59 protein-coding genes and 4 tRNA genes (2 of these 63 cut by a window edge) are annotated in these 53,575 nt (G+C 63.9%); 34 read left to right on the top strand and 29 right to left on the bottom strand.

The annotated features are described in order from the left end of the window. The 3 genes in view from AN401_RS18795 to AN401_RS18785 are tightly spaced (at most 29 nt apart) and all read right to left on the bottom strand, a layout consistent with a single transcriptional unit that may run on beyond the window. Positions 1-475, bottom strand: partial view of a multidrug efflux RND transporter permease subunit gene (locus AN401_RS18795; protein ID WP_096780178.1) — the beginning only. It extends 2,603 nt beyond the left edge of the window; 475 of the gene's 3,078 nt are visible here — the first part of the coding sequence; its start codon is at positions 473-475; its stop codon lies beyond the left edge, outside the window. Between the two features lie 12 nt (positions 476-487). Then, entirely contained in the window at positions 488-1,609 is a 1,122-nt protein-coding gene (locus AN401_RS18790) for an efflux RND transporter periplasmic adaptor subunit (protein ID WP_096780177.1), read from the bottom strand. Positions 1,610-1,638: 29 nt separating this feature from the next. Then, complete coding sequence (locus AN401_RS18785; protein ID WP_094038698.1) at positions 1,639-2,205, bottom strand: TetR/AcrR family transcriptional regulator; 567 nt, start codon at positions 2,203-2,205, stop codon at positions 1,639-1,641. Positions 2,206-2,434: 229 nt separating this feature from the next. Here AN401_RS18785 and AN401_RS18780 point away from each other — a divergent pair. From AN401_RS18780 to AN401_RS18765, 4 genes are all read left to right on the top strand, one after another. Continuing rightward, a tRNA-Arg gene (locus AN401_RS18780) sits at positions 2,435-2,511 on the top strand. Positions 2,512-2,532: 21 nt separating this feature from the next. Continuing rightward, a tRNA-His gene (locus AN401_RS18775) sits at positions 2,533-2,608 on the top strand. A gap of 33 nt (positions 2,609-2,641) precedes the next feature. Then, a tRNA-Leu gene (locus AN401_RS18770) sits at positions 2,642-2,727 on the top strand. Positions 2,728-2,744: 17 nt separating this feature from the next. Further along, a tRNA-Pro gene (locus AN401_RS18765) sits at positions 2,745-2,821 on the top strand. Positions 2,822-2,938: 117 nt separating this feature from the next. On the opposite strand, the gene AN401_RS18760 is transcribed toward AN401_RS18765, so the two are convergent. From AN401_RS18760 to AN401_RS18750, 3 genes are all read right to left on the bottom strand, one after another. Continuing rightward, complete coding sequence (locus tag AN401_RS18760) at positions 2,939-3,235, bottom strand: hypothetical protein (RefSeq protein ID WP_157772335.1); 297 nt, start codon at positions 3,233-3,235, stop codon at positions 2,939-2,941. A 168-nt stretch (positions 3,236-3,403) separates the two neighbouring features. Further along, positions 3,404-4,174 (bottom strand): amidohydrolase, encoded by a 771-nt coding sequence (locus AN401_RS18755; protein WP_096780175.1) that lies wholly within the window; start codon positions 4,172-4,174, stop codon positions 3,404-3,406. After that, positions 4,162-5,307, bottom strand: coding sequence for a pyridoxal phosphate-dependent aminotransferase (locus AN401_RS18750; RefSeq protein ID WP_096780174.1), 1,146 nt, complete (start codon positions 5,305-5,307; stop codon positions 4,162-4,164). The genes AN401_RS18755 and AN401_RS18750 overlap by 13 nt, the downstream gene beginning before the upstream one ends. 191 nt (positions 5,308-5,498) lie before the next feature. On the opposite strand from AN401_RS18750, the gene AN401_RS18745 reads away from it, so the two are divergent. Continuing rightward, on the top strand, positions 5,499-6,356 hold the full coding sequence (locus AN401_RS18745) for an IclR family transcriptional regulator (RefSeq protein WP_094038702.1): 858 nt from the start codon (positions 5,499-5,501) through the stop codon (positions 6,354-6,356). A 70-nt stretch (positions 6,357-6,426) separates the two neighbouring features. On the opposite strand, the gene AN401_RS18740 is transcribed toward AN401_RS18745, so the two are convergent. Beyond that, a complete protein-coding gene (locus AN401_RS18740) occupies positions 6,427-7,665 on the bottom strand; it encodes a saccharopine dehydrogenase family protein (protein ID WP_096780173.1) in 1,239 nt (412 codons plus the stop codon). A 52-nt stretch (positions 7,666-7,717) separates the two neighbouring features. Then, entirely contained in the window at positions 7,718-8,830 is a 1,113-nt protein-coding gene (locus tag AN401_RS18735) for a carboxynorspermidine decarboxylase (protein ID WP_232513351.1), read from the bottom strand. A 274-nt stretch (positions 8,831-9,104) separates the two neighbouring features. Between AN401_RS18735 and AN401_RS18730 the strand changes: the two genes are divergently transcribed. From AN401_RS18730 to AN401_RS20050, 4 genes are all read left to right on the top strand, one after another. Then, complete coding sequence (locus AN401_RS18730; RefSeq protein WP_157772333.1) at positions 9,105-9,791, top strand: DUF2459 domain-containing protein; 687 nt, start codon at positions 9,105-9,107, stop codon at positions 9,789-9,791. Between the two features lie 30 nt (positions 9,792-9,821). Beyond that, a complete protein-coding gene (locus AN401_RS18725; protein WP_096780171.1) occupies positions 9,822-11,609 on the top strand; it encodes an ABCB family ABC transporter ATP-binding protein/permease in 1,788 nt (595 codons plus the stop codon). 243 nt (positions 11,610-11,852) lie between these two features. Beyond that, a complete protein-coding gene (locus AN401_RS18720; protein ID WP_198401774.1) occupies positions 11,853-12,806 on the top strand; it encodes an SGNH/GDSL hydrolase family protein in 954 nt (317 codons plus the stop codon). Positions 12,807-13,013: 207 nt separating this feature from the next. After that, the gene (locus AN401_RS20050) at positions 13,014-13,157 is read left to right on the top strand and encodes a hypothetical protein (RefSeq protein ID WP_198401773.1); all 144 of its coding nucleotides are present in this window, start codon (positions 13,014-13,016) and stop codon (positions 13,155-13,157) included. 17 nt (positions 13,158-13,174) lie between these two features. Here the strand turns inward: AN401_RS20050 and AN401_RS18710 are convergent, their stop codons facing one another. Further along, positions 13,175-13,525 (bottom strand): hypothetical protein, encoded by a 351-nt coding sequence (locus tag AN401_RS18710; RefSeq protein WP_094038708.1) that lies wholly within the window; start codon positions 13,523-13,525, stop codon positions 13,175-13,177. Positions 13,526-13,677: 152 nt separating this feature from the next. Here AN401_RS18710 and AN401_RS18705 point away from each other — a divergent pair, with 152 nt between their 5' ends. Both AN401_RS18705 and AN401_RS18700 read left to right on the top strand, forming a co-directional pair. Then, on the top strand, positions 13,678-14,046 hold the full coding sequence (locus AN401_RS18705) for a DUF1294 domain-containing protein (RefSeq protein WP_096780169.1): 369 nt from the start codon (positions 13,678-13,680) through the stop codon (positions 14,044-14,046). A 5-nt stretch (positions 14,047-14,051) separates the two neighbouring features. After that, positions 14,052-14,468 carry a VOC family protein gene (locus AN401_RS18700; RefSeq protein ID WP_094038710.1) on the top strand — a complete coding sequence of 139 codons (417 nt, stop codon included), beginning with the start codon at positions 14,052-14,054 and terminating at the stop codon, positions 14,466-14,468. A gap of 34 nt (positions 14,469-14,502) precedes the next feature. Here AN401_RS18700 and AN401_RS18695 read toward each other — a convergent pair whose 3' ends face one another. Beyond that, on the bottom strand, positions 14,503-15,717 hold the full coding sequence (locus tag AN401_RS18695) for a choline transporter (protein ID WP_094038711.1): 1,215 nt from the start codon (positions 15,715-15,717) through the stop codon (positions 14,503-14,505). Positions 15,718-16,548: 831 nt separating this feature from the next. On the opposite strand from AN401_RS18695, the gene AN401_RS18690 reads away from it, so the two are divergent. Continuing rightward, the gene (locus tag AN401_RS18690; RefSeq protein WP_094038712.1) at positions 16,549-17,007 is read left to right on the top strand and encodes a c-type cytochrome; all 459 of its coding nucleotides are present in this window, start codon (positions 16,549-16,551) and stop codon (positions 17,005-17,007) included. Positions 17,008-17,037: 30 nt separating this feature from the next. Here the strand turns inward: AN401_RS18690 and AN401_RS18685 are convergent, their stop codons facing one another. From AN401_RS18685 to AN401_RS18675, 3 genes are all read right to left on the bottom strand, one after another. After that, entirely contained in the window at positions 17,038-17,715 is a 678-nt protein-coding gene (locus AN401_RS18685; RefSeq protein WP_096780168.1) for a cytochrome b/b6 domain-containing protein, read from the bottom strand. Positions 17,716-17,897: 182 nt separating this feature from the next. Beyond that, positions 17,898-18,560: a hypothetical protein gene (locus tag AN401_RS18680; protein ID WP_096780167.1), complete on the bottom strand. Its 663-nt coding sequence runs from the start codon at positions 18,558-18,560 to the stop codon at positions 17,898-17,900. A 139-nt stretch (positions 18,561-18,699) separates the two neighbouring features. Continuing rightward, the gene (locus tag AN401_RS18675) at positions 18,700-19,002 is read right to left on the bottom strand and encodes a DUF3634 family protein (RefSeq protein WP_096780166.1); all 303 of its coding nucleotides are present in this window, start codon (positions 19,000-19,002) and stop codon (positions 18,700-18,702) included. Positions 19,003-19,075: 73 nt separating this feature from the next. Between AN401_RS18675 and AN401_RS18670 the strand changes: the two genes are divergently transcribed. After that, complete coding sequence (locus AN401_RS18670; RefSeq protein WP_096780165.1) at positions 19,076-20,197, top strand: endonuclease/exonuclease/phosphatase family protein; 1,122 nt, start codon at positions 19,076-19,078, stop codon at positions 20,195-20,197. Positions 20,198-20,612: 415 nt separating this feature from the next. Beyond that, positions 20,613-21,113, top strand: a complete 501-nt coding sequence (locus AN401_RS18665; protein ID WP_094038717.1) for a hypothetical protein — start codon at positions 20,613-20,615, stop codon at positions 21,111-21,113. A 132-nt stretch (positions 21,114-21,245) separates the two neighbouring features. Here AN401_RS18665 and ftsZ read toward each other — a convergent pair whose 3' ends face one another. Both ftsZ and AN401_RS18655 read right to left on the bottom strand, forming a co-directional pair. Continuing rightward, positions 21,246-22,325 carry a cell division protein FtsZ gene (gene ftsZ, locus AN401_RS18660; RefSeq protein WP_096780164.1) on the bottom strand — a complete coding sequence of 360 codons (1,080 nt, stop codon included), beginning with the start codon at positions 22,323-22,325 and terminating at the stop codon, positions 21,246-21,248. A gap of 68 nt (positions 22,326-22,393) precedes the next feature. Next, entirely contained in the window at positions 22,394-23,353 is a 960-nt protein-coding gene (locus AN401_RS18655) for a helix-turn-helix transcriptional regulator (protein WP_094038719.1), read from the bottom strand. 200 nt (positions 23,354-23,553) lie between these two features. Between AN401_RS18655 and AN401_RS18650 the strand changes: the two genes are divergently transcribed. Continuing rightward, positions 23,554-25,086: a M14 family zinc carboxypeptidase gene (locus AN401_RS18650; protein ID WP_094038720.1), complete on the top strand. Its 1,533-nt coding sequence runs from the start codon at positions 23,554-23,556 to the stop codon at positions 25,084-25,086. A 40-nt stretch (positions 25,087-25,126) separates the two neighbouring features. On the opposite strand, the gene AN401_RS18645 is transcribed toward AN401_RS18650, so the two are convergent. Then, positions 25,127-25,516: a SirB2 family protein gene (locus AN401_RS18645; RefSeq protein WP_096780163.1), complete on the bottom strand. Its 390-nt coding sequence runs from the start codon at positions 25,514-25,516 to the stop codon at positions 25,127-25,129. A gap of 158 nt (positions 25,517-25,674) precedes the next feature. Between AN401_RS18645 and AN401_RS18640 the strand changes: the two genes are divergently transcribed. Further along, a complete protein-coding gene (locus AN401_RS18640) occupies positions 25,675-26,100 on the top strand; it encodes a DUF411 domain-containing protein (RefSeq protein ID WP_094038722.1) in 426 nt (141 codons plus the stop codon). On the opposite strand, the gene AN401_RS18635 is transcribed toward AN401_RS18640, so the two are convergent. Continuing rightward, the gene (locus AN401_RS18635) at positions 26,081-26,437 is read right to left on the bottom strand and encodes a DUF2500 domain-containing protein (protein ID WP_096780162.1); all 357 of its coding nucleotides are present in this window, start codon (positions 26,435-26,437) and stop codon (positions 26,081-26,083) included. The two genes, AN401_RS18640 and AN401_RS18635, sit on opposite strands and share 20 nt — an antisense overlap. 96 nt (positions 26,438-26,533) lie before the next feature. On the opposite strand from AN401_RS18635, the gene AN401_RS18630 reads away from it, so the two are divergent. The 4 genes from AN401_RS18630 (at position 26,534) to AN401_RS18615 (ending at position 31,153) form a co-directional block, all read left to right on the top strand. Beyond that, the gene (locus tag AN401_RS18630; RefSeq protein WP_232513350.1) at positions 26,534-28,318 is read left to right on the top strand and encodes an intermembrane phospholipid transport protein YdbH family protein; all 1,785 of its coding nucleotides are present in this window, start codon (positions 26,534-26,536) and stop codon (positions 28,316-28,318) included. Next, positions 28,319-28,501: a YnbE family lipoprotein gene (locus tag AN401_RS18625; protein ID WP_094038724.1), complete on the top strand. Its 183-nt coding sequence runs from the start codon at positions 28,319-28,321 to the stop codon at positions 28,499-28,501. A gap of 10 nt (positions 28,502-28,511) precedes the next feature. Further along, complete coding sequence (locus AN401_RS18620) at positions 28,512-28,826, top strand: YdbL family protein (RefSeq protein WP_232513349.1); 315 nt, start codon at positions 28,512-28,514, stop codon at positions 28,824-28,826. Between the two features lie 176 nt (positions 28,827-29,002). Next, on the top strand, positions 29,003-31,153 hold the full coding sequence (locus AN401_RS18615) for a S9 family peptidase (protein WP_198401772.1): 2,151 nt from the start codon (positions 29,003-29,005) through the stop codon (positions 31,151-31,153). Between the two features lie 38 nt (positions 31,154-31,191). Here AN401_RS18615 and AN401_RS18610 read toward each other — a convergent pair whose 3' ends face one another. The 3 genes from AN401_RS18610 to AN401_RS18600 all read right to left on the bottom strand — a co-directional run bounded on the left by AN401_RS18610 (position 31,192) and on the right by AN401_RS18600 (position 34,207). Next, the gene (locus tag AN401_RS18610; protein ID WP_094038727.1) at positions 31,192-31,521 is read right to left on the bottom strand and encodes a DUF1820 family protein; all 330 of its coding nucleotides are present in this window, start codon (positions 31,519-31,521) and stop codon (positions 31,192-31,194) included. Positions 31,522-31,561: 40 nt separating this feature from the next. Continuing rightward, entirely contained in the window at positions 31,562-32,911 is a 1,350-nt protein-coding gene (locus AN401_RS18605) for a sodium-dependent transporter (protein WP_094038728.1), read from the bottom strand. A 177-nt stretch (positions 32,912-33,088) separates the two neighbouring features. Beyond that, positions 33,089-34,207: an acyl-CoA desaturase gene (locus AN401_RS18600; RefSeq protein ID WP_096780409.1), complete on the bottom strand. Its 1,119-nt coding sequence runs from the start codon at positions 34,205-34,207 to the stop codon at positions 33,089-33,091. Positions 34,208-34,352: 145 nt separating this feature from the next. Here AN401_RS18600 and fabR point away from each other — a divergent pair, with 145 nt between their 5' ends. Then, the gene (fabR, locus tag AN401_RS18595; RefSeq protein WP_094038729.1) at positions 34,353-34,964 is read left to right on the top strand and encodes an HTH-type transcriptional repressor FabR; all 612 of its coding nucleotides are present in this window, start codon (positions 34,353-34,355) and stop codon (positions 34,962-34,964) included. A 23-nt stretch (positions 34,965-34,987) separates the two neighbouring features. Beyond that, positions 34,988-35,353, top strand: coding sequence for a YijD family membrane protein (locus AN401_RS18590; RefSeq protein ID WP_094038730.1), 366 nt, complete (start codon positions 34,988-34,990; stop codon positions 35,351-35,353). Positions 35,354-35,402: 49 nt separating this feature from the next. Here AN401_RS18590 and AN401_RS18585 read toward each other — a convergent pair whose 3' ends face one another. Then, positions 35,403-36,260, bottom strand: a complete 858-nt coding sequence (locus AN401_RS18585; protein ID WP_096780160.1) for a sulfurtransferase — start codon at positions 36,258-36,260, stop codon at positions 35,403-35,405. Positions 36,261-36,828: 568 nt separating this feature from the next. Between AN401_RS18585 and AN401_RS18580 the strand changes: the two genes are divergently transcribed. Beyond that, positions 36,829-37,146 (top strand): putative signal transducing protein, encoded by a 318-nt coding sequence (locus AN401_RS18580; protein ID WP_096780159.1) that lies wholly within the window; start codon positions 36,829-36,831, stop codon positions 37,144-37,146. Here the strand turns inward: AN401_RS18580 and AN401_RS18575 are convergent. Together AN401_RS18575 and rsmD are read right to left on the bottom strand one after the other, a co-directional pair. Next, positions 37,143-37,424 carry a DUF1145 domain-containing protein gene (locus AN401_RS18575; protein ID WP_094038733.1) on the bottom strand — a complete coding sequence of 94 codons (282 nt, stop codon included), beginning with the start codon at positions 37,422-37,424 and terminating at the stop codon, positions 37,143-37,145. The genes AN401_RS18580 and AN401_RS18575 overlap by 4 nt on opposite strands. Continuing rightward, entirely contained in the window at positions 37,421-38,020 is a 600-nt protein-coding gene (gene rsmD / locus AN401_RS18570; protein ID WP_094038734.1) for a 16S rRNA (guanine(966)-N(2))-methyltransferase RsmD, read from the bottom strand. The genes AN401_RS18575 and rsmD overlap by 4 nt, the downstream gene beginning before the upstream one ends. A 130-nt stretch (positions 38,021-38,150) precedes the next feature. Between rsmD and ftsY the strand changes: the two genes are divergently transcribed. The 6 genes from ftsY to glpX all read left to right on the top strand — a co-directional run bounded on the left by ftsY (position 38,151) and on the right by glpX (position 44,108). Next, positions 38,151-39,686, top strand: coding sequence for a signal recognition particle-docking protein FtsY (gene ftsY / locus AN401_RS18565; protein ID WP_096780158.1), 1,536 nt, complete (start codon positions 38,151-38,153; stop codon positions 39,684-39,686). After that, entirely contained in the window at positions 39,687-40,352 is a 666-nt protein-coding gene (gene ftsE, locus AN401_RS18560; RefSeq protein WP_094041166.1) for a cell division ATP-binding protein FtsE, read from the top strand. Continuing rightward, positions 40,349-41,302: a permease-like cell division protein FtsX gene (gene ftsX / locus AN401_RS18555; RefSeq protein WP_094041165.1), complete on the top strand. Its 954-nt coding sequence runs from the start codon at positions 40,349-40,351 to the stop codon at positions 41,300-41,302. Before ftsE ends, ftsX begins: the two co-directional genes overlap by 4 nt. Before the next feature lie 176 nt (positions 41,303-41,478). After that, entirely contained in the window at positions 41,479-42,336 is an 858-nt protein-coding gene (rpoH, locus tag AN401_RS18550; RefSeq protein WP_094041164.1) for an RNA polymerase sigma factor RpoH, read from the top strand. Between the two features lie 84 nt (positions 42,337-42,420). After that, entirely contained in the window at positions 42,421-43,071 is a 651-nt protein-coding gene (gene can / locus AN401_RS18545; RefSeq protein ID WP_096780157.1) for a carbonate dehydratase, read from the top strand. A gap of 29 nt (positions 43,072-43,100) precedes the next feature. Next, complete coding sequence (gene glpX, locus AN401_RS18540) at positions 43,101-44,108, top strand: class II fructose-bisphosphatase (protein ID WP_094041162.1); 1,008 nt, start codon at positions 43,101-43,103, stop codon at positions 44,106-44,108. A gap of 85 nt (positions 44,109-44,193) precedes the next feature. Here the strand turns inward: glpX and AN401_RS18535 are convergent, their stop codons facing one another. Together AN401_RS18535 and AN401_RS18530 are read right to left on the bottom strand one after the other, a co-directional pair. Next, positions 44,194-45,570, bottom strand: coding sequence for a class II fumarate hydratase (locus AN401_RS18535; protein ID WP_096780156.1), 1,377 nt, complete (start codon positions 45,568-45,570; stop codon positions 44,194-44,196). A gap of 328 nt (positions 45,571-45,898) precedes the next feature. Beyond that, positions 45,899-46,276, bottom strand: coding sequence for an acetyl-CoA sensor PanZ family protein (locus tag AN401_RS18530; protein WP_096780155.1), 378 nt, complete (start codon positions 46,274-46,276; stop codon positions 45,899-45,901). A 122-nt stretch (positions 46,277-46,398) separates the two neighbouring features. Between AN401_RS18530 and AN401_RS18525 the strand changes: the two genes are divergently transcribed. After that, positions 46,399-46,962 carry a gamma-glutamylcyclotransferase gene (locus tag AN401_RS18525; RefSeq protein WP_094041159.1) on the top strand — a complete coding sequence of 188 codons (564 nt, stop codon included), beginning with the start codon at positions 46,399-46,401 and terminating at the stop codon, positions 46,960-46,962. Between the two features lie 50 nt (positions 46,963-47,012). Further along, on the top strand, positions 47,013-47,264 hold the full coding sequence (locus tag AN401_RS18520) for a YkgJ family cysteine cluster protein (protein ID WP_094041158.1): 252 nt from the start codon (positions 47,013-47,015) through the stop codon (positions 47,262-47,264). Here AN401_RS18520 and envC read toward each other — a convergent pair. Both envC and gpmM read right to left on the bottom strand, forming a co-directional pair. Beyond that, positions 47,250-48,506, bottom strand: a complete 1,257-nt coding sequence (gene envC / locus AN401_RS18515) for a murein hydrolase activator EnvC (protein ID WP_232513348.1) — start codon at positions 48,504-48,506, stop codon at positions 47,250-47,252. The two genes, AN401_RS18520 and envC, sit on opposite strands and share 15 nt — an antisense overlap. A gap of 37 nt (positions 48,507-48,543) precedes the next feature. Further along, on the bottom strand, positions 48,544-50,076 hold the full coding sequence (gene gpmM / locus AN401_RS18510; protein ID WP_094041344.1) for a 2,3-bisphosphoglycerate-independent phosphoglycerate mutase: 1,533 nt from the start codon (positions 50,074-50,076) through the stop codon (positions 48,544-48,546). A gap of 228 nt (positions 50,077-50,304) precedes the next feature. On the opposite strand from gpmM, the gene AN401_RS18505 reads away from it, so the two are divergent. The 3 genes from AN401_RS18505 to gpsA are packed head-to-tail and all read left to right on the top strand — an operon-like array spanning position 50,305 to position 52,259. Further along, complete coding sequence (locus AN401_RS18505; RefSeq protein ID WP_096780153.1) at positions 50,305-50,733, top strand: rhodanese-like domain-containing protein; 429 nt, start codon at positions 50,305-50,307, stop codon at positions 50,731-50,733. Between the two features lie 36 nt (positions 50,734-50,769). Beyond that, positions 50,770-51,252: a protein-export chaperone SecB gene (secB, locus tag AN401_RS18500; RefSeq protein ID WP_094041348.1), complete on the top strand. Its 483-nt coding sequence runs from the start codon at positions 50,770-50,772 to the stop codon at positions 51,250-51,252. Next, positions 51,252-52,259: an NAD(P)H-dependent glycerol-3-phosphate dehydrogenase gene (gene gpsA / locus AN401_RS18495; RefSeq protein WP_096780152.1), complete on the top strand. Its 1,008-nt coding sequence runs from the start codon at positions 51,252-51,254 to the stop codon at positions 52,257-52,259. The genes secB and gpsA overlap by 1 nt, the downstream gene beginning before the upstream one ends. A gap of 97 nt (positions 52,260-52,356) precedes the next feature. Here gpsA and nfuA read toward each other — a convergent pair whose 3' ends face one another. Both nfuA and AN401_RS18485 read right to left on the bottom strand, forming a co-directional pair. Next, positions 52,357-52,935, bottom strand: coding sequence for a Fe-S biogenesis protein NfuA (gene nfuA / locus AN401_RS18490; RefSeq protein WP_096780151.1), 579 nt, complete (start codon positions 52,933-52,935; stop codon positions 52,357-52,359). A gap of 71 nt (positions 52,936-53,006) precedes the next feature. Then, positions 53,007-53,575, bottom strand: partial view of a ComF family protein gene (locus AN401_RS18485; RefSeq protein ID WP_096780150.1) — the 3' portion only. The gene runs 127 nt beyond the window's last position; only the last 569 of its 696 coding nucleotides appear in the window; its start codon lies off the right edge, out of view; its stop codon occupies positions 53,007-53,009.

Below are 53,575 nucleotides of genomic sequence, written 5' to 3'. Positions count from 1 at the left end.
GCTCCAGGTAGTCGTTGATCTCGGAGGAGTTGAGCCGTTCGCTGCTGAAGGAGATGTACATGATGGAGGTGGAGGCCCCCGTGGTCATCTCCAGGCTGGGATCTTCCGACTCCCGTGGCAGTTGCGAACGCACCGAGTTGACCCGGGCGAGAATGTCCGACAGGGCCGCGTTGGGATCGGTGTTCAGCTTCATCTGCACCGTGATCTGCGAGCTGCCCATGCTGCTGGTGGAGCTCATGAAGTCGATGTTGTCGGCCTGGGCGATGGCCTGCTCCAGCGGCTGGGTGATAAAGCCCTGCACCAGATCGGCGCTGGCGCCGTAGTAGCCGGTGGACACCGTGATGACGGTGTTGGTCATCTCCGGGTATTCCCGCACCTGCATTTTCTGCAGGGCCTGCAGCCCCAGCAGCACGATCAGCAGGCTGATCGAGACGGCCAGCACCGGCCGCCGGATAAAGATATCGGTAAAGCGCATGAGGTTCTCCGCTTACAGCATGGGAATGGACTCGGGGGTATCCAGCGCATCGCTGTCTACCGGCCGGACCCGGCTGTCGTTGGACAGCCGGACCTGTCCCGACGTCACCACCCGTTCGCCGGCGCTGAGGCCGCTGGTCACCCGGGCGAACTCGGCCTCCCGGTCGGTCACTTCCACCACCCGCTGGCGGGCCACCAGCACGGTGTCGCCGTCGTCGGTCTGCTGTTCTTCCACCACGTACACGGTCTGGCCGTAGAGAGTGAAGTTGATGGCGTGCTGGGGCAGCAGTATTTGCTCGCTCAGGGTCGGCAGCCTGACGTCCAGCTTGGCGAACATGCCGGAACGCAGCTTGCCGTCCTGGTTGGGGATGCTGGCCTGCACCTGCACCACCCCGGATTCCAGGTTGACCGCCGGTTCGATGGCGGTGATCTCGCCCACGAAGGGGGTGTCCGGGTAGGCATCCACGAAGATGTTCAGGGCCTGGCCCACTTCGATCTCGGCGAGCCGGGTCTGGGGAATGGTGAAGCGGATACGGAACTGGCTGATGTCCTCCAGCCGGGCGATGTCGGTGCCGGCGTTCAGGTACTGGCCGAGAAAGACGTTGCGAATGCCGGTGATGCCGTCGAAGGGGGCGCGGATGGTGCGCCGCTCTATGGTGGCCCTGAGCGAGTCGATCTGCCCCTGCAGTTCGCGATAGCTGGCTTCGGCCTCGTCCAGCTGGCCCTTGGACACCGAGCCCCGGGCGAAGAGCTGGCGCATCCGCTCCAGGTTGGCCTGCACCGAGGGCAGGCGGCCCTGGGCGCTGCGCAGGTTGGCTTTTTCCACGTCGGCGTCCAGCTCCACCAGCACGTCGCCGGTGCTTACCTGCTGGCCGGATTCGAAGTGGATGGCGCGGACGATGCCGGCGGACTCGTTGCTGAGGCTGATGCCCTGGATCGGCTCGATAAAGCCGATGGCGGCGATGCTGGGGGTCCAGTCCCGGGGCTGGACTTCGGTCAGGGTGACCGGAAAGCTCGGCACCGGCATATTGGCGAAGTACTGGGCCATCATCTTTTGCTTGAACAGGTTAAAGCCGATGACGCTGCCGAAGATGAGGATCACTAGCAGCAGCATGGACAGGGTCCATCTCTTCATTTGGTTACTCCCGCGATTTGTTTTAAGTGTTAGCGTTTTAGAATGGCGTTCCAGTTGGCATCGATCAGTTGCTCGTACAGCTCTTCACTGAGTTCGATGCAGCCTTTGGCGTGCTTCTGGGACAACAGCATCAGGTTTTCCAGCGCCAAAAAGCCCAGCAGCTCGGTGGGAATATCCCGGAAGATCCCCGCCTCGCGGCCCCGCTCGAAAAACTCGAAAATAGGCTTGAAGTAGCGTTCGTCCATCCGCTTGTCCTCTTCCCGATCGAACAGGGGGGAGGCTTCGTACTGCACCCGGTAGAGCAGGCAGTCCGGGTTGTCCAGCAGGTAATGGATGCAGTTCAGCCACAGGGTGCGGAATTGCTGGTAATCCGGATGGGTCAGGTCGACGTCTTTCTGGATGGCCAGCGAAACCACCTGCATGCGCTCTTCATGCAGGCAGCGCAGCAGGGCCTCCTTGTCGGCGAAGTAACGATAGATGGTGCCGGTGGCCACCTCGGCGTGCTTGGCCACCAGGTGCATCGACATGCCCTGGAATCCGTAGTGGGCAATCAGGGTCTCTGCCGCATTCAATATGCGTTCACGTTTATCCGACATAAGGTTCAGGATTGTCCGGTTCCGTTTGCTTATGAATGAACGTTCATTCACTTTTGGGGGATTTTAGGCCTTTCCCGTCATAAGTCAATTGCCCGACCCGGGGCCTTTCGCAAGTTTAGCCAAAAAAAACAGCACTCTGATGACAAAATCGGCAGGCGATACTTTATTATAAAAAAGTGCTGGACAAGGCAGGGGGGTGACCTTAGTATTCGCTCCGTCCAAATATAGAGCGCCCGTAGCTCAGCTGGATAGAGCGCTGCCCTCCGGAGGCAGAGGTCACAGGTTCGAATCCTGTCGGGCGCGCCATCTGGTAATGGACAAAATGTGGTGACCGTAGCTCAGTTGGTAGAGTCCCGGATTGTGATTCCGGTTGTCGCGGGTTCGAGCCCCGTCGGTCACCCCAGTTTCAGGCCAAGGCCTGGAAGCAGTAAACAATGCGAGGGTGGCGGAATTGGTAGACGCGCTAGCTTCAGGTGTTAGTGTCCTTCGGACGTGGGGGTTCAAGTCCCCCCCTTCGCACCACTGCTTCACAAACAACACGGCGTTTAGCGCAGCCTGGTAGCGCATCTGGTTTGGGACCAGAGGGTCGCAGGTTCGAATCCTGCAACGCCGACCATTATTGGGCCGACCTCGAGTCGGTTTTTTTGTTTCTGGCGCCGCCAAGAATAAAACGAGGCCGCAACCGACACCGTCGGTTGCGGCCTTTGTCATTTTTGGGTGACCTTGACCGGGATCAGGCTCGGAGTTCGCGCATACGCCGTTCGAAGCGGTCGACGCCGTCGGTGTCGCTCGCCAGCTCCAGGGCGGCCTGGCGGGTACGCTGTTCGAAACGATCGACGCCGTCGGTGTCGCTCGCCAGCTTCAGGGAAGTCTGGCGCATGCGCTGCTCGAAGCGGTCGACGCCGTCACTGTCGCTTTGCAGGCTCAGGCGGGCAGGATCCTGGTGGGACTGGAGTTGGGCGGCCTGGGCGGCACCGGCCGCAAACAGGGAAACCAGGGCGATCATGGGCAGTATGGCAGTACGCATCATTATATCCTCTCAACATTGTTGAATAATTTTCTTTGTCGAGATTCATGTTATGCGTGGGAGTTCTGATTTGATAGCGACAAATTATCAAATTGTCTTTCAAATAAACTGAATTGAAAGCCGCCCCTATCTCTGCGCAATCCAGGGGATACCGGCCGGAGCAGCCGGAGGCTACTCGAGCCGGAAGTCGTCCGCATCCATCCAGGCCGGAAAGCGCTCCCGGTAGTCCCGCAACTCGGCTAGGCTGAGGCTGGCCTGCAGCACGGCGGCCTTGTGGTCGTCGGCCTTGTCCAGGATCTGGCCCTGGTGGTCGAGGATCAGGCTGTTGCCGCTATAGCTCAGGCCGTTGGGATCCTGGCCGACCCGGTTGCAGCCGGCCACGAAGGCCTGGTTTTCGATGGCGCGGGCGGTGAGCAGGGCGGTCCAGTGGTGGGCCCGGGGCGCCGGCCAGTTGGCCACGAACAGCGCCAGATCGTAATCGTTGCGGTTGCGGCACCACGCCGGAAAACGCAGGTCGTAGCAGATCTGCGGCAGTATCCGAAACCCCTTCCACTCCACTATCACCCGTTCCGCTCCCGGCCGGTAAAACTGGTGCTCGCCGGCCATGCGGAACAGGTGGCGCTTGTCGTAGCGGTGCACCCGGCGGTGGGGATCCACCAGCAGGAAGCGGTTGACCGCCCCCTGGTCGGTGGCGAGCGCCACGCTGCCGCCGATCATGGCCTGCAGCCGCTGGGCATGATCGTGCAGCCAGTCGATCACCTCCTCTTCCGGCAGGGCGTGGCGGGGAGCGTCCATGGCGAAGCCGGTGGTGAACATTTCCGGCAGCAGGATCAGATCCTGGTCGTGCAGCCCGGCCAGCAGGCCGTCGAAATGGGCCAGGTTGGCCGGGCCGTCGTGCCAGTGCAGGGGCTGCTGCAGCAGGCTGAGGTTCAGAGTCGGCATAGGCGGGCTCCCGCTTCGTCCAGGGTATCGTCTTGCTTAGCAAAGCATAGCCGAACCAGCTTGTGGGGGAAGGGCCCTTCACAGAACACCGACAGCGGGATGGCGGCCACGCCGGCGTGCTCGGTCAGCCAGCGGGCGAAGGCCAGGTCGTCCAGCTCGCTGATGGCGCCGTAGTCCACCAGCAGGAAGTAGGTGCCGAGGCTCGGCAATACCTTGAAACGGCTGCCCGCCAGCGCCCGGGCGAAACGGTCCCGCTTGGCCCGGTAGAACTCCGGCAACTGCCGCCAGTGTTCGGGATGGGCCTCGAGCATGTCCGCCAGGGCCAGCTGGGCCGGGGTGTTGACCGAGAAGGTGAGGTACTGGTGCACCTTGCGCAGCTCTTCGGTGAGGGCCGGCGGCGCTATGGCGTAGCCGACCTTCCAGCCGGTCATATGATAGGTCTTGCCGAAGGAAGACACGGCGATGGCCCGTTCCCGCAGGTTGGCATGGTGCAGCACGCTGCTGTGGCCGGCCGGGGTAAAGCAGATGTGTTCGTAGACCTCGTCGCTCAGCACGAAGATGTTGTGATCGGCAATGGCCTGCCACAGCTGGTTGAAATCGTCCGCCTGCCAGACGGTGGCGGTGGGGTTGTGCGGCGTGTTGACGATCACCAGCCGGGTGCGCGGGCTCAGGCTCGCGCGGAACTGCGCCCAGTCAGGCCGGAACCCGGGCGGGCTGAGCGGCAGCCGCACCAGACGGCCGCCGGCCAGGGTCACCGCCGGGGCGTAGCTGTCGTAGCTGGGGTCGAAGCACACCACCTCGTCGCCGGGACGTACCAGGGCGGTGATGGCGGCGTAGAGCGCCTCGGTCGCGCCGGCGGTGATGGTGATCTCCCGCTCCGGATGGGGCTCCAGGCCGTGCTGCAGCCGGGTCTTGGCGGCGATGGCCCGGCGCAGGGCCGGGGTGCCGGCCATGGGGGCGTACTGGTTGGCGCCGCTCGCCACATGGTGGGCCAGCCGCTCCTTCAGGTAGGCCGGGCCGTCGAAGTCGGGAAAGCCCTGGGACAGGTTGATGGCCCCGTGCTCGGCGGCGAGGGCGCTCATCTGGGTGAAAATGGTGGTGCCCAGGTCGGGCAGTTTGCTGTCCGGGATCATGGCGTGCTCCTTAGTCGGCTGATGGCGGCACTATAGCAAAGTGGCGTCGATTGGCAATATGGCCGTTTAGACGGCCATTTCTGGTGGTGGGAAGCGGAGGGAACAGGCCGCCAATACCCGCGATGAGGCGCGACTTGGCGGCCAATTGACAATACAATAGCGGCCAGGTCTCTGTATTCCGCGGGTTTCCCATGGCAGATGAAATAAAGAATAAAAAACCGAAAACCACCAAGCAAAGCAGCGCCACCCAGGTGCAGTCCCTGTCCCGCGCGCTGCTGTTGCTGGAGCGGCTGGCGGCCTCCGGCATGGGCATGTCGCTGACCGAAGTGGCCGGCAGCCTGGGGTTGGCGCCTTCCACCGCCCACCGTCTGCTCAACAGCCTGCGCAGCCACGAGTTTGTGGACGTGGACGAGGCCCAGGGGCTGTGGAGCATCGGCGTCAACGCCTTTTCCATCGGCAACGCCTACCTCAAGAAGCGTGACTTCATCGCCCAGGCCCGGCCCTTTATGAAGCGGCTGGTGGCGGAAACCGGCGAAACCTCCAACCTGGCGATCCTGGAGAAGAGCGGCGTGGTCTACGTGGGCCAGGTGGAATCGCCCCAGACCATGCGCATGGTGGTGTCCCTGGGCAGCCGTTCGCCGCTGCACGCCTCGGGCGTGGGCAAGGCGCTGCTGTCGGCCATGCCGCGCAAGGACGCCCTGGAGATCATCCGCAAGACCGGCATGGCCTCCTTCACCGATCACACCATCACCACCCCCAGCCAGTTCGAGCAGGAGCTGAACAAGATAGGCCTGCAGGGCTACTCCCTGGACGACGAGGAGCAGTTCGAGGGCCTGCGCTGCATCGCCGCCAATATCTACAACGAATATGGCGAGGCGGTGGCCGCCATCTCCATCTCCGGGCCGGCGGTGCGGGTGAAGTGGGAACGCATTCCCATGCTCAGCGCCCTGGTGATGGACGCCGCCCGGGAAGTGACCAGGGCCATCGGCGGCCGGGCGCCGGAAACCGGCCGGAAGCCGGAAGCCGACGGCCGGAGGGTGCAGGGGTAAATTCGACCCCGGGGGAGCGCAAACAAAAAGGCCAGTCCGCGGACTGGCCTTTTGCATGGTTAAACCGGGCTCAGAAGCTCAGCGGGCGATCGCCCTGCTCGTCCTTGATCCGGGTCGGCAGACCCATTTCGTTGAGCAGGTTGATGAAGGGCTTGGGATCCAGCTCTTCCACGTTGGCCATGTGCTTCACGTCCCACTCGCCGGAGGCGATCAGCAGGGCGGCGGCCACCGGCGGCACGCCGGCGGTGTAGGAGATGCCCTGGCTGCCCACTTCAGCGTAGGCCTCGGCGTGGTCGGCCACGTTGTAGATGAACACTTCCTTGTCCTGGCCGTCCTTCTTGCCCTTGACCACGTCACCGATGCAGGTCTTGCCGCTGTAGGTGGGCGCCAGGGAGGCGGGATCCGGCAACACGGCCTTGACCACCTTGAGCGGCACCACTTCCAGGCCTTCGGCGGTCTTCACCGGCTGCTCGGAGAGCAGGCCCAGGTTCTTGAGGATGGTGAACACGTTGATGTAGTGCTCGCCAAAGCCCATCCAGAAGCGCACGTTGGGCACGCCCAGGTTCTGGGACAGGGAGTGCACCTCGTCGTGGCCGGTCATGTAGCTGGTCTGGCTGCCCACCACCGGCAGATCGTCGGTGCGCTTCACCTCGAACATCCGGTTCTGCACCCACTCGTTGTTCTGCCAGGACCAGACCCGGCCGGTGAACTCGCGGAAGTTGATTTCCGGATCGAAGTTGGTGGCGAAGTAGCGGCCGTGGCTGCCGGCGTTGATGTCGATGATGTCGATGGAATCGACGCTGTCGAAGTACTCCTTCACCGCCACCGCGGCATAGGCGTTGACCACGCCCGGATCGAAGCCCACACCCAGGATGGCGGTGATGCCCTTCTCTTCGCAGATGGCCTTGCGTTTCCACTCGTAGTTGGCGTACCAGGGCGGATTTTCGCAGATTTTGGCCGGATCTTCATGGATGGCGGTGTCGAGGTAGGCGGCGCCGGTCTCGATACAGGCCTGCAGCACCGACATGTTGACGAAAGCCGATCCGACATTGATCACCAGTTGCGACTGTGTCTTGTCAATCAATGCCTTGGTAGCTTCGATGTCGAGCGCATCCAGGGCATGGGCTTGCAATTCACCGGCAACCTTGAGGCTGCCCTTTTCCCGCACGCTGTCGATGATTTTCTGGCATTTCTCGACAGTACGCGAAGCGATATGGATGTTCCCCAGCACGTCGTTATGCTGCGCACACTTGTGCGCGACCACCTGGGCGACACCTCCGGCACCAATAATCAGAACGTTTTTCTTCATTTTTTTCCTCTAACCGCCTCCTTGAAAGGCTTTGTTGTGGTTACTCCATGCCTCAGGAGAGGCTGTTTACAAAATCGTCGAAACCGAATTCACGTACCAGCTCCACGCTGCCGTCGAGCTGACGCACGGCAATGGCGGGCATGTTGACGCCATTGAACCAGTTTTTCTTTACCATGGTGTAACCGGCGGCGTCGATGAACGACAGCCGGTCGCCCACCTTCAGCTCATTGTCGAACCTGAACTCGCCGAAGATGTCCCCGGCCAGGCAGGACTTGCCGCACACCATGTATTCATGGGGTCCGTCGCAGGGCTCCATCTTGGCGCTCTGGCGGTAGATCAGCAGGTCGAGCATGTGTGCCTCGATGGAGCTGTCCACTATCGCCAGCTGCTTGCCGTTGTAGAGGGTGTCGAGCACCGTCACCTCGAGCGAGGTGCTGAGGGTGATGGCCGCCTCGCCGGGCTCCAGGTAGAGCTGCACCCCGTAGCGCTCGGCAAAGGCCTTGAGCCGGGCGCAGAACCGGTCGAGCGGGTAGCCTTCGCCGGTGAAGTGGATGCCGCCGCCCAGGCTGACCCAACCTATCTGGGGCTGCGCCAGCAGGGTGCCGAATTTCTCCTCGATCTGGCCCAGCATGCGATCGAACAGGGCGAAGTCGCTGTTCTCGCAGTTGTTGTGGATCATAAAGCCGGAGATGCGGTCGAGCACCCGTTCGACCTTGGCCGCGTCCCATTCGCCCAGGCGGCTGAAGGGGCGGGAGGGGTCGGCGATGATGAACTCGGAGCTGGACACGCCGGGGTTCAGGCGCAGGCCGCGCACGTGGTCGGCGGAGGCCGCCTCGAAGCGTTCGAGCTGGCCGATGGAGTTGAAGATGATCTTGTCGGAGTGGGCCAGCACTTCTGCGATTTCGTCGTCGGCATAGGCCACGCTGTAGGCGTGGGTTTCACCGCCGAACTTGAGCTTGCCGAGCTTGACTTCGTTGAGGGAGGAAGAAGTGGTGCCGTCCATGTACTGGCTCATCAGGTCGAACACCGACCAGGTGGCGAAGCATTTCAGGGCCAGCAGCGCCTTGGCGCCGGAGTGTTCGCGCACATAGGCAATTTTTTCCATGTTGCGCAGCAGTTTGCTTTTGTCGATGAGATAGTACGGTGTCTTGATCACCTCAGTCATACCCCCTTAGAGCCTGTCAACCACCCGGCGGCGGGCCGGGAAATTTCAAAGCGCGTGATTATAGAGGAAAGGTGGTGGCGCTTCGAGCAAAAAGTGTAGCCGGCAGCAGGGGAAGCTGCCCGGACTGTGACCCCGCTCGAAAGACGTTCCCTGGAAGGGCCTGATTGGGGCTGTCTGATGCCGCTTCCCTTTCCGACATCAAATGGCAAGGCGTGACCGACGTTGCCCGTCCTCTGCAATACTCAAGGTCAGTTCCATCTTTCGGGAGACCGGCATGCGTCCAGACCTTGTCCTGCTGCTCTGCCTGCTCTGCGCCGGTTGCGGTACGGCCGGCGGGGGGCGATCGTTGCCGGCATCGGCGGCGCAGGGCGAGCCCCTTTACCTGGTCAACCATGGCCTGCATACGGGGCTGGTGTTGCCGGCGGCGGGGCTGGAACGGCGGCTGCCCGGGCTGGCGGAGCATTTCCCCGGGGCCTCGTTCTACGAGGTGGGCTGGGGCGATCGGGTCTTTTACCAGACCGAGGAGGCGGGCTCCGGCCTGGCGCTGCGGGCCCTGCTCTGGCCCACGGCCAGCGTGGTGCATCTGGTGTCCCTGTCCAGCCCGCCGCAACACTACTTTCCCGAGCTGGAGCGGGTCGAACTGCGGGTGTCATCGGCCGGGCTGGAGCGGCTGCTGGACCGGGTGGCGGCCTCCTTCGCGCGTGGCAGCGAGAACCGCCCAGGGTTCACGGGGCCGGGGCTCTATGGCAGCGGCGGTTTTTTCGACTCCCGCGAGCGTTATCACCTCTTTCATACCTGCAATACCTGGGTGGCCCGGCGCCTGGCCGATGCCGGCCTGCCCATGCGCCCGGTCCTGGCCATCACCGCCGGCGGCCTGATGCGCCAGGCCAGGGCGGCGGCCATGGCTGGCTGTTGCGCCAAAGCAGGGTATGATGGCACTTATTTTCCTGCGGCTGGCTGACTCATGCGACACGGCTCCTGGCATCCGGATATGGACGAAACCCCGTTCAATATCCGCACCCTCAATACCCTGATCCCCTACCTGCTGGACTACAAGGGCCGCATCGCCCTGGCCCTGCTCTGCCTGGTGGCGGCCAAGCTGGCCAGCGTGGGTCTGCCCTTCATCCTCAAGTACGCGGTGGATGCCATGGACGCCGCCGCCAACCCGGTGCTGGTGCTGCCGCTCGGGTTGCTGCTGGCCTACGGCGCGGCGCGTCTCGCCAACGTGCTGTTCGGTGAAATCCGCGACGCCCTGTTCGGCCGGGTCACCGAGCGGGCCATGCGCCGCATCGGCCTCGGCGTGTTCAACCATCTGCACCGGCTGGAGCTGGACTTCCACCTCAACCGCAGCACCGGCGGCCTGTCGCGGGACATAGAGCGGGGCGTGACCGGGGTGGGTTTTTTGCTGCGCTTTATGGTGTTCAACATCGTGCCCACCCTGCTGGAAATCGGCCTGGTGGTGGGGCTGTTGCTGCTCAACTATTCGGCCTGGTTCGCGCTCATCACCCTGGTGGCGGTGGTGCTGTACGTGGCCTGGTCGGTGCTGGCCACCGACTGGCGCACCGGCTATGTGCGCGCCGCCAACAAGGCGGACTCGCAAACCCACTCCCGGGCGGTGGACAGCCTGCTCAACTTCGAAACGGTGAAATACTTCAACAACGAGGGCTTCGAGGCCGAGCGTTACGACAAGGACCTGGCCGAGTGGGAAGAAGCCCGGCGCAAGAACCGGTTGACCCTGTTCGCCCTGAACGGCGGCCAGGCGCTGATCATCGCCCTGGCGATGACCGCCATGATGGTGCTGGCCGGCCACCATGTGGTGCAGGGCAGCATGACCCTGGGCGACTTCGTGCTGATCAACGCCTTTATGATGCAGCTGTTTATGCCGCTCAACTTCCTGGGCTTCGTCTACCGGGAGATGAAGGGGTCGCTCGCCAATATCGAGCGCATGTTCGCGCTGCTGCGCCGGGAGCCCGGTATCAAGGATGCGCCGGATGCACCGGAGCTGGTGGTGTCGCGGGGCGAGATCGCGTTTCGCGGGGTAAGCTTCGGTTATGGTGCGGACCGGCAGATACTGGACGGGGTGAGCTTCACCCTGCGGCCCCGGCAGAAGCTGGCGGTGGTGGGGGCCAGCGGCTCGGGCAAGTCGACCCTGGTCAAGCTGCTGTTCCGTTTCTACGACGTGGCCCAGGGCGCCATCCTGATCGACGGCCAGGACATCCGCACCGTCAGCCAGGCGTCGCTGCGCCGGGCCATCGGCATAGTGCCCCAGGACACGGTGCTGTTCAACGCCTCCATCTACGACAACGTCCGCTATGGCCGCATCGACGCCAGCGACGAGGAGGTGAGCGAGGCCATCCGCCTGGCGCACCTGGACGGCTTTATCGCCAAACTGCCGGAGGGAGGCAACACCCTGGTGGGCGAGCGCGGCCTCAAGCTCAGCGGCGGTGAAAAGCAGCGGGTGGCCATCGCCCGCACCATCCTCAAGCGGCCGCCGATACTGGTGTTCGACGAGGCCACCTCGTCGCTGGACAGCCGCGCCGAACAAGGCATTCTGCAGGCCATCCGCGAAGTCTCCCGCGGCCAGAGCAGCCTGGTCATCGCCCACCGGCTGTCCACCATAGTGGACGCCGACCATATCCTGGTGATGCAGGACGGTCGCATCATCGAACAGGGCACCCACGCCGGGCTGCTGGCCCAGGGCGGCAGCTACGCCCAGATGTGGCTGCTCCAGCAGCAACAGCGGCAGCAGGAGGCGGCCGAGAGGGTAGCGGCGGGCTGACATTCCGGCGGGACAGACCTGGCCTGACTAAACTGAAAGGACAAGCACGCCCGCGTTCGACGCCGCTTCGAACATCACTTCAATCCGACCATGCTCTCCCGTCCGGGAGCGCCTGGGGGGCGACAGGTGCCCGAGCTGCGCCGACCGAGGGCGGCTGGCGGTTCAGGCTCCTGGCGGCATGACAAGTCCCCGAGGGCCTGGTGTGTCCCGATTTGGATTGAGGCAATCCCCATGAAACTGACGATGGTTAAACAATGGGTGCTGTCGGTGCTTGTGCTCGCATTGCTGATGCCGGCCTGGGCAACACCGGTGGGCGTTGAGCGGATAGTGGCCTTTGGCACCAGCCTGTCCGATCCCGGCAATGCCTTTGCGCTCACCGGGCAAACCAGCACCCCCCCTTATGCACGGCTGGATCCCTTCCTCGTTCCCGACGCCCCTTATGCCAAGGGCGGCCAGCATTTCAGCAATGGCGCCACTTGGCTGGAGCAGTTTGCGCGTCCCCAGGGACTGGCGGGCAGCGTGCGGCCGGCCTTGCTCGGTGCCAGCGCCGGGGCCGGCAACTACGCGGTGGGCGGCGCCCGGGCCCGAGACGACGGTATCAATGCCAGCCTGCCGCTGCTGATCGAACTCTTCCTGCACGACGTTGACGGGGTGGCCCCCGAGGATGCCCTGTACGTGGTGGAGATGGGGGCGAACGATGTGCGCGATGCCCTGCTCGCCGCCCTCGGGGGAGGTGATGGTGGTGCCGTGCTGGCCGAGGCGCTGGCCATCATCGGCGACGGTATCGGTACCCTGTATGCGGCCGGGGCCAGGCGGTTTCTGGTGTTGAACACGCCCGATCTCGCCCTGCTGCCGGCCACGCGCCTGCTGGCCGGCCCGGCCGACGAGGTGCTGGTGGTCGCCAGCCTGCTGACCGGCGGCTTCAACGACGGCCTGAACGGTCTGCTGCTGGGGTTGGCCACCTTGCCCGGGATTGAACTCCGGCTGCTGGACGTGCACCAGCAGGTGAATGCCCTGGTGACCGACCCCGGGTCCTTCGGTCTGCGCGAGGTGGAGGCGGCCTGCCTGACCCCGAAAGAGCCGCCCTTTGCCTGCCTGCAGCCCGATGAATACCTGTTCTGGGACGGAATCCATCCGACCAGGGCGGTGCATGCCCTGCTGGCCCACGCGGCGGCCGGGGTCCTGGCGGTGCCCTGAGTCGGCCGCCGATGCTGGCGATCAGCAGCTCCACCCCGTCCAGCGCCTGTTCCAGCGAGGCCGGGTCCAGGCTGTTTGCCCGGCGAATTTCCGCTGCCAGGGTGAATTTGGCCGGGTCGCGCACCAGGGCGATCAGCTCGTGGCCCCGTTGTTGTATTTCCGCCGCCCTGCGACCTGGCCAACCCCTACCGGCAGCGCGGCGAGCTGGTGCCGCTGCTGGCGGACTACCAGGCCCCCTCCGCCTGGGTGTGGGCGGTATATCTGTCGCGCAGTTACCAGCAGCCCCTGGTGCGCACCTTTATCGACTTTGTGGCCGGGCACTGGTGCGAGCCTGTGACGGCAAGCGCCTGAGAATGGAAGGCGAGTTGCTACCGCTGTTGCAGTCTCGACCGGGAGCGACGCTCGGCGGACGCCTGGGTTATCCTGATCAGACCGGAGGTCACCGTTGCCTGTACCCGGCTGTGCACCAGGGGCTGGCCGTCCAGCTCGATTTCCAGCATCCTGCCGTGGGCTTGCCGGGTGAGCTCCCGGAAGCGGCTGGCGGCGGAGGGGCTGAGCTGGAGCCAGAGCGCGCCGTCATATTCGGCGACGGCGTCGATATCGGCCTTGAACAGGCGGAACCTGACCATGTCTTCCCGATCGGCTTCCGGGGCCGCCAGGGGCGGCAGCAGTAATAGCCAGAGCAGTTTGCGCAAGGCGGGGCGGGTGATACCGGCCATGCTTCCCCCTAAACGAGCGGGCGTTGCCGGGCCGGGCCCGGGCTCCCTGCAGGAGAGATAAATATGAATCCCAAATACCCAGTTAAGCAGCCGGAGGGTAAAGAGGCAAGGTCCGCAAGGATGCCGGCTTCGGGTGCAGCTGGTGCCCTCTCATGGTGCTGAGCCTGCTGTTGGCCAGCCTGTTCCTGGCCGGCCTGGCGCTGATGGGCTGGCTGGGGCTGTTGCCCTGGTGGCTGGTGGCCCTGTATCTGGTGTTGAGCCCGGTGACCTATGGGGTCTATGCCTGGGACAAGTCGGCGGCTCGCCGCCAGCAGTGGCGGGTGCGGGAAAACACCCTGCAACTGCTGGCACTGGCGGGCGGCTGGCCCGGTGCCCTGCTGGCCCAGCAGCAGCTCAGGCACAAGTCGCGCAAGCGCTCCTTCCAACTGAGGTTCTGGCTGGCGGTGGCCACCAACCTCGGGGCGCTGCTCTGGCTGCTGTCGGTTTCGGACGCCTTGGCTACACTGGTAGCCGGGAGGTAACCCTTATGCAACCAAGGATCAGCATGATCACCCTGGGGGTGCGCGATCTGCCCCGCGCCGTCGCCTTTTACCGGGCGCTCGGCCTGCCGCAGCTGGACTCGCCGCCCACGGTGGCCTTTTTCAACCTGAACGGCAGCTGGCTAGGGCTTTACGGCCGCGAGGCCCTGGCCGAGGACGCGGGCGTGCCCGCCGACGGCAGTGGTTTCGCCGGCTTCAGCCTGGCCCACAATGTCTCTTCGCCGGCGGCGGTGGACGCCCTGCTGGCCGAGGCGGTGGCCGCCGGCGCCACCCTGGTCAAGCCTGGGCAGAAGGTGTTCTGGGGCGGCTATGCCGGCTACTTCGCCGATCCGGACGGCCATCTGTGGGAAGTGGCGCACAATCCCTTTATGTGGGTGGGCCCGCCGGATACGGCAGAGGCCTGAACTATAAAACGGCACCCGCGGGTGCTGTTTTGCTTTAGTTGGCCAGCTCTATCTTGCGGTAGTCGATGCGGTTGGCCCTGGGCGAGCCCGCTATTGCCCGCACGGTGTCGCGCTTTCTGGCGGCAATGTAGGCGCCGCAGGCGAAGAACAGGCCGATGACCAGGGCGCCGACCCACTGGATCTGCAGGAAGTCGAGCCGGAACAGCAGGGTCAGGCCGCACAGGGCCGCCAGGTTGCCGGCGAAGTAGCGCGCCCGGCCCAGGCGGGATACGGTCAGCTCGAGGTTGTCGGTGTACAGCCGGATCAAGGAATCCAGCGAATTCACCACCATGGTGATGCCCACCACCACCATGGCCCAGTTGTAGAAGCCTTCGGTAGTCAGGCCGTTGGCATGGAAGTAGTAGAGCACGCTGAACCAGGTGGCGATGGCGATGGATGGAAACACCAGCATGGCCGCCAGCAACTGCCAGGTGCGCAGGCCGCCGACGAAGCGGGCGGTGAACTGGCCGATCATGATGCTCCAGGAGAACCACCAGAACAGGTAGAACTCGTGGTAGTCGTTGATGGGCAGCACGAAGCGGTGGATATTGCCGAAGTAGTCGCCCAGCAAGGCGAAAGTGCCGACGAATTCGCCCAGGCCGCCGTTGCCGATAAAGGCGCCGCCCCACATCAGGGCAATCAGGCCGATGAACAGCCAGCTGGTGCCGAGGCTCAGGATTTTCACATAGCGCAGGCTGGTGCTGGAATAGACAGAGGCGGCAATGACCAGGAAGACCACCAGGTAGAAGCCGGCCACTATGGTCTCGCCGTCGCCCAGGCCGGGGACATACCAGGGCAGGTTGCTCAGCAGCAGGAAGGCGGTAAAGGCGCAGGTGCCGATGATCACCAGGTTGTTGATGAACTTGACCGGGGGCAGCTCGAAAAAGCCGACCCTGGGTTCGATCACGCAGAAATAGAAGCAGGTGAGGAAGTAAAAGCCCCAGATCAGAAAGCCCCAGAAACCGAACTCGACGGCCAGCGGATTGGCAAAGCCGTATTCGGGGCTGGCGGCCAGATCCGCGTAGCCGGCGAACTCGGTGAGCGGGAACATGATCAGCCCCACGTCCAGCCCGGAGGTGAACAGGATGGCGATAAAGGTGAAGGTGCGCACCGGGGTGACGCCGATACAGCGGATATTGCCCCACTTGTACAGGATCAGCGCGATGGCGGCAAAGGTGAACAAGATTCCTGCGGACAACAGAGCGGTCATGCCTCACCCCCTCCGTTCACTTCCCTATCGATAAAAAACACGGGTACTTCTCCTTTGGTTGAACCACACAAGGAGCAGTCCACTTGCGTACCATTGCTGGCAGAGCCGGAGCATGGAGTATCCGGAGGCTGTACTGGCCATCCTCCTCGTTCGTGCTCCGAACAGCAATGCAAGACGCAAGTCAGGCCTTAAGTATCGCGAGGCCGGAGGCAGCGAGAGCCATACCCATTGCGATAGTTAAAGTCTGAAAGGACGCTCAAAACCAGGCTCAATCAGGCCTATGGCTACACCCGGTGGTGGGTATATTTTGGCTGATTGAACATTCAATAAAAATAAGACTAAAGGTTAGTGATGAAATGATCAAGTGTGGTCTGCGCTTTGTGATGCCGTGCGACTCCTGCCCGTATTATTATCTATTGCATTGATTTATTTGATTGTTTGCTGATGGATTTCTGTCGTTTCATGTCGATGTCCAGGGTGTTTTATCGGCATTTTTATTAACTTTACAAAGTATTTTCAGGATTTTGTGGACGGCACGCACCGGAATAACAAGGGGATTGGTAGTGTTCTAAGGATGGCATGGTGATGAGTGAGCGCTGTGCCGCGGGGCCGGCGTCGACTGGTGCCGCCCGGGTGGATACCGGCCGCGACCGCAATACGCCATTCGATGAAAGAAATGGGAGCCATTCCAGTACTATTATAGCGGCTCGGACTCGGCCACCACCAAGGGGGTGGATCTGAGTGGCCCCATGTCATCTCGTCCGGCGCCTATGTCAGGGCGGACAGGATCCGAACCCGAACCCGACAATAACCACACCAAGGAGCACTGCAATGTTGAAGAAAACGCTGATGATCGCCGCCGCCACCGGTTTGTTCGCCACCGCGGCCGCCCAGGCCAACCTGTTCAAGCCGGAAGACGCGGTGGAATACCGCCAGTCCATCTACCAGGTGATGCGAGCCCAGGTAGGGGTGATCGGCGCCATGACCAAGGGGGATATCGATTTCGATGCCGAGGCGCTGCACCAGCGTGCATTGAACATGGAGCATGTGGTCGGCCTGTTGGGCGAGACCTATTTTCCCGAAACCAGGGGCGTGGCCGGCAGCAATATCCTGCCCAAGGCCTGGGACGACATGGAGGGCTTCAGGGCCAAGGGCCAGAACCTGGGCACCGCCCTGCAGGAACTGATAGCGGCATCCGGCCAGCCCGGTTTCGACGCCGCCAAGGCCCGCCCCGTGGTGGCCAAGGTGATGCAGAGCTGCAAGAGCTGCCACGACGACTACCGCAAGTAAGTACAAAGGAGCCGGAAGGCTCCTTATTGGTCAGAGCCCGTTGAAGATCAGCCAGACCAGGCCGCAGGCGGCCGACGCCGCCAGCACGAAGCGCAGCCAGGGAAAGCCCTGCCGCCGGACGTCGACAAGGTCGGCCACCCGGTCGGCCGCCGCCTTGCGGCCGGTGACCATGGCCTGCACCAGCCCCTCGCCCCGCAGTTTGTACAGCCCGATGGCCAGCACATGCAGCCCCACCAGCAACAGCAGCCCCTCGTAGAACCAGGACTTGTGCCACTGGGTCATCCAGCCGGAGGTGGAGCGGGACACGCTGTCGTAGAGGGGGCCGGTGTAGAAGATGTCGTCGGTGGCAAACAGGCCGGTGACGGCCTGGAGCAGCAGGGTGCCCAGCAGCACCAGCACCATCAGGCCACCCAGGGGGTTGTGGCTGAGGTAGACCGGCTTGTCCGGGCCCAGGGAGGCACGCAGGTAGGCCAGGATGCGCGCGGGATGATAGACGAAGTGGCGGAAGCGGGCGTAGGGGGTGCCGATAAAGCCCCAGATGAGGCGATACAGCAAGAGTCCCAGCATCAGTTGGGCGAACAGCATGTGCCTGTCCAGATCCTCGCCGGCGGAGTGCCACAGCAGATACAGCAGTACCGGCAGGCTCCAGTGAAACAGCCGGATGGACCAGTCCCAGACCTTGACCGGGTGATGAAGGGGTGTGCTCATGGGCGGCTTCTCCTGTGATGTTCGGCGCGCTGCGAAGTCGGCCGTGTTATGGCAGTTTGTTGTTATAGGGGCGAATGTGGGCGTGTTCTGTTCCCTCGGCGGCGTTCGCCACCAGAACCATTAAGGTCCCAAAATAAAACATCCCGGTAAAGACCGGGATGTTGACGGGGATATTACAGCCGTTATTGCGATTGGCGCTGGCGCAGTTCGGCCAGGGCCTGTTCCAGCCCCTGGCGGTACTGGCTGCGGGTGAGGGCGTCTATCTCTTCCCACTTGTCCCGGGGGGCGAAATTTACCCGGGTTTCGGTCGCCACGTCCTGGCCCTGCAGGGCTATCCAGCGGGGATCGTAGTTGCGGCTCTGCTGGCTGTCCCACTCCAGCACCTGGTTGACGATGGCCTGCAGCCGATCCGGGTTGCTCAGGGCGTAGGGACCGATACGGACGCCGAAACGCTGGTTGAGGTGGCTGACGGCGCCGTGGGTGCTTTCATCGCCGGACTTGTTGGCATCGCTGCGGGCCCTGAGTTGGGCGGCGTAATACCAGAAGGTGGCCTGATCCTGGTAATCGTTGTCGAACATGATGGCGGAGATCAGGTAGAGCACGGGCGGGGCGTAGTCGTTGGGGCTTTGCAGCACCTCGTTGATGGTGTCGGTCTTGCCGCCGGTGATGGCGTCCATCGCCTGCTGGGAGCGGGCGATATCGATCTGGGTGAATTCACCCTGGGGCACGATTTCCTGCGGCTCGCCGCTTTCGGCGGTGGTGGGTGGCGCCTTGGCCTGCTCCTCGGAGGGCTGGCCGGCACAGGCGGCCAGCAGGCCACAAAGCAACAGGGGATACAATTTCATGGTTTTGCCTCATGCTGAACGGTATGCCCCAGCAAAGCGGGAAACCGGGCCCAGGTCAAGGGGCCAGCGGGAATTTCCGTGGTTCCCGGTGCCGCGCCGGACGGTTTGGCGTCAACCGACGGTCATGTTCTGACCCGAGTTACCCCGGCTGCGGCTGGTTCTGCCAGAACAGGCGGATATCCTGCCGGTAGGAGGCGGGAATGCTGCGGGAGCAGCTCAATATCACGCCGCCACCTCTTTTCACACCCCGGATGGTGCCTCGGAGGGTGCGGGCGTCCTGCACCAGTTGCTGGCAGTGGCTCAGCAATGCCTGGGGCGGGCGGCCGCGTTTTACATTAAGATGAATACCCTGGATGGTGATACAGAAGCTTTCCTGACGGCGCCGGAGCAGATACAGCAACCCGAACAACGCCGTCGAGGTGACGACCAAAATGCTAAACATTGTTTTCCTCCCTGAAAAACAGCTGTTAAAGCCAAGATGATGACAGTTTGAGCGACAAAGGCAAGTGGCCCCCATGACTCCTCCCGTAAAAATCCGCGTTGCCAGCTTCAATGTGGCCCTGGATCGGCGCCGGCCCGGGCAACTGGCCGCCGAAATCGCCGGGGCGGGCAGCCGACAGTTGCGCAATATCGCCCGCATACTGCGACGGGTCCGGCCGGATGTGGTGCTGCTGAACGAATTCGACCATGACGGTGAAGGACGGGATCATGGCCACCTGCGGCTGTTCTGCCGGCGCTACCTGGCGGCCGGGAGGCGGGGCATCGACTATCCCTATGCCTACCTGGCGCCCACCAACACCGGCCTGCTGGCGCCGGTGTCCCTGCGCGGCGAGGGCGAGCCCCGCCTGCCCGGTGATGGCCTGGGCTTCGGCGCCTTTCACGGCCAGTACGGTTTCGCCCTGTTGTCCCGCTATCCGCTGCGGACGGAACAGGCGCGCAGCTTCCGCCGCTTCCTGTGGCGGGACATGCCCGGCGCCCGGCTGCCGCAAACCGAAACCGGGCCCTATTATGCGCCGGCGGCGCTCGGGGTGCTGCCGCTGTCGTCCAAGAACCACCTGGACATGCCGGTCGAACTGCCCGGCGGCCGGCTCCTGCATCTGCTGGCCTGCCACCCGGCGCCGCCCATCGACGAAGGTCCCGAGCGGCGCAACAGCTGCCGCAACCATGACGAGCTGCGGTTGTGGCACGACTATATCCGTCCCGGGCGGGGGGACTATCTGGTGGACGACGCCGGGCGGCGCGGCGGCCTGGTCGACGGCGCCGACTTCGTGATCCTGGGGGATCTGAACGCCGATCCCCTGGACGGCGACGGCTTCCGGAGCGCCATCCAGGCCTTGCTGGCCGATCCCGCGCTCAACCGCAGCGTGGCCCTGGGCCGGCTGCGGCCCGGCTCCCGGGGCGGCTTCGCCCTGCAGGATCCGGGGGAGCGCCGGGGTTCGCCCCGCCACTGGACCCACAGCCAGGGGTTGCGGCTTGACTATGTGCTGCCCGGTTGTCGCCTGCGCGCCCTGGCCAGCGGGGTCTGCTGGCTGCCGCCGGGTCATGCCCAGGCGGATCTGTTCTGGAATGAGGCCGGTTGGCCGGAGCGAAGCGCCAGCTCGGATCACCGGCTGGTGTGGGTGGATCTGGCGGTGTGAGGGCCCTCACGCTTTGGCTCCGGGGGCGGCCAATAACGCGAGCGATATCAAACATTGGATAATCGATGCTGGGTTTTTGGCGCTTTTGGCGATTTAATGTCGCCCGAGACCCTAGATTGCTTTCGAAGTTCAGTTATCCGGGTTGGTGACCCGGATAATCAACTGGTATTCTTCATCACGGGCAGGCCTGATGGCTTGCCCTTTTTCTTGCCTGAAATCCTCCCGCCCGTATCACGACGGAAGACACTGATGAGCAGTGGGCCGAGGCGCTGCTGCCCCATCAGCCGGGGCGCGCCAGGCTGTTTTTGTCACGCGGCCGGGAAGGGGAGCGTATCCTTGCTGACAGGTTTCGTCGTAACGGCGATAATGCGCGCCGGTTGGCCGATGGCCAGGTGAATGGACGAGAGAAAACAAGATGAAAAAGATAGTGGCGGGCGCCATGGCGCTGTTGGTGGTGGGGTGTGCCAGTGAAAGTGATAACCAGGGGGGAGAGCAGTACCGTTATTCTCCCCCGGTTGCCAAGGCAACCAACAATACCCTGGAGATGGCGATCCCGGTGGATCTGGTATGGGCCCGTGCCGAAAAGTGGTTCCGCGAGCAGGGCCTGAACCTCGAGAGCAGCCAGCGCGGTGCCGGCCTGATGACCGCCAGCGCCGCGCAATCGGCCGATGGGCTGGCGTGGCTGGATTGCGGCACCATGGGCTCCAAAGTGGCGCTGGGCAACCCCAACCTGCAGATCAACATGATCATCACCCAGAGCGGCAACAACAGCGTGGCCACCGTCAGCGTCAAGGGCGACACCGCGCTGTTCTTCGTCGAGGCCTCGGGTGAGCGTATCCCGGCTCCCTCCATCACGCCGGTCTGCGTTTCCCGCGGCAGCCTGGAGCAGAGTCTGTTTGCCAGCCTGGGCAACTAGCCGGTGCGCTCTGCCGGCCGCAGGTCTTGCGGCCGGCACAAAAAACAAACCCCGTTGTCCGCGACGGGGTTTTGTTTTTTGGCCGACCAACAGGATGGCGGCCATCGGGGCGCCGGGCCGTACCGACGCCTGTTACTGCTGCCGCTGGCGCAGGAAGGTGGGAATATCCAGGCCCTGAGGGGCGGATTCCGCCTGGGCCGGCTGGGGCCGCTCCCGAGACGGGGAGGGGGTGATGGTCTCCCTGGGCGGCTGGATGCCGGTGGCGATCATGGTGACCTGGATGCTGTCGGTCAGGGAAGGATCCAGGCTGATGCCGGACACCACGGTGGCCTCTTCCCCCACGCACTCCGCCACCCGGTCGCCGATTTTCTGGAAGTCGTCCAGGCCGATGTCCATTGAGGCCACCACGTTCAGCAGCACGCCCCGGGCCCGTTCCAGCTCCACCTTTTCCAGCAGCGGGTTGTTCAGGGCCTGCAGGGTGGCTTCTTCCACCTTGTTCTCGCCCGTCCCCAGGCCGATACCCATCACCGCCTTGCCCTGCTGGCGCATGATGGTGCGCACATCGGCGAAATCGATGTTGATAAGGCCGGTCTGGCCGATGATGTCCGCCAGGCCCCTGACCGCATTCTGGATCACTTTACTGCTTTCGCTGAAGGCGGCCAGCAGCGGGGTGCGTGAGCCCAGTACCTTGAGCAGGTAGTCGTTGGGCAGCACCAGCAGGGCGTCGGTCTGTTCGGCCAGGGTTGCCAGGCCCTGATCCGCCGCCCGGGCGCGTTTCTTGCCCTCGAAGCCGAAGGGGCGGGTGACGATGGCCACCGTCATGATCCCCAGCTCGCGGGCCACCTGGGCCACCACCGGGGCGGCGCCGGTGCCGGTGCCGCCGCCCATGCCGGCGGTGATAAAGCACAAATCGGCCCCCTTCAGCTGGTGGCGGATCTCGGCCAGGCTCTCTTCGGCGGCGCGGCGGCCCACTTCGGCCTCGGCCCCGGCGCCCAGACCGCGGGTGAGGATCTTGCCCAGTTGCAGCACCTCGACGCGGCTCTGCTGCAGGGCCTTGGCATCGGTGTTCATGGCCACTATGTTCACATGGGGCGGCAGGGCCGCCTCGGCCAGCAGGTTGACGGTATTGCCGCCGCAGCCGCCGACACCGATGACGCTGATATGAATGGCGTCGCAATCCGGCTCGGCCGGTTCAAAAAAAAGGTCGCTCATCCGGTACTCCGTGGAAAAACAAAGGGGCTGAACCAGTCAGCCCCCGGGGATGATATATCGATGCGGAATCAGCGGTTTTTCAGCGAGTCCGGCGCCAGTACCTCGACTTTGCCCGCCATGTCGGTCAGCCAGCGGCGAAACTCGGGCGAATCTTTCACGTCGGTCTCGACCATCATGCTCTGCTTGTCGTAGCGGGTCAGCCTGGGATTGCTGCCGGGAATGCTGTCTTCCAGTATGGCCCGGCTTGGATTGGTGATCCGGCCTACGAAATGGATGGTCTCCGCCTCTTCCTGGTAGCCTTTTTCGCGGATCAGCTTGTTGACGCTGAACTCCCGCGGCTGGGTAACAGGACGGCTGGTCAGCTCCACTTCTTTAATGTGCTCGAAGGGAATGCCGTAGATCTTGGGATCCATGTCCGACACCGTGCACAGCAGCATGGGGCCTTCCTTGCGGCTGACGATGCCGAGGGGGTTGACCTGTTCGTAGCGCAGCCAGACGGTGCGGCCCTTGATCACCCGCTTGATCTCGGCACTGAACTTGCGGCCGCGCCACAGGGCGTCGCGGATGGTGGTGGCCCGCCGCATCTCGGGGCTGCCCGGGAACGGCTTGGGCAGCTGCACCACGTTTTCCATCCAGCGGTTGGCCAGTTCGCTCTGGCTGTCGCCGATTACCTGGGTGGCCTTGTCGATGATGGGGTTGAGCTCCGCCAGCACGCTGGCCGGCAGCAGGTCGGCGGCCTGGTCGTTCCAGGTTTTCAGCGCCATGGCCAGGCTGAGCGGCATAAAGTTGGCGAAATCGTTCAAACCATTGCGTTCGAAGCACCAGCCGTGGGGCTTGCTGCGATCATCGGAGGTGAGATCGAACAGGCCCATGCCGGACATCTCCTCCAGATCCCGCTGTACGGTCCGCAGGCTTACCTGGATGCCTTCTTCTTCCAGTTTTTCTTGCAGCTGGCGAGCGGTCAGCTTGTATGGACGATAAGGAACACAGCGCGCCAGGGTCAATTGTCTCAGCAGTTTCTTACTCATGGTTTTGCCCTCTTGCTTGGGATGATTCTATCCTAGGCACAGGGTGTGACAAGTTCTGTCGCAACTTTTCCGGGGGCGACTGTCGCCATTTTTCTACAACCCCTGCTTTTCGGTCTGATCCTGACGCTAGATTCCTGTTGCCTTTTTTTCGTCCATATGACTATAAGTAGTTGAAATAAAACCACCTTACTTGGAGAACCATGAAGATTCTACTGAGCCTGCTGCTGCTGTGCACCAGCCTGGCCTGGGCCCAGCCCGTGCCGCCCACCCCCTTTGAAAACGGGAAATTTCTGACCCTGCCCGACAGTCGCGACATCAGCCGCTACCTTGCCGAGCTGGATGCCCTGTCGCCCAGGGCCCGTCTGGTGTCGCTCGGCACCTCGGCCGGGGGCCGGCCGATAGAAGCGCTGCTGATGTCCGAATCGCCCGCCTTCCTGCGGGATCATGCCGCCGAGGCGGACAAGCCGACGGTGATGATCTTCGGCTCCCAGCACGGCAACGAACCCTCCAGTGCCGAAGCCATCCAGCAACTGGCGCGGGAGCTGATCGCCGGTGAGCATCCGGCGCTGTTGAGCCGGCTCAACCTGGTGCTGGTGGCCATGGCCAACCCGGACGGGCGGGATCTCTCTACCCGGCACAATGCCAACGACGACAACACCAATATCGACTATGTGGCGCTCAACGCCGGGGAGACCCGGCTGTTGGTGGACGCCCTGCAGAGCTTCGATCCGGACGTGGTGTACGACGCCCACGAGTCCGGCATCTGGAAGCGGGTGCTCACCAGGGAGCAGGGCTGGATGACCGATGTGGAGGCCCAGTTCGACATGGGCAACAACCCCAATATCGACGGACCCCTGCGCGACTACACCGAGCACCGGCTGCTGCCGGCCCTGATCGAGCGGGTATCCGACGCGGGCCTGGCGGCGGTGCGCTACCGGGGCGAGATCACCGACATCAACCAGTCGGTGGCCCGCGGCGGCCTGGGCATCACCAACCTGCGCAACTATGCGGCCATGCAGGGGCGCATCTCCATCCTGGTGGAAAACCGGCTGGACAATAAGGACGGCAGCTATCCCACGCCGCGCAACATCGCCGAGCGGGTGCGCAAGCAGCACCTGAGCATCCTGACCATGCTGGAGCTGGTGGCGGACGAGAGTGAACAGCTGGTGAGCCTGTCACGCCGGGCCCGCCAGCAGTGGCAGTCCGGCGCCGGGGACGGCCGTACCCTGTGGATGGGGGTGAGCTTCGATGTGAACCGGGACGAGCCCGAGGTGACCTTGCCCCTGGTGCGCTTCGCCGATGGCCACCAGCAGCAGCACCGTTTTCGCAATCACGATGCCATCGTCACCCGGGAGCCGATCCGGCTGGCCGACGCCTACGCGGTGACCCGGGAGCGGGAGCGCGTGGCAGGCTGGCTGGACCGGCACCATATTGCTTTTGAAACGGTGCGGGAGCCGCGGGAGCTGGTGGCGGAACGACTGGTGATCGAACAGTTGCTGCCCCAGCCCAAGGCCAGGCCGGGGGTGCGGGAGAAGGTGCAGGCCAGGGTGAGGGTGGCAGAACAAAGGGTCACCCTGCAACCGGGGGATCTGCTGGTGCCCATGGACCAGCCGCTGGCGCCCCTGGCCGCGCTGATGCTGGACCCGCGTTCCGCCAACGCCCTCTACCAGGAGAGCGAGTGGAACTGGCTGCAACCGGGCGAGTTCCCGGTATTTCCGGTGCGCTTGCCCTGAGCCGGTGATGGCCGGGGCCGGAATAGCGGCCTCGGCGTGCCTACAGCGCCAGCCAGGACAGCGGGGACTTGCTGACGGCGGCGCCGTAGATATAGGCGAAGATGGCGATGGCCGCCAGGGCGGCGGCCAGGCGCTGGCCCTGGGTCTTGCCGCGCTTGATGGCGATGGTGCCGACCAGGATGTAGAGCACCAGGCCGACTATCTTGGCGGTGAGCCAGGGGCTGTTGTCGAAGGGCACCTGCTTGATCTGCACCGCCAGCCAGATGCCCAGCAGCAGCAGCAGGGTGTCGTTGACATGGGGCAGTATCTTCAACGCCTTGTTGTTGATCCGGGCGGGGGAAGGCACCGCCAGCCAGGCGCGCAGCATGAACAGGGTGATGCTGATCAGGGCAAACATCATATGGGCGTGTTTGACGGCCAGGTAGGACATAATAACTCCAAAAAAGACAATAAGATGGCGAAATAGTAACAGCATACCGCTTTGCCGCCGCCCTGAATACTGAGGAAGATCAAGGCCACCGCCGCCCAGGCTGTTAACCTTGAGGCCAGAATCCGGTCTTATCACATTCAATTACCGAGGTAACTGCGATGAACAAATGGTTTTATGGTCTGGCGGGGGCCTTGTTGGCCGGCCCCGTGCTGGCGGCGCCGATGACGGTGTACAAGTCCGAGTCCTGCGGCTGCTGCCAGCACTGGATCGAACACATGGAGGAAGCCGGTTTCGAGATAGCGGTGGTCAACACCGACAACATGGCGCCGGTCAAGGCCAAGGCGGGGCTCAAGCCCGGCATGGCGTCCTGCCATACCGGTTTTATCGACGGCTATGTGATCGAGGGGCATGTGCCGGCGGCGGACGTGAGGCAGTTGCTGGAGCAGAAGCCGGCGGTGCGCGGCCTGACCATTCCCGGCATGCCCCAGAGCGCGCCGGGCATGGACATTCCCGGCACCCCCTACGAGGTGCTGAGCTTCGACGAGCAGGGCAACACCGCCCTGTTCAATCGTTATCCAGGATAGTTTCGTCCGGCTCGAAGGCGATAAACCGGTTGCCCTGGAACACCAGGGTGCCGGAGGCCCCCTCGGCGAGTTGTTCGTAGAGGTGCTCGCTGACCTTGAATTCCCGCTCATTCCCGCCCGCCAGGGGGCGGAAGCGCACATAATAGTCTACCCGGGGCGGCGGCAATTCGGTCTTCTCCTTGCTGGTACGCCCCATGAATTCCTTGGTGTACCTGTGGGTCACCGCGACCTTCAGGCTGTGCTGGGGCTGGCCGCTATTATAAAAGTGGGTATAGAGCTGACGGCCGATCACCAGGGTGGCGATGGCAATGATGCCCCAGAGAACGATTTTATCCATGACATTGCCCCCTTCTGGCTTCAGCTTAATGGTTGTGCGAGGCCGCGCAAGCTGATTTGATTAGAGTAACGATTGAATCTGTCAAAGGCGAGTGGGATGCGACTACTGCTGGGTTGCTGTTTGCTGCTGGTATCCGGCGCCCTGTCCGCCCAGTGGCTGCCCGAGGACCTGAGCGTCCAGGCCACCCTGGCCCGGGCCCAGGTGCCGGCCTGCCCGCGTGAACGGGCCGAGGGGCTGTCGCTGGCGCTGGAGCAGGGGCAACTGCAGGGCCGGCTGGCGCGGCTCAGCCTGGATCTGACCTGCTCCCGCAGCGATGGCGGTGGGGCCGCCGGCGAGAGCGATGCCCTTTCCCTGCTGCTCACCCTGCCGCCCATCGACTTCCATGTCGAGGAGCTCACCCTCTACCTGCCCCGGGGCGTGGCGACCGGCGCGGCCGAGCTGCGCCACCGGCAACGGCACCTGGACATCCTCTGGCAGACGGAATCCGGCACGGTCAGCCTGTCGCTGCTGCCGGAGCGGCAGGGCTGGCGCTGGCAGGGCGAAATCCCCGGAACCGTGCTGGCCCCCGAACTGGGCCAGCGCCTGACCCTGAGCGGCGGTTGGCAACCCGGGCAGGAACTGACGCTGAATGCCGGCGGGGCATTGCCGGTGCCGCTGAGCGGCGACTGGCGGCTGCAACTGGCCGCCATCGAGGGCGACGCGGGCTGGCAGCTGCAGCCCGGTTCCCGCTTGCAGATACCACAACTGAGATGGCAGGAGCTGGAACTCGGCCAGCTCGAACTGATGCCGGTGGGAGCCCAGTCCCTGGATGGCCCCTGGCAGGCCCGGCTGAGCTGGCGGCAGGGGCGTTGGGGAGGGCAGCGGCTGCCCGACGCCGCCCTCGTGCTGGGAACGTCGGCCGGAGAGGGGCGGAGGGGCAGCCTGGCGCTGGAGCTAAGCCCGACGCTGCGGCTGCGGGGACACTGGCACTATGGCCAGGGGCTGGCGCTGAGGGTACCGGAGCAGTCCCTGCCGCTCGCCGGGCTTTGGCAATGGCTGTCCGGCTGGCTGGCGCTGCCGGTGGGAGTGGAACCCTCGGCAGGCGACCTGGTCTTATCGCTAGAAGCCCCGGACTTGCTGGCGCCCTCCGCCCCTGTTCAGATCGGCCTGGCCCTGCGGGAAGGACGGCTCGGTTACCGGGACATGCTGGCCGAGCAGGTGGCGGCCCGGCTCAACCTGCAGTGGCGCCAGGGCGGCCTGCATACGGTAGGCACCAATGGCCTGACGGTGGCGGCACTGGATGTGGGCGTCCCCATCACCGACCTCAGTGGCGCCGTGCAGTTGCGGCGGGGCGAACCCTGGCTGTCCGGGCTGACCGCCCGGGCCCTCGGCGGCCAGTTGGCGCTCTCGCCCATGGCCTTGACCGCCACTCCCAGTGGAGAGGTGCATTTCAGTGACATTTCGTTGGAGCAGATCCTCGGCTACACCGCCGTCAGCGGCCTTACCGGCAGTGGCAAGCTGCACGGCAGGCTGCCCTTTTCCTTCGAGCGGGGGTTCAGCGTGACCGGCGGCCGGGCCCATAGCGACGGCGGCTGGATTTCCTACCAGGCCGGCGAGGAGCTGCTGGCCTCGGGGGCGAGCAACCTGACCCTGGGATTGACCCTGGGGCTGCTCAGCGATCTGCGCTACGATCGGCTGGAAGCGGAGATTTCCATGTCGCCCGGTGGCGAGGCGGTGATCGAGAGCCGGCTGCAGGGGCAGGCGCCGGTGATGGGCCGGATGCACCCGGTGAACTTCAATTATCACCATGAGGAAAACCTGTTACAGTTGCTGGCAAGCCTGCGCTTTGCCCGGGATCTCGGCGAGCGGCTGCCGGCGCGGCTACAGGGGGAGAGTGAATAGATGATAAAACCTGCGGCAGTGATCAGCCTGTTGTTGCTGAGTGCCTGTACACCCCGGGTGGAGGTGATGGTGCCGGACAAGCCCATCACGGTAAACCTGAATGTAAAGGTGGATCATGAAATCCGGATCCGGGTCGACCGGGAGCTGGAAGCATTGTTCGAACAAGAGAAAGAGTTGTTCTAAGGGGGTTGGGATGCGGTGGTTGGCTTTGATACTGGCGGCAACCCTGAGCTGGTCGGTGTGGGCCCTGGACCTGCAGCAGGCCAAGCAGCAGGGGTTGATCGGCGAGCGGCAGAACGGCCTGGTGGGGGCGGTACAGAGCACCCCCCAGGTCAATGCCATAGTGAATGATATCAATCGCAAGCGGCTGGAGAACTACCAGGATATCGCCCGGCGCACCGGCACCAGCCTGACCGTGGTGCAGAGCCGGGCCGGACAGCTGAACATAGAACGAACCCCGAGCGGTCAGTATGTGCAGCTGGCCGACGGCAGTTGGCTGCGTAAGTAGTTACTTCCCTCCCGGGAGCCGGGTAATCCGGCTCCATTCGGACTTTTGTACCGTTTTCCTTCGCAATTCTCACCAAATACCTTGGTTAACTTCCTCTTCCGCAGTTAATATTTGTTTGTTTTTTGCACGAAAGAAGGGAGGACCGACAGGTGCGCAATAGGGTTAGGCTTTGCTTGATGTTAGCATGGGTGGCTTGTGCCAAACCCTATGCCAAAGGTACTGATTTGGAAATAAAACCGCCGGTCGCCAAGAAGATCCCTCACCTCCTGTTCAACCACGACGACATCCGGGTGGACAACTACCACTGGTTGCGGGACGACGAGCGGGACGATCCCGAGGTCATCTCCTACCTGGAGCAGGAAAACCGCTACAGCGAGCAGGTGCTTACCCCGCTGAACGAACTGCAGGAAAACCTGTTCCAGGAAATGGTGGCCCGCATCCGCCAGGACGACAACAGCGTGCCCTACCTGAAAGAGGGCTACTGGTACCAGACCCGCTACCGGCAGGGCCAGGAGTATGCCATCGTCGAACGCTACCCCGACGGCCAGCCCGAACGGGTGGAAGTGCTGCTGGACGGCAACGAACGGGCCGGCGAGCATGCCTACTACGGCATGGGCCAGCTGGCGGTGAGCCCGGATCAGCGCACCCTGGCTTTCGCCGAGGACTTCGTGTCCCGCCGCCAGTACCAGATCCGTTTCAAGTCGCTGGAAACCGGTGAACTCCATGAGGAAGTGCTGGAACATACCTCCGGCAACCTGGTGTGGGCCAATGACGGCAAGACCCTGTTCTATGTGAAACAGGATGAAAATACCCTGCTGCCCTACCAGGTGTACCGCCATACCCTGGGCACTGCTCAGAGCGAAGACGTGCTGGTATACGAAGAGAAAGACAGCAGCTTCTATACCAGCATCTACAAGAGCCGTTCCGAGGATTACATCCTGATCGGCGCCTGGAACACCGATTCCAGCGAACTCAGCATGGTGCCGGCGAATGCGCCGGAGACCCCGGCCCGGGTATTCCTGCCCCGGCAGCACGGCCACGAATACGATCTCGAGCATTACCAGGGCCAGTTCTACATCCGTTCCAACAAGGACGGCGCCAACTTCGGCCTTTACCTGGCCAGGGAGGCGTCGGCCGGCGACCAGTGGCAGCCGCTGATCCCGGCCCGGGCCGAGGTACTGCTAGAGGGCTTTGCCCTGTTCCGCGACTGGCTGGTGCTGGAAGAGCGCCGCGAGGGCCTGGTGCACCTGCGCCAGATCCACCGTCGGGATGGGCGCGAGCGCGAGATCCGTTTCGACGACCCCGCCTACGTAACCTGGCTGGGGGCCAACGCCGAGTCTGATACCCCCTGGTTGCGCTACGGCTACTCCTCCATGACCCGGCCGGTGACCACCTATGAAGTCAACATGGATACCCTGGAACGGCGTGAGCTGAAACAGCAGTACGTGGGTGAGCAGTTCAACGCCGACGACTACCGCAGCGAGCGGCTGTGGGTGAAGGCGCGGGACGGCGCCCTGGTACCGGTGTCTCTGGTATACCGGGCCGACAAGTTCAAGCGCGACGGCAGCAATCCGCTGCTGGTGTATGCCTACGGCTCCTACGGTGCCAGCATGGATCCGGATTTCAGCAGCTCCCGCCTGAGCCTGCTCGACCGGGGCTTCGTCTACGCCATCGCCCATGTGCGTGGCGGCGAAGAGCTGGGCCGTGACTGGTACGAACAGGGCCGCCTGCTCAGCAAGCAGAATACCTTCCACGACTTTATCGACGTGACCCGCGATCTGGTGATGCAGGGCTATGGCGACAAGAGCCGGGTGTTTGCCTCCGGCGGCAGCGCCGGCGGCCTGCTGGTGGGCGCCGTGGTCAACATGGAACCGGATCTGTTCAAGGGAGTGGTGGCCGCGGTGCCCTTCGTGGACGTGGTGACCACCATGCTGGACGAATCCATCCCGCTGACCACCGGCGAATATGGCGAGTGGGGCAATCCGGCGGAGGCCGACTATTACCACTACATGAAGTCCTACAGCCCCTACGATCAGGTCAAGCCCCAGGCCTACCCCCATATGCTGGTGACCACCGGCCTGCACGATTCCCAGGTGCAGTATTGGGAGCCGGCCAAGTGGGTGGCCAAGCTCAGGGAAATGAAGCTGGACGACAACTTGCTGCTGCTGCACTGTGACATGGACAGCGGCCACGGCGGCAAGTCCGGACGCTTCGAGTCCTACCGGGAGCTGGCCCGGGAGTACGCCTTCCTGCTGGCCCTGGCGGACGAAGAGCAGGGCCCCCGCCTGGCGGCCGGCTTGGGCGGCACCGGCGAGGTGACCCACTAAACACCAGGGCCGCGTTGCGGCCCTGGTGTTGTGTGCTGTCAGTTGCCCGGCTTGGGTGTGTAGATGGGGGCGGGAAAGGGCGTGACCTTGTCGCCCAGCTCGGTGAGCCTAGCCTTGCCGCGCTTCTCCACCGCGTCGATGCGCAAGATCTGGTGCAGGGGGATATAGGTACGGTTCACCTCGGCGAACTCGCTCTTCAGCTTGTCTTCCGCCGGGTCCACCAGCAGCGAGGTGCGGGTGTCCCACACGAAGTCCGCCAGCTCCACAAAGCCGAACAGGCTGCCCTGGGTCACTTCCCGCACATAGATTTCATAGTGTTTGCCCGCGTTGACAAATTGCACGCGGTATAACAGCTCAGCAGACTTCATCTGACCAATCCACTCCGTACAGGGTAGTCCACGGGCGGCCTCAGCCGCCCACCGACTGGATGATCACCACCAGCACCAGCACCGGGCACACCAGCCGCACGTACCAGGGCCAGATCTTCCAGAACAGCCCCTGCTCCAGTCCGGGGTTACCGGCTTTCAGCTCGGCCAGCACCTGGCTGCGCTGCCACACCCAGCCCGCATAGAGGGTAATGCCCAGACTGACCAGAGGCTGGGCGTACTGGGTGGTGAGGGTGATCACCAGTCCAAACAGGCTGCCAAAATTAAACACTATCACCGCACTAATCAAGGTACAGAGGCCGGTCATCAGCCAGGTGGCCTTTATCCGGGACAGGCCGGTGGACTCCATGGCCAGGGACACCGGTGCCTCCAGCATGGAGATGGCGGAGGTCAGCGCCGCCACTATCATCAGCACGAAGAAGGCGAAGGCCACCAGGTACCTGGCCTGGCCCATGGTTTCGAACAGCGCCGGCAGCACCGAGAACACCAGGGTGTCCGAGCTGAGCAGGCTGCCGTCCTCGGCGAAGATGGCCACGCCGTTGTGCTGGGCCACGTACATGGCGGGCAGGATCAGCAAGCCGGCGAGAAAGGCGACGCCGGTGTCCAGCAGGGTGACCTGGGCGGCCAGGGCCGGGATGCTGGCCTGCCGGCTCAGGTAGGAGCCGTACAGCATCATCACCGCCGCCCCCAGCGACAGGGAGAAAAAGCTCTGGCCCAGGGCGCCGATCAGCACCTCGCCGTGGAATACCCGGGAAAAGTCCGGCACCAGGTAGGCCTGGAGGCCGGTGCCGGCGCCCGGTTGCAGCAGCATGTAGCCGGTCAGCAGCACCAGCATCACCAGCAGCAGCGGCATCAGCCGGCGGGACCAGCGCTCTATGCCCTTTTCCAGGCCGCGGCTGACCACGCAGAGGCTGAGCAAGGCGAACAGCAGGGTGAATACCAGGTTGCGGGAATCGGAAAAGCCGGTCAGCCAGTCCGCCGAGGCGTCGGCGCCGGCCATCCTGGCCAGGGGCTCCAGGGCATAGGCGACGAACCAGCCGGAGACGATGGCGTAGAAGGTGAAGATCAGGCTCACGGTCACCACCGCCGCCAGCCCCACCAGACCGGCGATGGCCTTGCCCGCCGGGTTGGCGGTAAGCCCTTGCAGGGCGCGGAAGGGGCTGGCCTGGCCATGGCGGCCTATGGTGATCTCCGCCACCAGCATGGGATAGCCGAGCAGGAAGATGAACAGCAGGTAGACCAGCAGGAAGGCGCCGCCGCCGTTGCTGGCCGCCTGGGTGGGGAAGCCCCAGATATTGCCCACGCCGATGGCCGAGCCGGCGGCGGCCATGACGAATCCCAGCTTGCTGCTGAACTGTGCCCTTGTTTCCACGTCTTGCTGCTCCTGCGGACTGTAAAGCTAACGCTACAGTCGATGTTGGTTAAAAATGGCGAAGACTATGGTGTTTTGCAGCGTTTTTGTCAAAGAGAAGCTGACTGGGTAGGGAATGACGGTGGTGGTGCTGGAATTTGTAGCAAAAAATAAGGCGGGAAGATCCCGCCTCATGCGTTAGGCAAACTGGGTGGTCAGCTTTAGCCAGTTGCGCTTCTGGGTAGTGAAGGCGGCCTTCAGCTCGTCGCAGCTCAGTTTGAGCCGCAATTCCTCGTACTTGCAGCGAGCGGCCTTTTTCTTCAGCTCGAGCAAGGATTTGCGCACCTGGTAGTAATCCTTGAGCTGGGCCAGCAGGCGCTCGTACTCGCTGTGCAGCAGGGCCAGCCACTGCTCGGTATCGGCATTCTGTTGCCGGCGCAGTATTTTCTGGCGGGTCACTTCCAGCCGGCGCTCCAGCCGGGCCTGCTCGATCCTTTCCTGGGGACAGGTACGCAGTTTCCTGGCCAGGCCGACCCAGCTCAGGGTGCGGATCAGCCACTTGGTGGGATCGTAGTGCCACCAGCGGATGCCGTTGCGGTAGTCGTATTCGAACAGGTGATGGAAGTTGTGATAACCCTCGCCGAAGGTCAGTACCGCCAGCAGGTCGTTGTCCCGCGCCGTGTTCTTGCTGGTGTAGGGCTGGCGACCCCAGTAATGGGCCAGGGAGTTGATGAAGAAGGTGACGTGGTGGCCGAGGAAGAGGCGCAGCACGCCGGCCATCAGCAGCATGCCCCAGAGATCCCCGTGCCAGAGGCCGAGCAGCACCGGCAGGCCGATGTTCATGGCCAGGGTCAGCGCCAGGTAATGCCGGTGCTGGAACTGCAGCACGGCGTTGCGCTTGAGATCGGGGATATTGCTGTCGTCTTCCGGGTGGTAGTCGCGCAGCATCCAGCCCATATGGGAAAACCACAGGCCGCGTTTGGCGGAGTAAGGGTCCTTGTCCAGATCGTCCACATGGCGATGGTGGCGGCGGTGGTCGGCGCACCAGCGAAAGGCGGAATTCTGCAGCGACAGGGCGCCGCCCAGGGCGAACAGCCATTGCAGCAGCGGGTGGGCGTCGTAGGCCTTGTGGGCCCACAGCCGGTGGTAGCCGGCGGTGATCGACAGGCAGCTGTAACTGAATAGAGCCAGCATAGCCAGCCATTGCCAGCCGTCGTAGCCCTGGGTCAGGCCGTACCAGGGGACCAGCACCAGGGCCGCCAGTCCGGTACTGGCGAAGAGGATGGCATTGGTCCAGAGCAGGGGAGGTTTGCGCATCTTGGTATCCATTGAGCGAACATCTGTACACCATTTTCATGGGGAAGGCGGGCCAGCGTCAATCATAAATTGACCAATCGGGGCTGACCGGGTTCACACAAAAAGGTATGATCCGGCCATTACAAGAGTTAGACCCTGGTGTGCCGTGGGCATTCGCGCTGAACAAAAAGAAAAGACCCGACGGTCGCTGATCGAGGCAGCCTTTCGCCAGTTGAGCGCCGAACGCAGCTTTTCCAGCCTGAGCCTGCGCGAGGTGGCCCGTGAGGCAGGACTGGCACCGACCTCCTTCTACCGCCACTTCAAGGACATGGAAGAGCTGGGTCTGACCCTGGTCGACGAAGGCGGCCTGACCCTGCGTCAACTGATGCGCCAGGCACGACAGCGCATCGCGGACGGCGGCAGCGTGATCCAGATTTCGGTAAAGACCTTTATGGAATTTATCGATAGCAGCCCGGATGTGTTCCGGTTACTGTTGCGGGAACGCTCCGGCACCTCGGCGGCGTTTCGCCAGGCGGTGGCGCGGGAGATCCAGCATTTTACCGCCGAACTGACCGACTACCTGGAAGAGCGTCAGCGCACCAGCCGCAGCTATGCGGAGGCCCAGGCCCAGGCGATGGTGACCATCGTCTTCAGCGCCGGGGCCGAGGCGTTGGACATGAACGATGAAGAGCGGGAGGCCCTGGCCGAACGCATGATCCTGCAACTGCGCATTATTGCCAAGGGCGCGGATGCATATAACAAGGCAAAGAGGCTTTAGGCCCTACATTAGGAAGGATGAATATGTCAGGAAGTAAGCAAATTCGCCGTAAACCCATACTGTTGGCTCTGCTGGTCGGCATTTGTGGCAACGCCACCCTGGCCACCCTGAGCGTCAGCCAACTGGCGTTTTCCATTTTCCCCATTATCTCGCTGGTGCTGGCGGCTCACCTGTTGTACCAGGAATACCTGAGCGTGCCCATGGAGGGAGATACCCCCCTGTGCACCCTGCTGGGTTTCCTGATCGGGGTGTTCGGCTACTCCGCCTTTCTGCGTACCCAGTTCCCGGAAATGGGCTCCAACTACCTGTCGGTGATGATCTCCCTGGTGCTGGTGATCTGGCTGGCCCTGAAGATGGGCGTGGCGGCCCGGCCCAGCGCCGAGAAGTAAAGGCCCGCCGCGACGAGAAAGCCCGCCTCCATGGCGGGCTTTTCTATTGCTATTGGCCCAGGCGCACCGGCAAGCTGCTTGAGCCGCCCCATTCCGCCCAGGAACCGTCGTAGACGGCGACTCGTTCGTGGCCGGCGAGATGGGCCGCCAGCGCCACTATGGCGGCGGTGACGCCCGAGCCGCAACTGCAGACAAGCCGCTGCTCCGCGGCCAGCAGCGGCGCCAGTTTCCGCGCCAGCTCCGTCCTTGGCAGCAGCCGGCCCTGTTCCAGCAGTTCTCCAAACGGCAGGCAGAAGGCGCCCGGCATATGGCCAGGACGTACACCGGGGCGGGGATCCGGTGCTTCGCCACTGAAGCGCTCCCGGCTGCGGGCGTCCAGCACCCGATAGCCTTCATCCTGCAAGGCGGTTTCGACCTGACCGGCATCTGCTATCCAGGTACTTTGCCGGCGGGCGACAAAGCGGCCGGCGGGCGCGGGAGCCGGCTCCCCCTGCTCCAGGGGCAGGCCGGCGGCCAGCCAGGCGGGCAGGCCGCCATCCAGTACCGCCACCCGCTCATGACCCATGGCCCTGAACATCCACCAGGCCCGGGGGGCAGAAAAGATGCCGCAGCTGTCGTAGACGACAAGGCAGTGGCGGTTTTCGATCCCCAGCGCCGATACTTCCCGGGAAAACAGGCTTTCGTCCGGCAGCATATGGGGCAGGGGGCTTTGGGGATCCTTGATGCGGCGGTCGAAGTCGAAGAAACGGGCACCGGTGATGCGCTGCCGGCGCCATTCCTGCTCGCCGTCGCGGCCGGCGGCCGGCATGTGCCAACTGGCGTCCAGCACCACCAGATCGGGGTGAGTGAGGTGGGCCGCCAGCCAATCGCAGTCCACCAGGGCCGACGGCAGTTCCAGTCTGTTCATGGTCACTCCTTTTGTTAGATTGTTTTATCCTAAGCGGTGCCCCTTCCTGGCGCTACGGTTTTAAACGGGGAGATGAGCTGCGATTTTTGCCCGCCATTTTGTAAGAGATCTCTCAATGATGGCGGGGAGAAAACGTTTTTATATAGGGTTTTTTCGACGATAAATTGAATATTTTCATTTTAAATCATGATGATAGCTGTTTTGTTGTGAAAGGGAGGGAATTTTTTGCGACCTTGCCGCCTTGAGGGTTCCGCAAACTTCTCTATATTTAGAAGGGCAAGGAGCAAGGAAGTCTGTCAGGAAGACGGGCTGCCAGGAAAGGCGAAAGGAACACCGCAGGATGCGGTAAGGGACACCTCCCAGGACGGAGACAGTCGAGCGGCTCAGGATGAACCGCGGTCAGGATGACCAGGACACACCGACGGATCGGGAAGAGGATCACCTTAAGGATAAGGTAATGTCAGGGATTGCAGGGAGCAACTTGGTTTAAGGATTAACCATACGACAACCCAAAAGGGGGTGACATGATGTCACCCCCTTTTTCTATTTGTGCCGCCAGGGGAACAGCATGAACGAGTGGATACCGGTATATCAGGCCGCCAACAGCCTGGAAGCCCATACCCTGAAGGGGGCGATGGAGGTGGCCGGCATAGCGGTGCTGTTGCAGGGGGAAGCCCTGTCGGGAGCGCTGGGGGAGCTGCCGGTGAATGCGGTGGAAGTGACCTTGCTGATCCACCCGGCCGATCTGGAAGGGGCGCGGCACATCCTGGAGCAGTATCGGCGGGGGAACGGCGGCTCCTGGCGTTGCCCCCGCTGCGGGGAGCACAATGCCGCCAGTTTCGAAATTTGCTGGCGGTGCGGGCAGGAGCCGGATCCGGGTGTTTAGCGTTTCTGCGCCATCAATTCCTTCAGGCGGGCCCGGTGGTGGTGCATGGCGAAGGAGCCGAATACCAGCACTGCGATATAGTCCTTGACTGTCGGGTGGAGGACGCCGGCGACCTGCCTGAGCATCAGCATCTGCAGCAGGTGCATGAACAGCACCACGCCACCCAGTATCAGCGGCATGGAGCCGGCCTCCTCTATACCGGGGCCGAGCAGGGCATAGGCGATACCGACCCAGAACACCAGCATCACCAGCCGCATCAACAGATTCAACACCTTCATTCTTGCACTTGCTCCCTTTGGTAGAGTTGGTAACAGACCTGGCCGGCCTGCTTGTCTTTCAGCAGCCGCCAGTTGGCGGGCAGGGACAGGGCCTGGGAGCCCTGTTCCCGTTCGATATAGAGTTTGGCGTCGTCGGCCAGCCAGCCGCCCTGTTCGAGCAGGCGGCAGGTCTCGGCCAACAGCTCCCGGTGAAAGGGGGGATCCAGGAACACCAGATCGAAGGGGGTTGCGGCCGCGTGCAGCATGGCGAGGGCATCGGTATTGAGCACTTGCCCCCGGGCTCCGGGCAGGCTGGCCAGGTTGTGCTGCAGTTGCCGGGCCACCCTGGGATCCTTCTCCACCAGCACCACCTCGGCGGCGCCGCGGGACAAAGCCTCGAATCCCAGACTGCCGCTGCCGGCGAAGAGATCGAGACAGCGACAGCCACGGATGTCGAACATCAGCCAGTTGAACAGGGTTTCCTTGACCCTGTCGGTGGTGGGCCTCAGCCCTTCGCTGTCCAGCACCGGCAGCTTGCGGCCCCGCCACTGGCCGCCGATCAGGCGGATATGCCCCGGGCCCGAGGGGCTCCGGCCGCCTGTTTTTGCTTTTGCCATCTCGTTTCGCCGTCTTTCAATAAAATGCTAGTATAAGGCGGTTTTGCACCCCTAAGGGGCGGGTATTTTAATGAAGGGGCCGACCCTCGGCCAGTACTAATCTCCCCCGAGACAAGTGAGTAAGAGCAGGATGGCGAAGAAAGGGTTTTTCTCCTGGCTGGGCTTTGGCAAGAAACAGGAAGAGCAGCAGGACTCAAAAGAACAACAATCGGCAGAGCAGCAGGCCATCGCCCCGGAGGCCGAAGCCGGCGCGGCGGCGGAAGTGGAAGAAGCGCTGGATGAGCGCAAGGCGGAAGAAGAGCGACTAGCCACGGAGGCCCGGGCGGCGGAAGAGGCCCGCCTGGCGGCCGAGGCGCAGGCCGAGGAAGAGGCCCGCCTGGCCGCCGAGGCGCAGGCAGCGGAAGAGGCCCGCCTGGCCGCCGAGGCGCAGGCCGAGGAAGAGGCTCGCCTGGCCGCCGAAGCCCGGGCAGCGGAAGAGGCGCGCCTGGCCGCCGAGGCCCAGGCGGCGGAGGAGGCCCGCCTGGCCGCCGAGGCGCAGGCCGAGGAAGAGGCTCGCCTGGCGGCCGAAGCCCAGGCTGAGGAAGAGGCACGCCTGGCCGCCGAAGCGGCGGCGCGCGCCGAGGAAGAAGCCCGCCAGGCGGTGGAAGAAGAAGCCCGGCTGGCCGCCGAGGAGGAAGCGGCGGAGCAGGCCCGGCTGGCCGAGGACGCCGCCCGGGCCGAGGCCGAAGCGGCCAAGGCGCCCAAACAGGGCTTTTTTGCCCGCCTGAAGCAGGGCCTGCTCAAGACCCGGCAGAACCTGGGCTCCGGCTTCTTCGGTCTGTTCCGCGGCAAGAAGATCGACGACGAGCTGTTCGAGGAGCTGGAAACCCAGCTGCTCACCGCCGATTTGGGGGTGGAAACCACCATGTCGATCATCGACAACCTGACCCGTCAGGCCAGCCGTCGCCAGTTGAAGGACGGCGAGGCGCTGTACGAGCTGCTGAAGGAAGAAATGGGCGAGATCCTGGCCAAGGTGGACAAGCCGCTTGAGATCGACGGCGGGCACCAGCCCTTCGTCATCCTGATGGTGGGCGTCAACGGCGTGGGCAAGACCACCACCATCGGCAAGCTGGCGCGCCAGTTCCAGGCCGAGGGCAAGTCGGTGATGCTGGCCGCCGGCGATACCTTCCGCGCCGCGGCGGTGGAGCAGTTGCAGGTGTGGGGCGAGCGCAACCGGATACCGGTGATCGCCCAGCACACCGGCGCCGACGCGGCCTCGGTGATCTTCGACGCGGTGCAGGCGGCCAAGGCGCGCAAGATAGACGTGCTGATCGCCGACACCGCCGGTCGCCTGCAGAACAAGGCGCACCTGATGGAGGAACTGAAGAAAATCGTGCGGGTGATGCAGAAGGTGGACGCCGCCGCTCCCCACGAGATCATGCTGACCCTGGACGCCGGCACCGGCCAGAACGCCCTCAGCCAGGCCAAGATCTTCAACGAGGCCGTGCCCATCACCGGCATCACCCTGAGCAAGCTGGACGGCACCGCCAAGGGCGGGGTCATCTTCGCGGTGGCCGACAAGTTCGGCATTCCCATCCGCTATATCGGGGTGGGCGAGAAAATCGACGATCTGCGCCCCTTCAACTCGAAGGAATTTATCGACGCTCTCTTTAGCCGGGAAGAATAAATGATCCGCTTCGAGCAGGTTAGCAAGGTATATAGCGGGGGCTTTCAGGCCCTGCAGAAGGTCAGCTTTCACCTGCAAAAGGGTGAGATGGCGTACCTGACCGGCCACTCCGGGGCCGGCAAGAGTACCCTGCTCAAGCTGATCAGCGTGATGGAAAGGCCCACCGACGGCCGGGTGTTCTTCAACGGCCAGGACGTGAGCCGCATCCGCCGCGGCGACATCCCCTATGTGCGCCGGCGCATCGGCATGATTTTTCAGGATCACCACCTGATCAACGGCCGCACCGTGTTCGACAACGTGGCCCTGCCGCTGGTGATCGAGGGCTACAGCCATCAGGACATCCGCCGGCGGGTGTCGGCGGCCCTGGACAAGGTCGGTCTGCACGGCAAGGATCGCTACTTTCCGCCCATGCTCTCCGGTGGCGAGCAACAGCGGGTGGGCATCGCCCGGGCCATCGTCAACAAGCCCTCGCTGCTGCTGGCGGACGAGCCCACCGGCAACCTGGATCCGGAGCTGTCGATGGAAATACTGCGCCTGTTCGAGGCCTTCAACCGGGTGGGGGTGAGCGTGCTGATCGCCACCCACGACACCGGCCTGATCAATGCCCTGCGCTACCGCACCCTGACCCTCAATGCCGGCCGTATGCAGGTGGAGGAGCCCGCATGAGCAAGCAAGGACACAAAGTGGTCTGGCACCGGCGCCTGGCCATGTACTGGGTGGATCATCTGCGTCAGCTGTTCGCCAGCCTGGGCGAGCTGTGGCGCACTCCCCTGAGTTCATTGATGACCATAGCGGTGCTGGGGGTCAGCCTGGCGCTGCCGGCCAGCTTCTATGTGTTGCTGAAGAACGCCGAATCGGTCAGCCGGGCCTGGCAGAGCCAGGCCCAGATCAGCCTCTATCTGCAGCAGGGGGTGACCGAGGCTCAGCTGACCGACTTGCAGCAGCGCTTGTCCCAGCTGGAGGAGATCGACAGGGTCACCTATATCAGCCCCGAACAGGGACTGGCCGACTTCAGCGGCGCCGCCGGCTTCGCCGAGGCGCTGTCATTGCTTGAAGACAACCCGCTGCCGGCGGTGTTTATCCTCAACCTGTCCGAGAGCGGACGAGCCCCGGATGCGGCCGAGCTGCTGCTGGCCGACATGCATGCCGAACCGGCGGTGGCCTCGGCCCGGCTGGACATGGCCTGGCTGGCCCGGCTGTCGGGCATCGTGGATCTGCTGCGCCAGGCGGTGGTGGGCATGGCGGTGCTGCTGCTGGCCGGGGTACTGCTGGTGGTGAGCAACACCCTGCGGCTCAACATCCTCAACTGCCGCCACGAGATCCAGGTGATGAAGCTGGTGGGCGCCACCGACGGTTTTATCCAGCGGCCCTTCCTGTATGTCGGCCTGTGGTACGGCATTATCGGCGGTTTGCTGGCCTGGTGGCTGACCCTGGTGATGGTGTTCTGGCTCAGTCACAAGGTCAGCGCCCTGGCGGCGCTCTACCAGAGCGATTTTCACCTGCTGGGCCTGGGCGTGCAGGAAAGCCTGTGGCTGCTGCTTACGGCGACCCTGCTCAGCCTGCTGGCCTCGGGCTTTTCGGTACGCCGCCATATCAGGGCCATCGAGCCGGGTTGAACTTTTGTCCCCGATTGCGGTCTCATTTGCGCAGCGAGGGGCGATCCGGCTTGACATTTGGTATAAGATAAATAAATTTTCCGCAGCCCGGTGGGTACGGAACCAGACAATCAAGGTCATTGCAGGGTGCGAACCGCAGCCGTTTGATACGGAGTCATGTAATGAACACGAGTTTGATGACGACAGATTTTCAGCGCCACTTTGCCCTGGTCCCCCAGGGCAGCCTGGAGGCCTATATCCAGGCGGTAAACACCATTCCCGTGCTCAGCGCGGAAGAAGAAAAATCTCTGGCCGAACGGCTGCAGAACGACGGCGATCTGAGCGCCGCCCGGCAGTTGATCATGTCTCATCTGCGCTTCGTGGTGCACATCGCCAAGAGCTATTCCGGTTACGGCCTGCCCCAGGCCGACCTGATCCAGGAAGGCAACATCGGCCTGATGAAGGCGGTGAAGCGCTTCGATCCTACCGTGGGCGTGCGGCTGGTGTCCTTCGCCGTGCACTGGATCAAGGCCGAGATCCACGAATACGTGCTGCGTAACTGGCGGGTAGTCAAGGTGGCCACCACCAAGGCCCAGCGCAAGCTGTTCTTCAACCTGCGCAAGTCCAAGAAGCGGCTGGGCTGGTTCAACCAGCAGGAAGTGGACACCGTCGCCCAGGATCTGGGGGTGTCCCCCGCCGAGGTGCTGGAGATGGAATCCCGCATGAGCGCCCAGGATCAGGCCTTCGACCTGGCCTCGGACGATGACGACAAGGATTCCAGCTTTGCACCGGTACACTACCTGGAGGACAAGAGTTCCGACGTGGCCTGGCAGGTGGAAGAGGCCAACTGGGAGCAGACCGCCAACCGCCGCCTGCGCGCCGCCCTGGACAGCCTGGACGAACGCAGCCGCCGCATCATCCAGGCCCGCTGGCTGGAGGAAGACGACAAGACCACGTTGCAGAGCCTGGCCGACGAGTACGGGGTCTCCGCCGAGCGTATCCGCCAACTGGAAAAAACCGCCTTGAAGAAACTCAAGGCCGCCATGGATGCCTGAGCGACAAGAAATCAGTGATCAAAGGCCCCGGACGGGGCCTTTTTTCCGTACGCATATCAACCATTGGAAAGCAGGATAGCCCCCATGAAAATTCTGAAGCATCTGTTCGACAACAACCGGGAATGGGCCGAAAAGATCAAGGCCGAGGATCCCACCTTCTTCGAGCAGTTGTCCTTGCAGCAGGCGCCCGAATACCTGTGGATCGGCTGCTCCGACAGCCGGGTGCCCGCCAACCAGCTGACCGGCCTGCTGCCCGGCGACGTGTTCGTGCACCGCAACGTGGCCAACCTGGTGGTGCATACGGACTTCAACTGCCTGTCGGTGGTACAATACGCCGTCGAAGCGCTCAAGGTGAAACACATCATCGTCTGCGGCCACTACGGCTGCGGCGGCGTCCTGGCCGCCATGCAGAACAAGGAACTGGGGCTCATCGACAACTGGCTGCGCAATATCAAGGACATCTACTACAAACACCAGGAAGCGCTGGAAGCGATAGCAGACCAGCAGGTGCGGGAAGACTACATGTGCGAGCTGAACGTGGTGGAGCAGGTGGCCAACCTGTGCCACACCACCATAGTGCAGAACGCCTGGAAGCGCGGCCAGCCGCTGTCGGTGCACGGCTGGGTGTACGGCATCAAGGACGGCAAGCTGCACGATCTGGACGTATGCGTGACCGGGGTGGAGCAGATCCCCGACGTCTACCGCATCTTCCGCCAGCGGATACTGGGTAAATAGCGACTATCTGAATTATTTAGGAAAACTCCATGAGACGTGAATTGGCCATTGAATTTTCCCGGGTGACCGAAGCGGCCGCCCTGGCGGGCTACAAGTGGTTGGGCCGGGGCGACAAGAACATCGCCGATGCGGCCGCGGTGGCGGCCATGCGTCATGTGCTGAACGAAATCGAGATCAGCGGCGAGGTGGTGATCGGCGAGGGCGAGATCGACGAGGCGCCCATGCTCTATATCGGCGAGCAGGTCGGCCTGGGCGGCGACGAGGTGGATATCGCGGTGGACCCCATCGAGGGCACCCGCATGACCGCCATGGGCCAGTCCAACGCCCTGGCGGTGATGGCGGTGGGCGAGAAGGGCGCCTTCCTGCGCGCCCCCGACATGTATATGGAAAAGCTGATCGTCGGCGCCGGCGCCAAGGGGGCCATCGATCTGGACAAATCCCTCGAGCAGAACATCAAGGCGGTGGCGAAAGCCCTCAACAAGCCTCTGTCCCGCGTTACCGTGATCACCCTGGCCAAGCCGCGCCACGACAAGGCGATCAAGACCATGCAGGGCCTGGGCGTGCGGGTGTTCGCCATTCCCGACGGCGACGTGGCCGCGTCCATCCTGGCCTGCATTCCGGAAAGCGAAGTGGACATGCTCTACGGCGTGGGCGGGGCGCCCGAGGGGGTGATTTCCGCCGCCGTGGTGCGCGCCCTGGACGGCGACATGCAGGCCCGGCTGGTGCCGCGCTATGAAGTGAAGGGCCCGAGCGAAGAGAGCCTGGAGCTGGGCCGGCAGGAGATCGAGCGCTGCAAGCAGATGGGCATCGAGGTCGGCAAGATACTGAAGCTGGAAGAGATGGCCCGCACCGACAACGTCATCTTCGCCGCCACCGGCATCACCAAGGGCGACCTGCTGGAAGGCATCAGCAGCGACGGCCATTACGCCCACACCGAAACCCTGGTGATCCGCGGCAAGTCCCGCACCATCCGCCGTATCCGCTCGACCCATATCCTGTCGCGCAAGGACAAGAGGCTGCAGGAAATCATCCTGTAATTTGCCGGCGGTTGGCGGCGGAACAGGGGGATGCTTCGGCATCCCTTTCTATTTAGTGCGCCGCTCTCCGCGCCAGGCCTGTGTCTCAGCTTCCCTGGCCGCCCTTGGTCAGCGCCACCGGATCCAGCAGCTTGCGTAGCTGCTCCTCCGTCAGGCCGCTGTGCTCCAGCGCCACCTCCAGTATGGGCCTGCCCTCGGCATAGGCCTTTTTCGCGATCTCGGCGGCTTTGGCGTAGCCGATCACCGGGTTGAGGGCGGTCACCAGTATGGGGTTCCTGGCCAGGCTCTGGTCGATATGGGCCTGGTTGACGGTAAAGCCGGCGATGGTATCGGCCAGCAGCGGGGTGCTGTTGGCCAGCAGCCGGGTCATGGTGAGCAGGTTGTTGGCCACCAGCGGCAGCATGACGTTGAGCTGGAAGTTGCCGGACTGGCCGGCCACCGTGATGGCGCAGTCCAGCCCGATCACCTGGGCCGCGACCATGGCCACCGCCTCGGGGATCACCGGGTTGACCTTGCCGGGCATGATGGAGGAGCCGGGTTGCAGCGCCGGCAGCTGGATCTCGGCCAGGCCGGTGAGCGGGCCCGAGTTCATCCAGCGCAGGTCGTTGGCGATTTTCATCAGCGCCACCGCCAGGGTCTTGAGCTGGCCGGACAGCTCCACCGCCGTGTCCTGGCTGCTCAGGCTGTAGAAGTAGTCGTCCGCCGGACAGAAGTCGAGGCCGGTGTGGCGGTTGAGGTAGTCGCAGGCCAGTTCGGCCTGGCGCGGATCGGCGTTGATGCCGGTGCCGATGGCGGTGCCGCCCAGGGCCAGCTGCTGCAGCCGGCTCTGCAGCCCTTCCAGCCGCTCCCGGCCATGGCGCACCTGGGTGGCCCAGCCGCCCAGCTCCTGGTCGAAGCGCAGGGGCATGGCGTCCATCAGGTGGGTGCGGCCGGTCTTGACCAGGCCGCCGAGCTGCTCGGCCTTGGTGAGAATGGCCTGCTCCAGCCGGTGCAGGGCGGGCAGCAGTTCGCGGCTGAGGGCGAGGGCGGCGCTGACGTGGATGGCGGAGGGGATGACGTCGTTGGAGCTTTGCCCCATGTTGACGTCGTCGTTGGCACCCACGGGACGGCCCAGGCTGGCGGTGGCCAGGTGGGCCAGTACCTCGTTCAGGTTCATGTTGGTGCTGGTGCCGGAGCCGGTCTGGTAGACGTCGATGGGAAAGGCGTCGGCGTGGCGGCCGGCGATGACCTCTTCGGCGGCCTTGATGATGGCGTCGGCCTTGTCCTGCTCCAGCCGTTTGAGTTCACCGTTGGCGTGGGCGCAGGCGGCCTTGATCTTGGCCAGGGCCCGGATAAAGGTGCCGGGCAGGTGCTGGCCGGAAATGGGGAAGTTGTTGATGGCGCGTTGGGTCTGGGCGCCGTAGAGGGCATCGGCGGGCACCTGGATGTCGCCCATGGAGTCCCGTTCGGTTCTCATCTTCATTACCCTTTCCTTCTGTTGTTGGCCTGGGGCTGCGAAAACAAGGTGCTGCTATTCTTTGATTTCCCTTTGGGCTGGGGAGTTTCCTTTTTCGGTCTGAAGTGGGACAGGTGCCTCCCCCGGTTTGTTGGCAACGCCGTCTGTTATCATCTTATCCGTCGGCCAAAGGGCCAACTCCGTCGACACGCTTCAAGCACATCCCTGTGACGCTCGGCACATGCCTTCCCTGGCATGTGACGGTCGACGGAGCCGCTCCCTTTGTCCGTCTGTTTTGCACGGGAGTCGCCTGCTCAATATTGGCTGACGGCTTTTTGGCAGCATGTCCCAACCTTTATTCATACAGACAACAGCTTAGCACCGCCTCCCGGGGCCGGAAGCCCTGGCCCTGCAAAAAGGCGGCAAGGCCCTCCCGCTCCCCGTCCGGCGCCTGGGCCGGATCGCAGTCGAGCCGGGTCAGGCCCGCCGCCCTAGCCTCCTGTTTTACCTGGCGCAGCAGCTCCCGGCCTATGCCCCGGCGGCGGGTCAGGTCGCGCACCGCGATAAACTCGAGAGTGTCTTCCCGGCGCCAGGCCAGGGCCACAGCCCGGTCGTTGAAGGTGGCGAGATAGAGCATCGCCTGGTCGGGCGGCGTCCGGCCCTGCAGGATCAGCTCGGCGTGGTGGCGGTGTTGTTCGGGCAGTCGGGAGAGGCAATGTACAGTCAGGCGCATAGTCTTGTCCTTGGCCATAAAAACGGAAGTTTACCACGACCCGCGGGCTCGGGATCGACAAGGCGGCCCCGCCATTGCATCATGAAGTCCGGCATCCCGCGCAGGAGAGGTTCCAGTCCGCCATGAGTGCAGACACCACAGCGATAAACCGGCACATGACCCATTTCGACCGGCACCACAGCTTCTGGCTGTTCGGCTACGGCTCCCTTATCTGGAAGGCGGATTTTCCCTTTTTGGAGCGGCGCCCGGCCTGGATCCGCGGCTGGTCCCGCCGCTTCTGGCAGGGCTCTCACGATCACCGGGGCACGCCCGAGGCGCCCGGGCGGGTGGTGACCCTGGTACGGGAGCCGGGCGCGCGCTGCCATGGCATGGCCTACCGCATCCGGCCCGACACCCTGAGCGCCCTGGATCTGCGCGAGAAGAACGGCTACCTGCGGGAGAAGGTCGAGCTGCACCTGGACGGGGGCGGTGTGGAGGAGGGGCTCATCTACCTGGCCACCGCCGACAACGCCGCCTTCCTGGGCGAGGCGCCGCTCGCGGTGATGGCCGACCAGATCGCCAGGGCCAGCGGGCCGAGCGGCAGCAACCGGGACTACCTGCTCAACCTGGCCCGGGCCCTGGCGGAGCAGGGGGTGGCCGATCCCCATATCGACGCGCTGGCGGCGGCGCTGCCCGAATTGGCCTGAACCGGCGCCGGGAACGGGTTATACTGCCGGCCCAAGTGGCGAGGTGTTGTATGGAATGTCGAAGCGGTTGCGGTGCCTGTTGCATCGCCCCCAGTATCAGTGGGCCCATACCGGGCATGCCGAAGGGCAAGGCCGCCGGCGAGGCCTGTATCCATCTGCTGGGAGACAGGCGCTGCGGCCTGTTCGGCAAGCCGGAGCGACCGCCGGTGTGCGATCGCTTCCAGGCCGCCGAGGACGTGTGCGGCACCAGCCGCGAGCAGGCGCTCTGGCTGCTGACCGAGCTGGAATCAGCGACGCGCTAGCCAGGGCTGAGGGTCGATGGCCTGGCCCTGGTAACGGATCTCGAAATAGAGCCCGGGCTGGCTCTGGCCGCCGCTTTCACCACTGAGGGCGATGGCCTGGCCGGCACTGACCTTGTCGCCCGGGCCCTTGAGCAGGGACTGGTTGTGGCCATAGAGGCTCAGGTAGCCCTTGCCGTGATCGATCACCATCACCATGCCGAAACCGTTGAGCCAGTCGGCGTACACCACCTGGCCGTTGGCCACCGCCTTCACTTCCTGTCCCGGCCGGCCGCCGATCAGCAGCCCCTTCCAGGTCAACTCGCCGGTGCGACGCGTGCCGAAGCGGTGCAGCAACTGGCCCTGCAGGGGCCAGGGCAGGCTGCCCCTGGCCAGGCCGCCGAAGCTGCCGGTGGCGGGGGCCACCACCGGGGTGCGTCCCGAGCCGCCGCCCGCAGCAACGCTTGGCCGCCCCGCTGTCTGCGCCCGTTCCTGCTCCGCGCGCTCGGCCCGCTCCCGGGCCAGGCGTTCGCGCTCCAGCCGTTCCCGCTCCGCCTTTTCCCGGGCGGCCTGCTCGCGGGCCGCCCTTTCCTGGGCGGCCTTGATCTGCTGCTCCAGCTGGTTGGCGGCCTGCTGCAGGCTGGTCAGGCGCTGGTTGCCCTGCTCCAGGTTGGCGTTGAGCTTCTTGGCGGTGTCGTTGCGCTTGGCCTGCTGCGCCTCGAGTTTCTGCTGCTCGCCCTGCTGTCGGGCCAGCAGCTGGTTGAGCTGGTTGCGGCTCTGCTCCGCCTGGCGGCGGTTGTCGGCCAACTGCTCCCGGGTGCGGGCCAGCTCCTTGAGGGCCTCGGCCCGGGCCTGGTTGAGGTGGGCGTAGTAGTGCAGCAGCCGATCGATGTCGGTGCTGTCCTGGCCGTTGAGCAGTAATTTCAGGTAATCGTGACGGCCATTCTGGTAGGCGGCCCTGAGCTGCTCCGCCAGCAGCTGTTGCTGGTGCTCGGACTGCCGGTTGAGTTCCCCGTGCTCCCGGTCCAGGCGGGCCAGGTTGACCTCGAGCTCGGTCAGCCGGTTGCGGGTCTGGTTCAGCTCCCGCGCCTGGGCGGAGATGGCCTTTTCGTCCCTGGCGAGCTGCTGTTGCAGCTCCTTCAGCTGTTTTTGCTGCTGCTGGACATCCTGCCGCTGGCTGGCGATCTGCCCCTGCACCTTCTTGAGTTCGGCGCCGTCATCCGCCCAAGCAAAAGCACCGGCCATCAGGCCGGTGCTAAGCAACATTGAAACAATCAGTCTGTGCCAGCCCATAGGGCCCTGATTATTTCAGAACCATCAGAGGCTTGCCAGTCATTTGCTCGGGGATTTGCATGCCCATCAGGCTCAGCATGGTGGGGGCCAGATCCGACAGCTTGCCGCCCGCCACCGGGGTGGCGTCGCGGCCGACGTAGATCAGCGGTACCGGCAGGTTGGTGTGGGCGGTGTGGATCTCGCCGGTCTCGGGGTTGACCATCTGCTCGGCGTTGCCGTGGTCGGCGGTGATCAGACATTCGCCCCCCACCTTCTCCAGGGCGGCGACCACCCGGCCGATGGAACGGTCGACCGCTTCGCAGGCCTTGACCGCCGCCTCGAACACCCCGGTGTGACCGACCATGTCGCCGTTGGGGTAGTTACAGATGATGACGTCGAACGCCCCGCTTTCGATGGCCTCGACCAGCTTGTCGGTGAGCTGCTCGGAGTTCATTTCCGGCTGCAGGTCGTAGGTGGCGACCTTGGGGCTCGGGATAAGCTCGCGCTGCTCGCCCGGAAAGCAGTCCTCGATGCCGCCGTTGAAGAAGAAGGTGACGTGGGCGTACTTCTCGGTTTCGGAAATGCGCAGCTGGGTCTTGTCGTGCTTGGCCAGCCACTCGCCCAGGGTATTGACCAGTTGCTCGGGCGGGTAGGCGCAGCTGGTGTGGATGTCGGCGGCGTACTCGGTGAGCATCACGAAGTCGCTTAAGCTCGGGCGGGCGTCGCGCTCGAAGCCGGTGAAGTCCTCATCCACAAAGGCGCGGGTGATTTCACGGGCGCGGTCGGCGCGGAAGTTCATGAAGATGACGGCGTCGCCGTCCTGCATGGCGACCGGCTCACCCACCACGGTGGCCTTGACGAATTCGTCGTTCTCTTCCCGGGCATAGGCGGCCTGCAGGGCGTCCACGCCGGAGGCATACTGGAACTCGGCCTTGCCCTGGGTCAGCAGGTCGTAGGCGCTCTGCACCCGATCCCAGCGGTTGTCGCGGTCCATGGCGAAGTAGCGGCCGACGAGGGAGGCCAGGCGGCCCTTGCCCAGTTCGGCGAAGAGGGCCTCGAAGCGCTCGATGGAGCCCTGGGCGGAGCGGGGAGCCACGTCGCGGCCGTCGAGGAAGGCATGTAAGTAAATTTCATCGGCCCCGCGCTCGGCGGCCAGTTTGATCATGGCCGCGATCTGGTCTTCGTGACTGTGCACGCCGCCCGGTGACAGCAGGCCCATGATGTGCACCGCCCGGCCCCTGGCCTTGGCACCGTCCACCGCCTGGGTCAGTACCGGGTTGGTGAAGAAGTCACCGTCGGCGATGGCCTTGTCGATACGGGTCAGGTCCTGGTAGACGATGCGGCCGGCGCCGATGTTGACGTGGCCCACTTCGGAGTTGCCCATCTGGCCGTCGGGCAGGCCGACGTCGTGGCCGGAGGTGGAGATCAGCACCGAGGGGCGGTTCTTCATCAGATCGTCCATCACCGGGGTGCGGGCGCTGTGGATGGCGTTGTGTTCGGTCTTTTCGCTGTAACCCCAGCCGTCGAGGATGATCAGAACCAGGGGCTTTTTGGTCGAGTTCATAGTGTAACCCTATGTTGTTATTTGAAAGTAGAAGTTAAGAAAGCTGAAACTGTCTGTCATATTACTACAATTGCTGATTTAGTCACCAGCCGCGGGCCAGGGGTATTTCCGATGGGCGGCGCAGGCCTCGCCTATCGATGGCCGCTATCGGGGCCGGGCTGCTGTTATTTGCCGATACCCCATGTATACTCGGGCTTTTCCGCATTTTGATCCGAAAGAAGTAACAGCATGCAAGAGTATCTCGATTTTGCCGCCAATCATCCCTTGCTGACCATGGCCTGGCTGGGCCTGGCGTCGGCGGTGGTGTACATGACCGTCGCCTCCAGGTTGAGCAAGGTGCAGGTGGTGGCTTCCCAGCAGGCGGTGCTGCTTATCAACAAGCAGGACGCCGCCGTGGTGGACGTCCGCTCCGCCGAGGAGTTCCGCAAGGGCCATATCGCCGGCGCCATCAACGTGCCAGCCAGCCAGCTCAAGGCCAACAACCTGAACCTGATCGAAAAGTTCAAGGACAAGCCCCTGGTGCTGGTGTGCGAAACCGGCATGACCACCGGCGGCGTCGGCCGTGTGCTGACCAAGGCCGGCTTCAAGCAGGTCTACGCCTTGCGCGGCGGCATGACCGACTGGCGCAGCCAGAACCTGCCGGTGACCAAGCGTTAATTTCTTCAAACTGCATACACTATAAGGACATCTTCAATGGCTGAAGCAGCAAACGGTGCCGCCAACCAGGCCCAGCAACAGGTTGAATTCCAGATCCAGCGCATCTATCTGAAGGATCTGTCCTTCGAGGCGCCGGGCACTCCCCTGGTGTTCCAGAAGGAGTGGAAGCCCGAGGTCAAGCTGGATCTGGACACCAAGAGCGCCCGCCTGGGCGACAACGTGTTTGAGGTGGTGTTGACCCTGACCGTCACCTGTAAGATGGGTGAAGCGGACACCGTCTACCTGTGCGAAATCCAGCAGGCCGGCGTCTTCACCATCGGCAACATGCCCGAGCCGCAACTGGCCCATTGCCTGGGTTCCTTCTGCCCCAATATCCTGTTCCCCTATGCCCGTGAAACCGTGGCCAGCCTGGTGAACAAGGGCTCCTTCCCGCAGCTGAACCTGGCGCCGGTGAACTTCGACGCCCTGTTTGCCGCCCATGTGCAGCGCGCCCAGCAGCAACAGCAGGCGGATGCCTGATGACCCAGGGTGCCGCCGCCATCTCGGTTCTGGGTGCCGGCTCCTACGGTACGGCGCTGGCCATCGCCCTGGCCCGTAACGGCCACCGCACCCTGCTGTGGGGCCACAGGCCCGAGCAGGTGGCGACCCTGGCCGCCGATCGCTGCAACAAGGTGTTCCTGCCCGATGCTCCCTTTCCCGCCAGCCTTGAGCCCGAGGCCAGCCTGGAGCGGGCGGTGCGGGCCAGCCGCGACCTGCTGATCGTGGTGCCGAGCCATGTGTTCGCGGACCTGCTCCGGCAGCTCAAGCCCTTCCTGCGGCCCGACAGCCGCATCGCCTGGGCCACCAAGGGCCTGGATCCGGCCAGCGGCAACCTGTTGCAGCAGGTGGCGCGGGAAATACTGGGCGAGCAGATCCCGCTGGCGGTGCTGTCCGGCCCCACCTTCGCCAAGGAGCTGGCCATGGGCCTGCCCACCGCCATCTCCCTCGGTTCCACCGACGCCGGCTTCGCCAGGGAACTGGCGGACCTGCTGCATTGCGGCCGCTCCTTCCGGGTCTATCTCAACGACGACATGGTGGGACTGCAGCTGGGCGGGGCGGTCAAGAACGTCATCGCCATCGGCGCCGGCCTGGCCGATGGCCTGGGCTTTGGCGCCAACGCCCGCACCGCGCTCATCACCCGCGGCCTGGTGGAGCTGCAGCGCCTGGGGGTGGCCCTGGGTGCCGAGCAGGAGACCTTTATGGGAATGGCGGGGCTGGGGGATCTGGTGCTCACCTGCACCGACAACCAGTCCCGCAACCGCCGCTTCGGCCTGGCCCTGGGCCAGGGCAAGAGCGTGGACACCGCCATGGCCGAGATCGGCCAGGTGGTGGAGGGCTACCGCAACGCCGCCGAGGTGCACCAGCTGGCCGCCCGCCACGGGGTGGAAATGCCCATCTGCGAGCAGGTCTACCAGGTGCTCTATGAAGGCAAGAACGCCAGGGAAGCGGCCCTGGCCCTGCTCGGCCGGGATCGCAAGGCGGAGTGACGCCGATTGGGCCGGTCTTGCCGGTATCATCAGGCCTTATCGACAAACAAAAGGGGAGCCATCGAGGCTCCCCTTTGTATTGATTGCGGTCGGCGGCTCAGTAGTAGGAGTGCTCGCCGCGCTGGTGTTCGGTGGCGTCGCGCACCCCGGTCAGCTCGCCCGGGAACAGCTCGAGCAGCTGCTTCTCGATGCCTTCCTTCAGGGTGACGTCGACCATGGAGCAGCCGTTGCAGCCGCCGCCGAACTGCAGTATGGCCAGGCCGTCGGGGGTGATCTCGGTCAGCACCACCTTGCCGCCGTGGCTGGCCAGCCCCGGGTTGATCTGGGACTGCAGCACGTATTCCACCCGATCCGCCAGAGGGGCGTCGTCCGGCACCTTGGCCATCTTGGCATTGGGCGCCTTCAGGGTGAGCTGGGAGCCCATCTGGTCGCTGACGAAGTCGATTTCGGCCGCGTCCAGGAAAGGCGCGCTTTGCTGATCAACGATGGCCTCGAAGCCCTCGAACGGCAGGTGCATATCGTCCGGATCCACGGCGTCGGGCGGGCAATAGGAAACACCGCACTCGGCATTGGGGGTGCCCGGGTTGACCACAAACACCCGGATATTGGTGCCTTCCGGCTGTTGCGACAGCAGTTTGCGGAAGTGGCCCTGGGCGGTCTCGGAAATCGTAATCATCGCTATCCTCGTAAACCTGACTAAACAACTCAACTTTTATCATACCCTTGTTGTTGTCGCTTGAATAGCCGTCAGTGCTCGAGAGTGCGGCACGGCGCCCACACTTCGACCCGCTCCACCCCGGCGGTGTGCAGCAGCCGGGTCAGCTCCGCCATGGTGGCGCCGGTGGTGATGACATCGTCGAGCAGTGCCACATGGCGATAGTTCATGGCACCGAGTGCGAAGGCGCCGCGCAGGTTGCGCCGGCGCTGGCGGCGATTGAGATGGGTCTGGGCGGCGGTGGCGCGCACCCGGCGCAGGACCCGGTTGTCGACGGGGATGGCGAGCCTGTCCGCCAGGCCGCGGGCGATTTCCCCCGCCTGGTTGTAGCCCCGGCGCAACTGGCGCCACCAGTGCAGGGGCACCGGCAGTATCGCCTCGGGCCAGGGCGGCTCCACCGCCTCGGCCAGCAACTGGCCCAGCAGGCGGCCGTTGAGGGCCCTGTGCTGATACTTGAGGTCGTGGACAAGGCGGGTGTAGGGCGGAACGAAATCGGCCAGCACCCGCAGCCGCTGCCAGGGCGGCGGCCGGCGCTGGCAGCGGCCGCAGTGGGCGTCCTCCACCGCCAGGGGAAAGGCACAGAGCGGGCAGGGGCGCTCCA

The sequence above is a fragment of the Zobellella denitrificans genome (assembly GCF_002407485.1).
Taxonomy (GTDB): Bacteria; Pseudomonadota; Gammaproteobacteria; order Enterobacterales; family Aeromonadaceae; genus Oceanimonas; species Oceanimonas denitrificans.
Note: the sequence above shows the minus strand (reverse complement) of the source record. Positions and strands in the feature narration are given on the sequence as shown.

Coding starts and splice junctions, on each gene's coding strand:
- AN401_RS18790 (WP_096780177.1), bottom strand. CDS start 1,609: ATGAAGAGATGGACCCTGTCCATGCTGCTGCTAGTGATCCTCATCTTC.
- AN401_RS18785 (WP_094038698.1), bottom strand. CDS start 2,205: ATGTCGGATAAACGTGAACGCATATTGAATGCGGCAGAGACCCTGATT.
- AN401_RS18760 (WP_157772335.1), bottom strand. CDS start 3,235: ATGATGCGTACTGCCATACTGCCCATGATCGCCCTGGTTTCCCTGTTT.
- AN401_RS18755 (WP_096780175.1), bottom strand. CDS start 4,174: ATGCCGACTCTGAACCTCAGCCTGCTGCAGCAGCCCCTGCACTGGCAC.
- AN401_RS18750 (WP_096780174.1), bottom strand. CDS start 5,307: ATGATCCCGGACAGCAAACTGCCCGACCTGGGCACCACCATTTTCACC.
- AN401_RS18745 (WP_094038702.1), top strand. CDS start 5,499: ATGGCAGATGAAATAAAGAATAAAAAACCGAAAACCACCAAGCAAAGC.
- AN401_RS18740 (WP_096780173.1), bottom strand. CDS start 7,665: ATGAAGAAAAACGTTCTGATTATTGGTGCCGGAGGTGTCGCCCAGGTG.
- AN401_RS18735 (WP_232513351.1), bottom strand. CDS start 8,830: ATGACTGAGGTGATCAAGACACCGTACTATCTCATCGACAAAAGCAAA.
- AN401_RS18730 (WP_157772333.1), top strand. CDS start 9,105: ATGCGTCCAGACCTTGTCCTGCTGCTCTGCCTGCTCTGCGCCGGTTGC.
- AN401_RS18725 (WP_096780171.1), top strand. CDS start 9,822: ATGGACGAAACCCCGTTCAATATCCGCACCCTCAATACCCTGATCCCC.
- AN401_RS18720 (WP_198401774.1), top strand. CDS start 11,853: ATGGTTAAACAATGGGTGCTGTCGGTGCTTGTGCTCGCATTGCTGATG.
- AN401_RS18710 (WP_094038708.1), bottom strand. CDS start 13,525: ATGGCCGGTATCACCCGCCCCGCCTTGCGCAAACTGCTCTGGCTATTA.
- AN401_RS18705 (WP_096780169.1), top strand. CDS start 13,678: ATGGTGCTGAGCCTGCTGTTGGCCAGCCTGTTCCTGGCCGGCCTGGCG.
- AN401_RS18700 (WP_094038710.1), top strand. CDS start 14,052: ATGCAACCAAGGATCAGCATGATCACCCTGGGGGTGCGCGATCTGCCC.
- AN401_RS18695 (WP_094038711.1), bottom strand. CDS start 15,717: ATGACCGCTCTGTTGTCCGCAGGAATCTTGTTCACCTTTGCCGCCATC.
- AN401_RS18690 (WP_094038712.1), top strand. CDS start 16,549: ATGTTGAAGAAAACGCTGATGATCGCCGCCGCCACCGGTTTGTTCGCC.
- AN401_RS18685 (WP_096780168.1), bottom strand. CDS start 17,715: ATGAGCACACCCCTTCATCACCCGGTCAAGGTCTGGGACTGGTCCATC.
- AN401_RS18680 (WP_096780167.1), bottom strand. CDS start 18,560: ATGAAATTGTATCCCCTGTTGCTTTGTGGCCTGCTGGCCGCCTGTGCC.
- AN401_RS18675 (WP_096780166.1), bottom strand. CDS start 19,002: ATGTTTAGCATTTTGGTCGTCACCTCGACGGCGTTGTTCGGGTTGCTG.
- AN401_RS18670 (WP_096780165.1), top strand. CDS start 19,076: ATGACTCCTCCCGTAAAAATCCGCGTTGCCAGCTTCAATGTGGCCCTG.
- AN401_RS18665 (WP_094038717.1), top strand. CDS start 20,613: ATGAAAAAGATAGTGGCGGGCGCCATGGCGCTGTTGGTGGTGGGGTGT.
- ftsZ (WP_096780164.1), bottom strand. CDS start 22,325: ATGAGCGACCTTTTTTTTGAACCGGCCGAGCCGGATTGCGACGCCATT.
- AN401_RS18655 (WP_094038719.1), bottom strand. CDS start 23,353: ATGAGTAAGAAACTGCTGAGACAATTGACCCTGGCGCGCTGTGTTCCT.
- AN401_RS18650 (WP_094038720.1), top strand. CDS start 23,554: ATGAAGATTCTACTGAGCCTGCTGCTGCTGTGCACCAGCCTGGCCTGG.
- AN401_RS18645 (WP_096780163.1), bottom strand. CDS start 25,516: ATGTCCTACCTGGCCGTCAAACACGCCCATATGATGTTTGCCCTGATC.
- AN401_RS18640 (WP_094038722.1), top strand. CDS start 25,675: ATGAACAAATGGTTTTATGGTCTGGCGGGGGCCTTGTTGGCCGGCCCC.
- AN401_RS18635 (WP_096780162.1), bottom strand. CDS start 26,437: ATGGATAAAATCGTTCTCTGGGGCATCATTGCCATCGCCACCCTGGTG.
- AN401_RS18630 (WP_232513350.1), top strand. CDS start 26,534: ATGCGACTACTGCTGGGTTGCTGTTTGCTGCTGGTATCCGGCGCCCTG.
- AN401_RS18625 (WP_094038724.1), top strand. CDS start 28,319: ATGATAAAACCTGCGGCAGTGATCAGCCTGTTGTTGCTGAGTGCCTGT.
- AN401_RS18620 (WP_232513349.1), top strand. CDS start 28,512: ATGCGGTGGTTGGCTTTGATACTGGCGGCAACCCTGAGCTGGTCGGTG.
- AN401_RS18615 (WP_198401772.1), top strand. CDS start 29,003: ATGTTAGCATGGGTGGCTTGTGCCAAACCCTATGCCAAAGGTACTGAT.
- AN401_RS18610 (WP_094038727.1), bottom strand. CDS start 31,521: ATGAAGTCTGCTGAGCTGTTATACCGCGTGCAATTTGTCAACGCGGGC.
- AN401_RS18600 (WP_096780409.1), bottom strand. CDS start 34,207: ATGCGCAAACCTCCCCTGCTCTGGACCAATGCCATCCTCTTCGCCAGT.
- AN401_RS18590 (WP_094038730.1), top strand. CDS start 34,988: ATGTCAGGAAGTAAGCAAATTCGCCGTAAACCCATACTGTTGGCTCTG.
- AN401_RS18585 (WP_096780160.1), bottom strand. CDS start 36,260: ATGAACAGACTGGAACTGCCGTCGGCCCTGGTGGACTGCGATTGGCTG.
- AN401_RS18580 (WP_096780159.1), top strand. CDS start 36,829: ATGAACGAGTGGATACCGGTATATCAGGCCGCCAACAGCCTGGAAGCC.
- AN401_RS18575 (WP_094038733.1), bottom strand. CDS start 37,424: ATGAAGGTGTTGAATCTGTTGATGCGGCTGGTGATGCTGGTGTTCTGG.
- rsmD (WP_094038734.1), bottom strand. CDS start 38,020: ATGGCAAAAGCAAAAACAGGCGGCCGGAGCCCCTCGGGCCCGGGGCAT.
- ftsY (WP_096780158.1), top strand. CDS start 38,151: ATGGCGAAGAAAGGGTTTTTCTCCTGGCTGGGCTTTGGCAAGAAACAG.
- ftsE (WP_094041166.1), top strand. CDS start 39,687: ATGATCCGCTTCGAGCAGGTTAGCAAGGTATATAGCGGGGGCTTTCAG.
- ftsX (WP_094041165.1), top strand. CDS start 40,349: ATGAGCAAGCAAGGACACAAAGTGGTCTGGCACCGGCGCCTGGCCATG.
- rpoH (WP_094041164.1), top strand. CDS start 41,479: ATGACGACAGATTTTCAGCGCCACTTTGCCCTGGTCCCCCAGGGCAGC.
- can (WP_096780157.1), top strand. CDS start 42,421: ATGAAAATTCTGAAGCATCTGTTCGACAACAACCGGGAATGGGCCGAA.
- glpX (WP_094041162.1), top strand. CDS start 43,101: ATGAGACGTGAATTGGCCATTGAATTTTCCCGGGTGACCGAAGCGGCC.
- AN401_RS18535 (WP_096780156.1), bottom strand. CDS start 45,570: ATGAAGATGAGAACCGAACGGGACTCCATGGGCGACATCCAGGTGCCC.
- AN401_RS18530 (WP_096780155.1), bottom strand. CDS start 46,276: ATGCGCCTGACTGTACATTGCCTCTCCCGACTGCCCGAACAACACCGC.
- AN401_RS18525 (WP_094041159.1), top strand. CDS start 46,399: ATGAGTGCAGACACCACAGCGATAAACCGGCACATGACCCATTTCGAC.
- AN401_RS18520 (WP_094041158.1), top strand. CDS start 47,013: ATGGAATGTCGAAGCGGTTGCGGTGCCTGTTGCATCGCCCCCAGTATC.
- envC (WP_232513348.1), bottom strand. CDS start 48,506: ATGTTGCTTAGCACCGGCCTGATGGCCGGTGCTTTTGCTTGGGCGGAT.
- gpmM (WP_094041344.1), bottom strand. CDS start 50,076: ATGAACTCGACCAAAAAGCCCCTGGTTCTGATCATCCTCGACGGCTGG.
- AN401_RS18505 (WP_096780153.1), top strand. CDS start 50,305: ATGCAAGAGTATCTCGATTTTGCCGCCAATCATCCCTTGCTGACCATG.
- secB (WP_094041348.1), top strand. CDS start 50,770: ATGGCTGAAGCAGCAAACGGTGCCGCCAACCAGGCCCAGCAACAGGTT.
- gpsA (WP_096780152.1), top strand. CDS start 51,252: ATGACCCAGGGTGCCGCCGCCATCTCGGTTCTGGGTGCCGGCTCCTAC.
- nfuA (WP_096780151.1), bottom strand. CDS start 52,935: ATGATTACGATTTCCGAGACCGCCCAGGGCCACTTCCGCAAACTGCTG.